We start from the raw sequence: 57,074 nt of genomic DNA, 5'->3' as shown, positions 1-57,074 counted from the left end.
ACAACTTCAGCTTCTGGATGACCACCATGGGCGCCGTGCTCGTGATGGCCTCGCTGTTCGTCGGCGAGTTCGCGCGTACCGGCTGGCTCGCGTATCCGCCGCTGTCGGGCATCATCGGCAGTCCGGACGTGGGGGTCGACTACTACATCTGGTCCCTGCAGATTGCCGGGGTCGGTACCTTGCTGTCCGGCGTCAACCTGATCGCCACCATCGTCAAGATGCGCGCGCCAGGCATGACCTGGATGCGCATGCCGATCTTCACCTGGACCTCGCTGTGCACCAACATCCTGATCGTTGCCGCTTTCCCGGTGCTGACGGCCGTGCTGGCCATGCTGGCCCTGGACCGTACCGCAGGCTTCAACTTCTTCACCACCGAACTGGGCGGCAACGCCATGATGTACGTCAACCTGATCTGGATCTGGGGCCACCCTGAGGTCTACATCCTGATCCTGCCGCTGTTCGGCGTGTTCTCGGAAGTGGTTGCCACGTTCTGCTCGAAGCGTTTGTTCGGCTACGCCTCGATGGTCTACGCCACCTGCGTCATCATGATCCTGTCCTACCTGGTATGGCTGCACCACTTCTTCACCATGGGTTCTGGCGCCAGCGTCAACTCGTTCTTCGGCATCACGACGATGATCATCTCGATCCCGACCGGCGCGAAGATCTTCAACTGGCTGTTTACCATGTACCGCGGCCGCATCCGTTTTGAACTGCCCATGCTGTGGACGATCGGCTTCATGGTCACCTTCACCATCGGCGGCATGACCGGCGTGCTGCTGGCCGTACCACCGGCCGACTTCGTGCTGCACAACAGCCTGTTCCTGATTGCCCACTTCCATAACGTCATCATTGGCGGCGTGGTGTTCGGCGTGTTTGCCGCGATCAACTACTGGTTCCCGAAAGCCTTCGGCTACAAGCTCGACACCTTCTGGGGCAAATGCTCGTTCTGGTTCTGGTTCGTCGGCTTCTACCTGGCCTTCATGCCGCTGTACGTGCTGGGCCTGATGGGCGTGACGCGTCGCCTGAACCACTTTGAAGATCCATCGCTGCAAATCTGGACCATCATCGCCTGGTTTGGCGCCGTTTCGATCGCACTGGGCATCGGCTCGATGCTGATCCAGTTCTATGTCAGTTTCCGCAACCGTCACGCGCTGCGCGACGTCACCGGCGACCCATGGGGCGGCCGTACGCTGGAATGGTCGACCTCGTCGCCACCGCCAGACTACAACTTCGCGTTCACGCCGCAGGTGCATGAACTCGATGCCTGGACCGACATGAAAAAGCACAACTACGAGCGTCCGACATCGGGCTTCACGAAGATCCACATGCCGAAGAATACCTGGGCAGGTTTCGTGATCGCCGCCTTGAGCGCCGTGGTCGGCTTTGGCCTGATCTGGCAAATGTGGCTGGTGGCCGGTCTCGGCTTCCTGGTGATGCTGGTCACCATCATCGTCCACACCTTTAACTACAAGCGTGATTACTATATTCCGGCGGAAGAAGTTGTCCGTACCGAAAACGCCTACACTAAATTGCTGAGCAGCCATGTCTGAAACCATCGTCCATAACACCGGCGCCCCGGGCGCCGCGGAGCGCCGCAGCTACTTCGTGCGCGAGCACCATCCGGAAAACGGCAGCATGCTCGGTTTCTGGCTCTACCTGATGAGCGATTGCCTGATCTTCGCCTGTCTGTTCGCCACCTACGCCGTGCTGGGCCGCAGCTACGCGGACGGCCCGACCGGCGCCGCGCTGTTCGACCTGCCGCTGGTCGCGCTGAACACGGCCATGCTGCTGCTGTCGTCGATCACGTATGGCTTCGCCATGCTGGCGATGCAGCGCAAGCAATTGGGTAGCACCTTGCTTTGGTTGGGCATCACCGGCGTGTTCGGCGTGGCCTTCCTGTCGCTGGAAATGTACGAGTTCCTGCACCTGATCCATGAAGGCGCCGGCCCGCAGCGCAGTGCCTTCCTGAGCTCGTTCTTTGCGCTGGTCGGTACCCACGGCCTGCACGTGCTGTTCGGCGTGATCTGGCTGGTGACCTTGATGTTCCAGCTGAAAAAGCATGGCCTGACCCCGGAAAACGGCCGTCGCATGATGTGCCTGTCGCTGTTCTGGCACTTCCTGGACGTGATCTGGATCGGCGTCTTCACCTTTGTATACTTGATGGGAGTCCTGCCATGAGCGGTCACGACAATCACCACGGCCACGGCCATGACAGCCACTACCATGACCAGCATGACCATGGCAGCCTGAAAACCTACGCCATCGGCTTTATCCTGTCGGTGATCCTGACGGCCATCCCGTTCTGGCTGGTGATGAACAAAACCATCACCAACTCCGGCACCATGGGTCTGGTCCTGCTGGGCTTTGCGGCGGTGCAAGTGGTGGTGCACATGGTGTACTTCCTGCACATGAACACCAAGTCGGAAGGTGGCTGGAACATGATGGCCTTGATTTTCACTGTCATGATCGTCGTCATCGCGATGGCCGGTTCCTTGTGGGTCATGTACCACATGAACACCAACATGATGCCAAGCATGATGCCTGAAATGAACATGCAATCGGCTTCATGATGCATCAACCGCGCCCAGGCAACACCGGGCGCGCTCCTGGCGCGGCATCGCAAGATGCCGCGCCAGGCCCACGCGGCACGGCCATGCGCACCGCATTGGCCTTGCTTGCGGGGATCGTTTTTGCCGGATTCTGTGCCCTGGGCACCTGGCAAGTCGTGCGCCTGCAATGGAAGCTCGACCTGATCGAGCGCGTCGAACAACGCGTACATGCGCCGGCAACGGCCGCACCTGGACCCGAACGCTGGGCCAGCGTCACGCAGCAAACGGACGAGTACCGCCATGTGCGCCTCGCCGGTACCTATCTCCCCTTATTCAACACCCTGGTCCAGGCGACTACCGAACTTGGCGGCGGCTTCTGGCTGCTCACGCCCTTGCGCCTGGCCGACGGCAGCACCGTCATGATCAACCGCGGCTTCGTGAAAGACCGCAAGGGCATCGCCGCCAGCACGCCGCCGGGCGTGGTCAGCGTCGAAGGTTTGCTGCGCATCAGCGAACCCGCTGGCGGCTTCCTGCGTAAAAACGATGCCGCGAAGCAGCTCTGGTATTCGCGCGACGTGGCGGCCATTGCTCGGTCGCACATGCTGACCGATGTGGCGCCGTATTTTGTCGATGCGGCCAAGGCCCGGGAAAGCGCGCCGGACGCGCCGGTGGGCGGACTGACCGTGATTTCCTTCCACAACAGCCACCTGGTGTATGCCCTGACCTGGTACGCGCTGGCCCTGATGGTGGCCGGCATCAGCTGGTGGATCGTGCGCGAAGAGCGCCGCCGGCGCCGGCGCGCCGGCCATGCACCTGACGATCATGCCGGGCAAGATTGAAATAGTGCCCAACCGCGAAGTGCTCGAGCGCGGTGCGGTGGCGGCCGAGATGGAGCATCCGGCCGGCCACCAGAACATGAAGCTGCTGATCCAGCTGCGCTGGCTGGCCGTGATCGGCCAGATCAGCACCATCTTCGGCGTCGGCGTGGGGTTGGGCATTGCCTTGCCCGTGCCCTATATGCTCGAAGTGCTGTCCTGCCTGATCGCCTTCAACCTGGCCAGCCTGCTGCGCTGGCACGAGCGCCAGCCCGTGTCGAACACGGCGCTGTTCCTGGCCCTGCTGGTCGACGTCACCGTGCTCACGGCCCAGCTCTACCTGAGCGGCGGCATCAGCAATCCGTTTGCCTTCCTGTACCTGCTGCAAGTGATACTCAGCGCCGTGCTGCTGGAGGTGTGGTCGACCTGGATCATGGTGGCCATCACGGGACTGTGCCTGGCCGGCCTGGCCTTGCTGCCCGGCCCCTTGACTTTGCCGATCGACCCCGAGCGCGGTTTTGCCAGCCTGTATGTGCAGGGCCTGTTGATCTGCTTTATGCTCAACGCCGCCTTGCTGGTGTTGTTCATTACCCGCATCAACCGCAACCAGCGCGCCGGCGACGCCAAGGTGGCCGACCTGCGCCAGCGCGCGGCCGAAGAAGAGCACATCATTCGCATGGGGCTGCTGGCGTCGGGCGCCGCGCATGAACTGGGCACGCCGCTGGCCACCTTGTCGGTCATTCTGGGCGACTGGCGCCGCATGCCCGAACTGAGCAAGAACAGCGAGATGCTGGAAGAAATCACCGAAATGCAGGCCCAGTTGCAGCGCTGCAAGAGCATCGTCAGCGGCATTTTATTGTCGGCCGGCGAGGCGCGCGGGGAATCTTCCGTGAAAACCACGATCAATACCTTCCTGGACGACCTGGCGCAGGAATGGCGCAGCAGCCGGCCCATCCACCATTTCGAATACGACAATCGCATCGAGGATGACGTGCCGGTGGTGTTCGACTCGACCCTGAAACAGACTATCTGCAACGTGCTCGACAATGCACTGGAAGCGTCGCCCGACTGGCTGCGTTTCGAAGCCACGCGCGAAGCCGATGCGCTGCACCTGGTGGTGACGGACGCCGGCCCCGGCTTCGCGCCGGCCATGCTGAACCATATCGGCAAGCCTTACCAGTCGACCAAGGGCAAGCCGGGCAGCGGCCTGGGCCTGTTCCTGGTGGTCAACGTGGCGCGCACCCTGGGTGGCACCGTGACGGCGCGCAACCGGGTGCAGGGCGGGGCGGCCGTGCACCTGGCGCTGCCGCTGGCGGCGATCAAACTGGAAAGAGAAAGCGACCATCATGTCAACTGAACTGGCTGCCGACCGGCTGCTGCTGATCATCGAAGACGACGCCGCCTTTGCGCGCACCCTGGGCCGCTCGTTCGAACGGCGCGGCTACCAGGTGATCCTGGCCACCAATTTCGACGAGGCCAAAGCCCTGCTGGAACTGCATTGCCCCGACTACGCCGTGGTCGACCTGAAACTGAACGGCAACACCTCGGGCCTGGCCTGCGTGCAGATGCTGCACCAGCACGACCCGGAAATGCTGATCGTCGTGCTGACCGGCTACGCCAGCATCGGCACGGCCGTCGAAGCGATCAAGCTGGGCGCCTGCCAGTACCTGGCCAAGCCGTCCAACACCGACGATATCGAAGCGGCCTTCGGCCACGTGGCCGGTGCGGCCGAAATCGAACTGAGCAGCCGCGCCACCAATATCAAGACCCTGGAATGGGAACGCATCCATGAGATGCTGGCCGAGACCGATTTCAATATTTCGGAGACGGCGAGGCGGCTCGGCATGCACCGCAGGACGCTGGCGAGGAAGCTGGAGAAGCAGCGGGTGAAGTAGGGCACCGCTGCCTCAGGCGGCCAGCCACTCCATCTTCTGCACCTGGATATGCGGATGACTGTCCAGCGCCTCCCATTGCGGCAGGAACACAAATCCCTGCTTTTGGTAGAATGCCGCCGCCCGAAGATTATCCTGCGACACATCGAGCACGAGCCGGCCATGTCCGCCGGCCAGGCACAGCTGCTTGACCGCATCGACCAATCTTGCGGCAATGTCCGTGCCGCGATACTCTCGCTGGACCCACATCGCCTGCAGGCTGGATTCTCCCTTGGCATCAACCACCTGGGCAGCAAGGCCGGCCGGCTGGCCATCCACATAGGCCAGCAAGAAAGTGCGCTGCGGCGTGCTGGCCGCGCGGTGCTGCCAATCGGCGTCCGTGAACGCGGCCGCGCTGGCGTGGCTGGCGCCGAACGCGGTCGGCACATCGAGCAGGGCGGCCAGGCGCACCGCTTTCAGGTCGCGCCAGTCGGCCAGTGCGGCAGGGCGGATCACGATGCTCAATTGAACACGATCGCCGTCTTGTGCGCGATGCTGAGGCGGCATGCTTCATAGGCCGCCAGCCAGGCCGCCAGTTCGCGGTGCAGCCCGTCTTCCGCCTCGATGCGTGCATTGACGCGCTCGGCTTCATCGTCACCGAGCTCGTCGCCCAGCAAAAAGATGCCCAGCGCCGGCGCAACCGTCACCAGCTCTTCGCGCAGCTTGTACGATGAGCCCAGCATGCCACCGAGCAGCGGATGCTCGTCGTCGGCAAAGATCACCTCATCGAACACGATCGGAAAGTAGAACCCCTCGCAGTCCGAATGACAGATCAAATGGCTGTCGAACATGGTCATGGCGTCGTCGAGCACCGGGTCCTCGCCCGGCTCTTCGCCTTCAGGCAAGGGCGTCGCGCGCCACTGTCCGTCGAGCGCCGCATGCGCATAGGCGCGGCGCAGGTAATGCAGAAAGCTGTAGGGGAAGGAGTCCAGCATGGCCCGTGAATTGCGTTCCGGCAGCGCCGCCGGTTCCGTGTGCAGCGGCAGGCCCGCCTGTTGCAGCAACACATTCGCTTCGCCCATGGCGTCCTGCACCCACTGCGCGCCTTCCGGGTCTTCCTGCTGCAAGTCGGCCAGTGCGCCAACTGAAATTGCCAATCCCATGCTGTGTTTCCTTGTTTAGTCTGTGTAAATGGTGCCAGCGGCTGCTTGCATTGCCTGCACAATATTAGCATTTCCCAAAAGGACTTTTTGGAGAAAACCTCGCACTGTGTTGACCGTTTCGCTTACGACTGATCCCACACCTCAACGAGCAGCATCTGCTCGTGCGCGCAGGCGTCGATCCGGTCCTGGTGCACGGTCGCGCTGCCTTTCCAGGCCGATGGTTCGGGACCGTCGAAGTGACCGAGGTGTTCCCTGATGCCGCGCGCCAGGATCGGCAGGATCTCGCTGGCCGGCGCCGTAAAACGGTTCGGATAGCCATTGAAGCTGTGTTGCTCAGCCTTGCCTTGCTTGCACAACGCCACTATCCAGTCCATGCCGCCAAGGCCGGATTCCCAGGTCGCCAGGGTCGCTTCCTTGTTGCCGGCGCCGGGCAGGGCGCGCTGCGCCAGCGTTTCAGTTGTAATGACAGTCCACCATCCCAGCATAGGTTTGCTCCTTGTGTTCGTTTATCGGGTCATCGCGCGGCGCAGCACGTAGCTGAGGCCGTCGACGGCCGCCACCATCAGCAGCATGGCGATAATCACGGTGGCGGCCTGCTGCATCTGGAACAGCGACAAATGGTATTTCAGCATTTGCCCCAGGCCGCCGGCGCCGACCACGCCCAGGATGGCGGCGGCGCGGATATTGTTTTCCCAGCGGTACAGCGTGTAGGACATCATTTGCGGGCTGCACTGCGGCAAGGTCGCGTACAGGAAAGCGACGGCCGGGCGCACGCCGTTGATGCGCAAGGTGGCGGCCGGCAGCGGCGGGCAATTCTCGAAGGCATCGGCAAACAGCCGGCCCAGCACGCCCACCGTGTGCAGCGCCAGCGCCAGGGTGCCGGCGAACGGGCCCAGGCCGGCGGCGATCAGCAAAATGGACGCCCACACCAGTTCGGGGATGGAGCGCAAGACGTTCAAAAAGCCACGCGTGACATTGCGCGCCAGCACGCCGAAGCGGCCGCTGGCGGGCAGGGCCAGCAAAGCGCCCAGGATGGCGGCGATGACCGTGCCAATGGCCGACATGGCCAGGGTTTCAAAGGTGGCGATGCCGACTTTGGCGAGGAAGCCGGGGGCGAGCTCCGGCGGCGCGAAGCCGTGCAGGAAGTCCAGGGTGGTGCGGATCGCCTCGCTGCTGAAGAACTCGCCCCATTTCAGGGGCAGGCTGGCAAAGCTGGCGACGACCAATAGCACCAGGCCGGCCAGCAGGGTCCAGGTCGACCAGCGTACCGGTGCGGCAACCGGCAGCGGCGGCAAAGTAAAATCGTGCTTCATGCCAGCCTCCGGCGCAGCATGGCGGACACCGCATCGGCGCCGGCCACCAGCAGCACGAACACCATCAGCATGGTGGCCAGCTCGCTGCCGGCCATCATCTTCATCGATTCATCCATGCGCTGGCCCAGGCCGCCGGCGCCGACAAAACCCATGACGACCGAGCCACGGATCGCGCATTCCCAGCGGTAAATCGTGTACGACACCAGCTCGGCGGCCGACTCGGGCAGGGCGCCATACAGCAGCGCGGCCAGGCGCGGGCTGCCATTGTTCAGCAAGGCATTGCAGGCCGAGGCGTCCGACGATTCGAGGATTTCGGCGTAGACCTTGCCCAGCATGCCACAATAGGTCAGGGCAATCGCGATCACGCCCGCCGTGGGCCCGAGGCCGACAATGCGCACCAGCAGCAGCGCCCACACCAGTTCCGGCACGCTGCGCAGCAACACCAGCAGGGCGCGCACGCCATGGCGCAGCGTTGCGGCCAGTGGCGAGACCTTGCCCGTGCCGATGCGCGAGACCGACAGCTGTTCCGTCACCAGCAGGGTCAAGGGAATGGCGCCCAGCATGGCCAGCGCCATGCCGGCCGTCGCCATGGCGATGGTTTCCCAGCTCGACACCAGCACCAGCTGCAGAAATTCGGCCGAGTGGGCGGGCGGCACAAAGCTGGACAGAAAATTCCAGGTCGCTTCCAGGCTTTGCGCGTCCCATAAAATCCAGGGCTTGAATTCGGCCTGCACCAGCATCGGCCACAAGACGATGACCATGACGGCCGCGGTAATAAGCCGTCCGCGCCAGGCCGGGTCGCGCGGCATCAGGCTTTTTGATGCCGTCAGCAATGCGGCCTCGCCGGCTCGAGTTGTTCAGGTGCGGAATCGAAGCCGGGCGCCGGGTCCGCCTTGTTTTTATACAGCGCCGCAATCATCGCGTCGGTGACCTGCGTGGCGGGTGCATCGAACACCACCTGGCCGTCGCGCAGGCCGATCATGCGCGGGAAGCAGGCGCGCGCGATCTCGACCTGGTGCAGGCTGCAGATCAGCGTCGCCTTGCGCGCCGTGGCTTCTTCCTGCAACACGGCGATCGTCTGCACGGCCAGGGTCGGGTCGAGCGCGGACAAGGGTTCGTCAACCAGGAACACTTGCGCGTTCGACACCAGCGCGCGCGCCATGCCGCAGCGCTGGCGTTCGCCGCCGGACAGGCGGTCGACGCGTGCATACAATTTGTCTTGCAGATTGAACCGGCCCAGCGCTTCCCAGGCGGCGCGCGGGTGCGTCGGCGCCACCAGCGAACGGATCGCCGTCCACAGGGTCCATTGCGGCAGGCGGCCAGCCAGCACGGCGTTGACCACGCGCTGGCGCGGCGGCAGCGGCGGGGTTTGCGGCGCCAGGAACAAGCGCGCGCGCAGGGCGTGGCGCTCACGGCTGGCCAGTTGCCACGGCGACTTGCCCAGAATAGTCAGGCTGCCCGATGCGGGGCGCAAGGCGCAGGCCAGCGTATGCAGCAAGCTGGTCTTGCCGGCGCCCGACGGGCCGATCAGGGCGATCTGTTCACCTTGCGCCACGTCCAGGCTCAGTTCGTGCAGCGCCAGCGCATTGCCGGCGGCGCCCGCATGGTGGACGCTGACCTTGTGAAGTTGGAATGTCATGCGATGTATCGGTTTGGGGTGGGGTTTGTCGGATTACGCCCTTCGGGCTAATCCGACCTACGCGACGCTCAAGCATGCGTAGGTCGGATTAGCATAGCGTCATCCGACAAGATTCGACGGCGACGACGATTATTTCAACAACTTCGCATCACGCGCAGCCGCTTCGATATCCTTGTAGTTCTCGGCCTTGGTCGGAATAAACTTGGTGGCGCGCTGCAGTTCCAGGATTTCCTTGCCTTCAGGCGTGGACGGGTCCAGCGCCAGGAACGCGTCGGTCAGCTTCTGGCGCACGACCGGGTTCATGTCCGAGCGCACGCTCCAGTTGTAGTCGTAATAGCCTGGCGTGGTGTAGAACACGCGTACCTTGGCCGGGTCGACTTTTTTCGATTCGACCAGCTTTTCCCATACCGAGATATTCAAGGTGCCCGCGTCGACCTTGCCGCCGGCCACGGCCGCCACGGTGGCGTCATGCGCGCCCGAGAAAGCGATGCGCTTCATGTCGGTGTCAGGATTGATCTTGGCGGCCAGCAGGTAGTAGCGCGGCATCAGATGGCCCGAGGTCGACGACTCGGAACCGAAAGTGAAATTCTTGCCTTTCAGGTCGGCCAGGGTGTTGATGTCCTTGCTGGTGGTCACGAATACCGAGCGGAACTTGGTGTCTTCCTCGCGCTGCACCAGCGGCACGATCTTGCCGCCGCTGCGCACGTTGGCCTGCACGAAGGTAAAGCCGCCGAACCAGACCATGTCCAGCTTGTGGTTGATCAGACCTTCGACGGAGGCAGCGTAATCGGTAACCGGCGTAAATTCCACCTTCATGCCCAGCTTTTTCTCCAGGTAGCTGCCCAGCGGCTTGAACTTGCGCTGCAATTCGGTCGGCGCTTCGTCGGGAATGGCCGATACGCGCAACACTTGCTGCGCCTGCGCGATGCCGCTGTGAATCGCCAGGGTAGCGGCGACGGTGGCCAGGATGGCGGGGAATTTGGCGAATTTGGTCATGGTTTTACCTTGTTGATGAAAATTAAAATACGGAAACGCCGCTCGTGCCTGCCTGCATCTCGCCGATGACGGTGGCGTGCGCAAAACCTTCGGCGCGGAAAATCGCCAGCACCTGTTCGACCGCTTCCGGCGCGCACGACACCAGCAGCGGGCCGGCCGTCTGCGGGTCGGTCAGGATGGCCTGGTCGACGGCGTTCAGGGACGGGGCCAGTTGCACGTGCGCGCCATAGCCCTGCCAGTTGCGTGCGGAGGCGCCCGTGATATTGCCCCGGTCGGCCAGTTGCTGCACTTGCGGCAGCAGCGGCACGTCAGCGAGCGCAATGCGCGCCTGCAGCCCGGCGCCGCGCGCCAGCTCCAGCGTATGGCCCAGCAGGCCAAAGCCGGTGACGTCGGTCAGCGCATGCACGCCGTCGAGCAGGGCAAGTTTCTTGCCTGGGGTATTGAGTTTGGTGGTGTTTTCTATCATCGCCGCGTAGCCGTCGGCGTCCAGCGCATGCTTTTTCAGGGCCGCCGACAAGATGCCCACGCCGATCGGTTTGCCCAGCACCAGTTTGTCGCCGGCGCGCGCGCCCGCATTGCGCTTGACTTGCGACGGATGCACCAGGCCCAGCACGACCAGCCCATAGATCGGCTCGACCGAATCGATGGTATGGCCGCCGGCGATCGGAATGCCGGCCTGGGCGCAGACGGTTTCGCCGCCTTTCAAGATCAGGCCGATGGTTTCCACCGGCAGCTTGTTGATCGGCATGCCGACCAGGGCCAGCGCCATGATGGGCGTGCCGCCCATGGCGTAGACGTCGGAAATGGCGTTGGTGGCGGCGATGCGGCCAAAGTCGAACGGGTCGTCGACGATGGGCATGAAGAAATCGGTGGTGGCGATCAGCGCCTGCTCGTCGTTGAGCTGGTAGACGGCGGCGTCATCGGCCGTCTCGATGCCGACCAGCAGTTCCTTGGGTATCGGAAAACCGCCGCTGCCTTTCAGGATATCGGCCAGCACGCCGGGCGCGATCTTGCAGCCGCAGCCGCCGCCATGGGCAAATTCGGTCAATCGGATCGGTGCTGTAATGTTATCGGACATGGGAGTCAGTTCCTGCTGATGTTGGTGTTGTTGCTGACGATAGTACACAAGCTGAGAGCAGCTTGCTTAAAAGCAGCATCGGAGATATCGGCCAGCACCAGAGGCGCGGCCTGCTGGTAGCGCACGAAGTTGCGCCTGATCGACTGCAAATAGCCGGGGTCGTAGTGCTGCACCAGCAGTTCTTCGACCAGTTCGGTCATGCGCCCGGCCAGTGCCAGCTGCTGCCAGTGAGCGATTTTTTCGCGGCCGTGCAGCTGTGTGAGCAACGCCAGTTGCCCATTGAGTTTTTCAGGGTCGCCAACGAAGTGTTCATAGTCTTCCATCAGCAACTGCACGCGGTGGCTGGTCGACAGTTGCACCGCCGTGCAGTCGGCGGCGCGCATCTTGTCCATCAGCGCGTCGGGCACGCGCAGGCGTCCGACCTTCTTGCTTTCCGACTCGATAAACACGGGTTTGGCCGCGTCAAACTGACGCAGTTGCTGCCACAGGCCGCTTTCGAACGCCTTTTGCGAGGGTTGATCCGCCTCGGGCAAGCCGCCCAGCACCGAGCCGCGGTGGGCCGCCAATTGCTCCAGGTCGATCACCTGCGCGCCTTGCTTGTCGAGCACCTGCAGCAGCCGGCTCTTGCCGCTGCCGGTAGGGCCGCACAGCACATTGATGAAATCGAATGCCGCCGGCAGGGTCGCCAGCTCGGCATTCACATGGCGGCGGTATTCCTTGTAGCCGCCGTCGAGCTGGACCACCGGCCAGCCGATGCGCGCCAGGATATGCGCCATGGCGCCGCTGCGATTGCCGCCACGCCAGCAATACACGAGCGGCTTCCATGATTGCGGATGGCCAAGAAAATGGGTGTCGATATGCTGCGCGATATTTTTCGCGATCAGCGCCGCACCGACTTTCTTTGCTTCGAAGGCGCTGGTCTGCTTGTAGAGCGTACCGACCCTGATGCGCTCGTCGTCGTACAGCACCGGCAGGTTGATGGCGCCCGGCAAGTGATCCTCGGCAAATTCGGACGGGCTGCGCACGTCGATAATCGCATCGAACGCAGGCAGCTGCGGCAGGATCTCGGCAAAGGGCAAAACTGCGGGGTATTTCATCGTGGCGGCGCCGGGAGAGTGGTGGAGCCGTATTATCCCCGATAACCGCTGCCGGCGGGGGCTCAGCCCAGGAGATGTCCGATGACGGGCGCCAGCAGCACCGTGACCACGCCCGAGAAAATCATGGTCAGGCTGGCCACCGCGCCTTCTTCCGTGCCGGCGCTGCGCGCCACCGACAGGCCGAAGCCGTGCGCGGCCGCGCCGTACGGGGCGCCACGGGCGATGCGCATGCGCAGCGGCAGCAGTTTCAGCAGCGGTTTGCCCAGCATCAGGCCGAACAGGCCCGTCATCACCACGAAGATGCCGGTCAGCTGGGCCGAGCCACCCATCTGGCGCGACGCTTCCAGCGCAAACGGCGTGGACACGGAGCGCGCCAGCAGGCTGCGCGCCATGTCGCCATGCACGCCCAGCAGGCGGTCGAGCAGCAAGGTGGCGGCGATGGAGGCCGCGATGCCGGCGCAACTGCCCAGCGACAGGGCCAGCCAGTGCTTGCGGATCAGCTTGCGTTCCTGGAAGATCGGCAGCGCAAACGCCACAGTTGCCGGCCCCAGCAACCAGGGCAGCCAGCGCGTTTCGCCAAAATAGGTGTCGAACGGCGTGGCCGTGGCCTGCACGATGATGATCAGAATGGCCGAGGTGCAGATCGCCGGCGTCAGCAGCAAGTGCGGATGGCGGCGATGCAGCGCCTGGTTGGCGTAGAACAGCACCAGGGTCAGCAGCAAAAACAGCAAGGACAGCAGCACGGTGTTCATGCGGGCCTCCTGGCCGCACGCTGGCGCAGCAGCTTTTTCAGGCGCAACTGGCGTTCGTAACGGCAGACCCATTCCACGGTAAAGGCGGTTGCCAGCATCACGCAGGCAAAGCCGAGCCCGATATCGAACAGCAAGATCAATCCCTTGGCCCTGATCAGATCGGTAAATTGCACCACCGACACCACCAGCGGGATAAAAAACAGCAGCATATTGGCCAGCAGCCAGTTGGCGCCCAGCTCCACGGCAGCCGGCTTCACCACGCCGGTCGCCAGCAGCAGCACCAGCAGGAACAGGCCCACCACGCCGCCCGAGAACGGCAGGTGCAGGCTGGCCGCCGCCTGGTCGGCTGCCCACCAGGCGGCAATCACGATGGCCACCTGCCACAGCGTTCGTGCGGGCCGGCGCCAGGCGGGAGCGGCGGCCATCGGCAAGTCGGTTGTGGAACAAGTGGCGTGCATGGCGAACTTTCAAGATCTGAGGATTTTATTGTAGGCGCCCACGATTAAAAGATAAAATGACTTAAACTTATGAAGTTCATTCGATATTGGAATGCATGATGGATATCCGCTCCTTGCGCTACTTCGTGGAAGTGGTGGAACAAAACAGCTTTACGCGCGCCGCCAGCCGGCTGCACGTCACGCAGCCCACCGTCAGCAAGATGGTCGCCCAGCTGGAACAGTCGCTGGATTTGATGCTGCTTGACCGGGTAGGCAAGCGCTTTACGCTGACCGACGCCGGCAAGGTGGTGCTGTCGCGCGCGCATGAGCTGCTGGCCCTGCATGCGGAACTGAAGGTGGAACTGCGCGACCTGCAGCAATTGGAACGTGGCGAATTGCGCGTCGGCGTGTCGCCGCAAACGCATATGGCCATCGCGTCGTGGCTGGCCGAGTACCACCAGCGCTATCCGGGCATCGAACTGAAAATGGTCGAATGCGGCACGCAGGCCATCGAGCGCGATTTGCGCAAGGGCACGATCGAGCTCGGCACCATGCTCGACTACCCCGGCAATGCGGCGACCTGGCAGGACTTCGAGGCGCTGCCGCTGGTGCGCTCGCCGCTGTGCCTGCTCGCACCGCGCAATTCTCCCTGGCAGGGGCGGCAGACGGTGCTGCTGGCCGAACTGGCCGACAGCCCCTTCGTGTTCTATGGGGATGCGTTTGCGCTCAACGAAATCGTGCTGGATGCCTGCCAGCGCGCCGGTTTCGTGCCGCGCATTACCAGCCGCAGCGGCCAGTGGGACTTTATCGCCTCGCTGGTGCGCCTGGGCGTGGGCATCTGCCTGCTGCCGAAGATGTTTTGCGACACCCTGGACGCTGGCGACTTCACCATCGTGCCGCTGGCCGATCCGGCGCTGGAGTGGAATCTGATGCTGGCCTGGCGCCGCGCCGGGCGCTTGTCGTTTGCCGCGCGCGCCTGGCTGGACCTGGTGCGCTCGCATATGCTCAGTGAAGCCGCCCCAGTGCGATTACAATAGGCGACCGCAACTATTTTCCATGAATATGTACACCACCGTCACGGCCAAACTCAGGCGCACCTCCACATCCTTGCTGCTGGGCCTGGCATGCACGGTCGGGCTGATGGGCGAAATGGGTTATGCCCAGGCCGCCATTCCCGTCTACGGTTTTCTGGTCAAAAATACCTATCCGCACGACCCGCGCGCCTTCACCCAGGGTCTGCTGTTCAAGGACGGCCACCTGTATGAAAGCACGGGCCAGAACGGCCAGTCCTCCTTGCGCAAGGTTGAGCTGAAGACGGGCAGGGTGCTGCAGCGCGAGATGCTCGATCAAAGCGTGTTTGGCGAAGGCATTACGGACATCGGCGACGAGATCCTGGCGCTGACCTGGACTTCGCAGACCGGCTATGTGTTCGACCAGAAAACCTTCAAACTGAAGCGCAAGTTCGAGTACAAGGGCGAAGGCTGGGGCCTGGCCAGCGATGCAAAATATGTCTACATGAGCGATGGCAGCGCCGCCATCCGCGTGCTGAACCCGAAAACCCTGGCCGAAGTGCGCCGCTTCGACGTCAAGGCCGAAGGCAAGCCCATCGAGCGCCTGAACGAACTGGAAATCGTCGACGGCCAACTGTACGCCAACGTCTGGGGTGCCGACGTGATCGCCCGCATCGACCCGGCCAGCGGCAAGGTGGTGGGCTGGATCGACCTGACGGGCCTGCTGCCGCCCGAGCAGCGCGGCACCGCCAACCCCGACGCCGTGCTCAATGGCATCGCCTGGGACAAGCACGGCAAACGCCTGTTTGTGACCGGCAAGCTGTGGCCCAAGCTGTTCGAAATCGAGCTGATCGAAATCCAGCGGCACTGACGGCATGCCGTGTATTGCCTCGCTAGCAGGCCCTGCGCCGCGCGCCGCCGCACAGGCGCAAACATCACCTGCGGCGTGGTTTAAAACCTGAAAGCTACACGCAAAAAAGGCCGAACGCGTCGGCCTTTTGCATGCAGGTGAACAAGAGCCAGCGCAAGTATCAGCGGTAGAACGCTTCGACCTTGCCTTTCAGTTTGATCTGCAGCGGACGGCCGCGGCGGTCCAGCGACTTGGTCGAGGCAACCTTGATCCAGCGTTCGCTGATGCAATATTCTTCGACGTCGAGGCGTTCCTTGTCGTTGAACTTGATGCCCACGTCGTTTTCAAACACGGCGGCGACGTGATAAGGGCTGCTGGGATCGATCGACAGGCGATCGGGCAATGGGGGTAAGGTAGTGGTATCGTTCATGGCCGTAATTATCGCCCAGAATGCCTTGCACGACAACCGGCTCGCTAGTGCGTGCTGCCGGCCGGGTCCTGCAACTGTATCACTTTGCCATGCTGCCAGGCATCGGCGCCCGCGTCGATGGCCGGCGCGGCAATATCCTGGCGCTGGCGGCGCTTGTCGGCCGACTGCACCTTGAAACGCGCATCGCGCGCCGCCACCATGGCCGCGTCGGCCTGGCCATCCTGCGTAAAACCCATCATCAGCTGCGGCACGCCCAGCGGCAGTTGCTGACGCCGATCCGTATGCCAGGTATGCCAGGTCTTGCCATACGTGCCCACCAGTTTTTGCATCAGCGCCTTTTCGGCCGCCTCTGGAATGCCGGGCGCGATCAGCTGGCCCGATTTGACTTCATGCACATGGCTGTGCCACAGCGTTTTTTCGGCTGGCGGCAGGCCCTGGAACAGCTTGCCGCTGACGATGTATTCCACTCCCATCAGTTTCGCATCCCGGACATTGCCATCATAGATCACGCACTGGATCACGTCGTCATTGACGATGGCGCAATAGTGATGGGCTTCCATCTGGCTTTTCATATTGCCACTGTAAAAATGAAAGCCGTCGAGGTAGGCGTTCAGCGCGTCGATTGGCGGCTTGTCCTGCAGCACCGCTGCGCCCGCGTCGAGGCTGCGCGTGGCGACGCTGGCGGCATTGCCTGGGGCGTTGACGGGCGACTGCGGGGCCTGGTCGCCGCAGGCGGCAAGCAGCGCGCACAGGGAAAAAATACGGGCAAGCTGCACGGCGTGGCCTCTTCATCATTGAGCGACAAACCATTGTCGGCCTGGTCTGCAGCGCTGGAAATAGGCCGGCTCCTGTTTTGATGTAGGAATCTGCGTGCGCCGGAACTGCGGGGAATTATCGGCCGCGATGGGGATAAGGATGTGTGGAGGGTTTCACAAGACGTCCTCGCCATGCGCGCTACAAGGCTTGCACGGCCTCGACCAGCGCGCGCGGCGTAAACGGATCGTCGGGCAGCACGATATCGGTCTCCAGCAACGCTGGATGGGTGATGCCGGACGGACGCTGGAAGATCAGGCGCGGTACGCCCGGCGCCAGCTTGCTATGCTGCGCAGTGGCGGTGCCAGACGGCAAAACCAGTGCTGCAAACACCGAGGGCCCGGCGCCACCGCATGCGGCAAGGCCAGGCCCCCGGGGGTAGGGCGCGAAAGATTACTTCTCGGCGAACGCGCGCTCGACCACAAAGTCGCCCGGCGTGGAGGTATTGCCTTCCTTGAAACCGCGCTCTTCCAGCATGTCCTTCAGGTCGCGCAGCATGTCGGAGCTGCCGCAGATCATCACGCGGTCGACGGCCGGGTCCAGCGCAGGCACGCCCAGGTCTTCGAACAGCTTGCCGCTTTCGATCAGGGACGTGATGCGGCCCATGTTGCGGTAGTCTTCGCGGGTCACGGTCGGGTAGTAGCGCAGCTTGTCGGTCACCATTTCGCCCAGGAACTCATCCTTCGGCAGGTGCTCTACCAGCAGGTCGTGGTAGGCCAGCTCATCGACGTGACGTACGCCATGGACCAGGATCAGCTGGTCGAAGCGCTCGTAGATGTCCGGATCGCGCACGATGGACAGGAACGGCGCCAGGCCGGTGCCGGTCGACAGCATGTACAGGCGCTTGCCTGGCAGCAGGTAGTCGGAGACCAGGGTACCGGTCGGCTTGCGGCCGACGATCACGGTATCGCCCACTTCCAGGTGCTGCAGGCGCGAGGTCAGCGGGCCGCCCGGTACCTTGATGCTGAAAAACTCCAGGTGCTCTTCGTAGTTGGCGCTGGCGATGCTGTAGGCGCGCAGCAGCGGCTTGCCGTCCACGCGCAGGCCGATCATCGTGAAATGGCCATTCGAGAAACGCAACGAAGGATCGCGCGTGGTCGTAAAGGAGAACAGGGTATCCGTCCAGTGGTGCACGCTTAAGACGCGCTCTTCATTCATCGAACTCATAGTATTTGTTTGCTGGTCAAAAAATGGTTAGGTGCTGGCAACTGCTGGCAAAAAGTGGTACCCCATGGTGGTCCAGCCGCTATTGTACTGGCCCCGACATGAAATTGTTACCGTCTATCGCCACCAATGTCGCCGCTCGCGGTGCCGACATTATAGTGCCGATGGCAAGATCCGGCTGCAAAAGCACGAAAACACGGGGATAAACGGGGCGAAAATCTTGATCTGAGGCAGTTTTGGCGCTTCCAGCCGCCGCCGTGGTCCGGTGACCTGCGGCTTACCTTGAAAGACTGCTGTCCATCACGATCTCCCGGATTTTGATTTCGAAGTGGTAATGCAGCGCGCTGTCTTCGCTGGACTGGTTTTCCAGCACGATCAGATCGACATCTTTCCCGGGAAAGTAGACCTTGATGGACGCGAAACCCAGCCCCTTGCCCGAGTGGCCGATATAGCTGGCCGGGATGTTGTCGTTCACATACACGCCGTAGCCATAACCGATTTTTTCGTCGCCAAACGCCACGTGCTGGCTGGCGATGTTGTAACTGGTCATCAGCTTGTAGGCGGACGGCGTCAGGATTTGGCCATGATGTAGCTTTTGGTCCCAGAGATTCAAGTCGCTTGCATTCGATACCATGCCGCCAGCGGGGATGAAAGCCAGCCAGGCTGCGCCCTGGACCGGGTGCTGTTTCAATGTGAAAGTATTGTTTGAATTGACGTAGCCCTTGATGACGTCATTGTTTTTATCCTCCTCGTAGCAAAAACTGCTGTTCATGCCCAATTCCCGGAACAGCCCGTTTGCCGCCTGGATGTATTTCTGCCCGCTGGCCTTTTCAATAATGGCGCCCAGCATGCTGTACGCTGTCACGCCATATAAAAAATCCGTGCCCGGCGGGAAGCTCAAAGGCTGGTCCATCTCGGTGATGCCTGCTGAAAAATTAAGCAATTGATGCACCGTCACCGTGTCTGCCCAAGCCTGCGGCAGGTCCGGCAGGTATTTTCTGACAGGGCTATGCAGGTCTATCGTGCCTTTCTCAACCTCTCGCAGTATCAGTACCGCCGTGATCTGTTTGCTGTTCGACATGATCCTGAAATTGTCGTTGGGCTTCAATGCTATTTTTTTCTCCCTGTCAGCGTAACCCACGGCTCGTGAATATTTTGTTTTGCCGTGTTGCGTGATCAGAATGACGCCATTGAAACTGCGGGGGCTCTTTTCAAGGATCAGCCGGTCGATCCTGGCCGTATAGTCATCCGTCTGCGCCTGTGCTGCCGGGAACAGGCAAAGGACCAATAAACTCGTGACTGCTTTCAGCAATAAGGTCATTTTCGTGGCTTCCAGGCAGGTACACGAGCAACGGGTCTGCAATGGGTAAAAAGTGGTAGCGCTTATCCTTGGTCGCGGTGTTCGGCGGCATGCAAGGCCAGGTAGCCTTTCAGGCCATCGTCGGCAATGCCCAGCGCCGCCAGCACCGCGGCCGTGAAGGTCACCGGCGCGGTGCCGGGCGCCGTGATCACGCGCTGGTCCGCCACCGCATGCGGCACGTCCTGGTACAGCGCCGCGCCGGCATAGGTGCCGATGGACGCCAGATTGTCGGCCGAATTCGAGGTATGGCGTACACGGTCGAGCAGGCCCGCCTGCGCCAGCACGCGGGTGCCGTCGCAGATGCCGGCCAGCACCACCTGGCGCCGTTGCGCGTCGAGCAGCAGCGCCTTGATATCGGGCGCGCCGGCGTTTTGCCAGCCCGGGCCGCCGCACAGCAGCAGTACGTCAAGGCCATCGAGCCCGATGTCCTCGATCGCCAGCTGTGGCGTGACCAGCATGCCGCCCGACGACGTCACGGGTTTGCCCTGCGGCGTGGCAAAGCGCGTATCGAAGCCGTAATACAGGCGGGCGGTAGCGTTGAACAGGCCGGTTTCCCAGTCGGCAAAGCCTTCGGTCAGTATGGTGATGGCGCTTGGCATGTGTTGCGTCTCCTGTTGATTATCGATGGTGTTCGCGCGTGCCATGGGACAGTTTCCACGCCGCCAGCAGTACACCGCCGGCCAGCAGGCTCAGGGCGACTGGCTTGCCGCGCGTCGTCAGGTAAGTATATGCCGAATGCTCGTGGACCTTGCTGCTGCGGCCGCCCTCGCGCTGGCGCAAGCCTTGCTTGCCTGGCTTATACAGTGCGTCGCCGCGCTGCGGCGCCGACAATTGCGCTTTTTGCTGCTGGCGGAACATGAACAGATTCATGAATTTGTCGAGCAGGCGCGGCATGATCATGCCTTCGAGCGAAATCAGCCGCGAGGCGCCACCCACGAAGATATCGCGCCGCGGATGTTCGGCCGCGTACAGGATGGCGTCGGCAACCAGTTCGGGCGCATACAGCGGCGCCGGCAGTTCGGGTTCGTTCTTCATGTAGTTGCGCGCGTGGCTGGTGAACTGGGTGTCGATGCCGGCCGGCTTGATCAGGGTGACCGACACCGGCTTGCCATCGTTCTCGATTTCCATGCGCAAGGCATCGGTAAAACCCTTGACCGCATGCTTCGATGCGCTGTACATGCCTTGCAGCGGTACGGCCCGGTCCGACACTTCGCTGCCGAGATTGATAATGGCGCCGCCGTCTTTCATTTGTTCCAGCGCCACCAGCGAGCCATGCACGATACCCCAGAAGTTGGTCTGGAACAGCCGTTCCTGGTCGGCCAGCGGCACCTCCTGCAGGCGGCCATAGATGGAAATACCGGCATTGTTGACCCAGGTATCGATGCGGCCATGGCGTTCCATGGCGGCGCGGGCCAATGCCTCGACCTGCTCGCGCACGCCGACATCGACGGGAACGGCCAGCGCCTCGGCACCATCGGCGCGCAATTGTGTGACGAGCTGGTCCAACGCGTCGCTGTCGCGCGCCGCCAGCACCAGGCGCGCGCCTTTGCGGGCCGCCGCCCGCGCGGTGGTCAAGCCGATGCCGCTGGTGGCGCCGGTGATGACCATGACCTGGGATTTGACCGGTTTTAACTGGATAGCCATAGATCACTCCATGAAAAATCGCAGCAGGGCAGGCAGTGAGCGCAGCCGTCTGCTGCCCGCACGGGGGCGCCCCAGGCCAACTTAAGGGGCGATCAGCGGGTCCACCGTGCGTGACCCCACTTAGGCGCCGGATTGCCCGGCGCACCTTGATACTGATCAAGACCGGGGCCGCGGCAGGGCGCGATCCCGGCCAACTGCCAGTCTTAGCTGTGGAAGTCTTCGACGGCCTTGCGCTTGCCCAGCATAAAGGCGTCGGCCACATGGCGCAGCGGCGACAGGTCGACGTCCGATTTGCCGTTTTGTACCAGAGCGGCGAAATGGCGATACAGCGAAGGGTACTCGCCTTCATCGCCCAGTTCTTGCGCCACATCGTCCAGCCACAGTTTGGCACCGCCATCGGCCATGCGCAGCACACCGGCTTCGGTGGTGATGATAATGTCCCAGCTTTGCTTGCCGGTCTGGCGCCAGTCGAATTCGGCGTGCACGTCCAGGCCGTTGGCGTCGGTAAAGCGCAGGTCGGCGGCGATCGGCGCGTCGCGGTTGGCCGGGAACTCCAGCACGCCCGATTTCAGGAACATGGCGGTCGGCAAAATTTCCGTGACGATCGACAGGGCGTTGATGCCCGGATCGAACACGCCCAGGCCACCGGCTTCCCAGATCCATTCCTGGCCCGGATGCCAGTGGCGCACGTCTTCCTTCCAGATCACATGCACCTGGCGCGGCGCATGCTTGGCCAGGAAGGCCTTGATGACCTGCACCGCCGGCGCATGGCGCGAGTGCCAGCTGGCGAACAGCGTCACGCCCCTGGACTGGGCCAGCTGGTCCAGGTCTTCCACTTCCGACAGGGTGGCGCCGGGTGGCTTTTCCATGAACACATGCTTGCCGGCCAACAGCGCGGCGCGCGCCGCCTGGTAGCGGTGCTGGGGCGGCATGCACAGGGCAACGGCTTCGATGTCCGGCTGCTGCGCCAGCATCTCGTCGATGGACGTGAAGCCCGGCAGGCCTGGAACGGTGGCGTTGCGGCTGGCCGAGGCCAGCAGTTGAAAGTCGCCGTTGGCGGCGATGGCGGGCAAATGCTGGTCGGTGGCAATCTTGCCGACGCCGACAATACCCAGTTTGATAGCTGACATCGATTCTCTTTCTTCTAAGTCACACAGGAGCCGCAATCTTACCAGCGCTGATGCACAAATGGGGCGATGCGATGCTGGTAAATGGCGCGCAAGGCGTCCATGGTGTCCGCGCTCAGGGCGGCCAGGTTGCTGGCGGCGCTGTTCGCTGCCGCCTGCTGTGCATTGCGCGCGCCCGGGATCACGGTACTGACGCTGTCTTCCATCAGGATCCAGCGCAGGGCGAACTGCGCCATCGTGGCATTGCCCGGCACCAGGCGGCGGATTTCCTCTACCACCTCCAGCGCCACCTCATACGGCACGCCGGAGAAGGTTTCCCCCTTGTCGAACGCTTCGCCATTGCGGTTGAAGGCGCGGTGGTCGTCGGCCGCAAACGCCGTGTTGGCGTGCATCTTGCCCGTCAGCACGCCCGAGGCCAGCGGCACGCGCACGATCACGCCGATATCGCGCTTTTTCGCCTCCGCGAAAAACAGCTGGTTCGGGCGCTGGCGAAAAATATTGTAGATGATCTGGATCGAGGCCACGTTCGGGTATTCGATCGCCTTCAAGGCTTCCTCGACCTTTTCCACCGACACGCCATAGTGGCGGATCTTGCCGGCGGTGACCATGCGGTCCATCGCATCGAACACTTCCGGGCGGTAATAGACGTCCGGTGGCGGGCAGTGCAGCTGCACCAGGTCCAGGCAGTCGGTATCGAGGTTGACCAGCGAGCGCTCGACAAAGGCCACCAGGTTTTCTTCGTTGTAGCCGTCGGCCACGTGCGGCGACAAGCGGCGCCCGGCCTTGCTCGCCACATACGGTTTTGCGCCGCCGCGCTCCTTGAGCACTTCGGCAATAAAGCGCTCGGAGCGGCCGTCGCCATAGACGTCGGCCGTGTCGATAAAGTTGGTGCCGGCGTCGAGCGCCGCATGCAGGGCCGCCTTGGCGTCCTCGCTGCTGACGTCGCCCCAGGCGCCGCCGATGGCCCAGGCGCCAAAGCCAATTTCGGAAATGCTGTGGCCGGTACGGCCGAATACGCGTTGTTTCATTTTCTATCCTTCTGTTATGGCATGAGTTGGCCGCCGTTGACTTCAATAATCTGTCCCGTGATATAGCCGGACAGCGCTTCCGAGGCCAGGAACAAAAAGGCGCCCACGCATTCCTGCGGCAGGCCGGCGCGGCCCATGGGAATGGCGGCGCTTTGCGCCGCCATCATGTGCTCGGGCGTATCGCGCTCGTGGAACGGCGTCAGTATCAGGCCGGGCGCCACCGCGTTGACGCGAATCTTGTCGGCCACGAATTCCTTGGCCTGGCCGCGCGTCAGGTTGCTGACAAAGCTCTTGGCCGCCGCATACAGCACCGCGCCGCCACCGCCGCCATTCCTGGCCGCGATCGAGGTGGTATTGATGATAAAGCCGCCGCCGGCCGCTTTCAGGTGCGGGTGGGCGGCGATGCTGGCCTGCCAGACCGACCTGGCGTTCAGGTTCAGCACGTCGTCGAAGTGGGCATCGGTCGCCTGCGTGGTGGGTATGCGGCCCAGCATGCTGCCGGCATTGTTGATGAGCCCGTCCAGGCCGCCGAGCAGGCGCGCCGCCTCGTCGACCACGCGCGCCACCGCACCCGGCTCGGCCAGGTCGCCCTGCAGCAGGGTAATGTTTTCGGGATACTGAGCACGCAGTGCCTCGGCGGGCTCGAAGCTGGCGTTGTAGTGCAGCACCAGGCGCACCCCTTGCGCCGCAAAGCCCAGCGCCACGGCAGCGCCGATGCCGGTCGAGCCACCGGTGATCAGGATGCGCTTGCCGGCCAGGTCGCCCAGGCTCATGTTTGCTGATGGATTCATTGCCGCTCCGGTGTCGATATGATGGTGGCCACCATCGTACTGTGGATGAGGGCGGCCATGATAAGATTTGAAGTGAATCTGATTCATTGAAATGCTTACGAATTTTCATCTCTACTTTTTTATCCATGTCCGTCTTTGACCGTATCGAACTGGCCGACCTGCGGGTTTTTTTGACCATTATGCGCACGCGCAGCTTCAAGGCGGCCGCCATCCAGCTGGGCCTGACGCCGTCGGCGGCCAGCCACGCCATGCGCCGCCTGGAAGAGCGGCTGGGTGCAAAGCTGCTGAACCGCTCCAGCCGCGCCGTGGCGCCGACCGATACGGGCCTGGCCCTGTCGGCGCGGCTGGAAGAGGGTTTCGACACCATCGGCCATGCGCTGGCCGAAATCGACGCGCCCGGCGCCGGCCGCTTCGGCGAATTGCGCATCAATGTCTTTGCCGACGCGGCCCACCTGATGATCGCACCGGCGCTGCCCGAATTTGCCCGCCTGTGTCCGCACGTGAAACTGACGGTGGTGGTGGAAGACCGGCCCATCGATATCGTTGCCGGCGGCTACGACGCCGGCATCCGCTATGGCGACTACGTGCCGGAAGACATGATCGCCGTGCCGCTGTCCGGTCCGCAGCGCTGGGTGGTGGCCGGTTCGCCCGCCTACCTGGCGCGCCATGGCGTGCCGCAACAGCTGGACGACCTGGCGCAGCACAGCTGCTTGCAATTGCTGCTGGGCGACAATTCCAGCTATCGCTGGGAACTGAGCAGCGGCGTTGGCGGACAAAAGCCGGCCAAGCGCGGCATCCGCGTGCCGGGCCTGATCACCATCAACGACACGGCCACCACCATCACCGCCGCCAAGGCCGGCGTGGGCCTGGGCTATCTGCTGGAAAGCCGTATTGCGCTTGAGCTGGCCGAGGGCAGCCTGCGGGTGGTGCTGGACCAGCACGCGGCGCGCGGCGAACCGTTTCATATGTATTACAGCAGCCGGCGCCACAATCACCCGGCCTTGAGGACGCTGGTGGACATTATCCGGCGCCAGCAGTCACTGGGCGAATTGCGCTAAGATCCCACATTGAACGCCATCAGCGGAGCGCCATGAAAAACCTCAGCCCAGTCCAGCCATTTCAAGCAAGCATGACCGCCACCAGCCATGGCACGCTGACCACCCTGACTGTCGATACCTCGCTGTCGGCCAAGGACAGCATCGCCTCGGGCGAAACAAGCCTGCTGACCAACTATGTGTACCGCGAAGACGGCAGCTACCAGCTGGTCTATACGGTGGTGAGCAGGGATGGCCAGGCCGACCATTTCGCCGAGGACGACGGCATCCTGCCGGCCCTGTTTCTCAGCCCGCGGCGGCAGGCCTGGGTTTCCATCGTGCCTTATCACCCCGACAAGGAACTGGAAATCAGCCTTCCCGTGTTCCAGCGCGAGCAGGTCGATCTGCCGAAAGGCACCAGGCCGTTTGTCGGCGACTTTATTGGCAGCACGGAAACGGCATCGATTTTTCACGCTGCCGACTGGTCCGATACCAAGCCCGATAAATTGCTGGTGATGCATTTCGAAGACGACTTGCTGCAGAAGAAAAGCAATCTCAAGCTGTCACTGCCGGGCAATAACAAGGTGGCGATTACCGGCTCGACCATACAGCTACTGGCGCATGTGGACGATGATAGGCTGCATCGTGAAATCGATGCGCAGGGCAATGAACTGCGGCGCAGGAGCATCGCGGCCAACGGTATTTATGGCTTGCAGATACTGACACTGTCGTTTGATGGCGATTCCTGCTTGCTGGCCCAGCATGCGGGCCAACTCGTGATCGTCAAGATCGATATGGCAGGCAACAGCGAGATCATCAACCTGATCGCCTTCGAAGATGAGTTCTTCAATACCTGGCGGCCCGAGCCCATCGGCGGCGACACCTTGGTAACGCGCTTTAATTGCGAGTTCGGCAACGGCTGGCTGACCACCAGGAAAAACCAACTGATCGAGCTGTACTACAGCAAGGATGCGGGCGGCTATCGTAATCTCCTGAACGGCGAGGTGCTGGAACTGCCGCATGACAAGCTGGTCATTTCCAGTCTCAATCGCACGGCGCCAGGCGCTTATGCGGTGGTGCTGTATCCGATGGCAGGCGACGATGACGATGTCAGGCAGCTGTTGATACTGAACCGCACGGCGCCAGTGACGATTTGACTCGACAGCCCAGGCCCCGCACGGCATAATGAGAATCTTTCCTATTTACAATTGCACCTACAGATCAGCCGCCGCCATATCTGCACGGTTCATCTTTCACGGCTGTGCCAGACCTGTGCTTGAGCATTATTACCGAGAGCTGCTGAATTTTTGCGCGCGCATGGTGCGCGACCGCGATGTGGCGGCCGACGTGGTGCAGGAAAGCTATGCACGCGTGCTGGCGGTGCGCAATGCCGGCCAGGACATCCCCGAGCCGCGCGCCTTGCTGCACCAGACGGCGCGGCGCCTGATCATCGACCGCCACCGGCGCGCGTCGGTACGCCAGCATGACGATTTCGACAGCCTGCCGGAATCGGAGCAGCCGGCAGCGCCCGCGCACCTGGAACCGGAGTCCGTGTATGCCCACGAACAGCAGGCGCTGGCCTTTGCCGCCGTGATCGAGGCGCTGCCGCCGCGTTGCCGGGAAGCCTTTGTGCTGAACCGTTTCGACGGCCTGTCGCACCAAGAGGTGGCCGAGCACATGGGCATTTCAAAGAATATGGTGGCGCAGCACATTATCCGCGCGGTACTGGCCTGCAAGGCGTGCGAGGACCGGCTGGGCCTGCCTGACAGCTGGCCGCATTCGGCAAAGCGGGGGCCTTTGGCATGACTCGGACCATCGATCTTGACCTGGCGGCGGCCAGTTGGCAGGTACGCCGCCAGGATGGCCTCAGCGCCAGCGAAGAAGCGCAGTTCCAGGCCTGGCTGGACGCCGATACGGCACACAGCCAAGCGTATGCGCGCATGCAGCACGTCTGGAGCGGCCTGGGCGAACTGCATCCCACGGCCGTTGCGCAACTGGCCAAGGCGATGCCGGCCCGCAAAAAACCTGCCTTTGCCTGGCAGGGCTTGGCGAGCGCGGCGCTGGCCATCTGCGTCATGGGCGCCGGCTGGCTTGGCTGGGACCATGTCCAGCAGCAGCCCGTCTTCCATCAAAGCTTTGCCAGCGCGCGCGGCGAACTGCTCGATGTGCACTTGCCCGACGGCAGCGTGTTGAAACTCGATACGGCCACGCGGGTGGAAGTGACCTTGTACCGCCAGCGGCGCGAGGTGCGCCTGCCTGAAGGCCAGGCCAATTTCTATGTGCGCGCCGACAAGGAACGGCCCTTTGACGTGCTGACCGACAGCCTGCGCGTGACCGTGGTCGGCACGCGCTTTGCCGTGCGCAATACCCATGCCGGGCTGGGCCTGGCCGGGGAAACCGTGACGGTGGAGGACGGCCGGGTAAGGGTGGCGCCCCTGCATGCGACGGGCGGCGCCGGCGCGATGGAACTGACGGCCGGCGAATCGGTGCAGGCCAACCGCACTGGCGCGCTCGGCACGGTCGATACGCGGCTGGCCCACGGCGCTCTGCTGTGGCGCGAAGGCCGCATCAATTTTGACAACACGCCATTGGCGCAGGCGGTGGCCGAATTCGAGCGCTATGGCGATACCAGTCTGCTCATCAAGGATGCCGAGGTAGCCGCCATGCGCGTCAACGGCAGTTTCGATACGCGCCTGGCGGCCGATTTCGGCAGCGCCTTGCCGCAGGTCTTGCCGGTACAGCTGCGCAAGCACGGCAACGTGACGGAAATCATCGCGCAACGCCGGGCAGCAAAATAAATGCAAAAAACTTGAAAGTGCACCTCAAGTTGCGGCCAGCTCGCGCGTCTGCATTGGTAGTGATTCTTGTTTACCGTGTTGACCCTGGAGACCATCCGCATGCCGCAGCCCCGTTTTTATTGTGTTCCCCTGACCATCGTCGTCGCCATCGTCGTCGCCATCGCCGCCACCCTGGCCAGCACGCCTGTGCTGGCGCAGAACGCCGCCAGCTTTGCCATCGCCTTGCCGGCCCAGCCGCTGGGTTCGGCCTTGAACGAGCTGGCGCGCCAAGCCAGTTTCCAGTTGATCGTGCACCCGGACCTGGTGGCCGGCAAGCATGCGCCGGCCGTATCAGGTGCCCTGAGCGCACCGCAGGCGCTTGAACGCCTGCTGGCCGGCAGCGGTTTGCAGGCGGCCCAGGAAGGCAGGGTGGTGGTGGTCAAGCCCGTCCCCAAGGCTGAAACCGTGACCTTGGCCGGTATCAGCGTCACGGCCAGCGCCGAGCGCGAAACGCCGATCGGCCCGGTAGTCGGCTATGTCGCGAAACGCTCGGCCGCCGGCAGCAAGACCGATACGGCGATTATCGACACCCCGCAGTCGATCTCGGTCGTCACCAACGACGAATTGCGCAACCGCCAGGCCGAAACCCTGTCGCAGGCGCTCAATTACACGCCGGGCTTTACCAGCCAGCCCACCAGCTTCAATCGCACGGCCGACCGCTTCCGCATCCGTGGCATGGATGTGGAATCCGCCACCAGCGGCTCGATGCGCGACGGCATGCGGCTGCAAAACAATTCCTATGACGGCACCCAGGAGCCGTTCGGCCTGGAGCGGGTGGAAGTGCTGCGCGGCGCAGCGTCGGTGCTGTACGGCCAGCTGTCGCCGGGCGGCGTGATCAATGCCGTCAGCAAGCGCCCGGGCAGCGCGCCGGTGCGCGAAGTCCAGCTGCAGACGGGCAGCCACGGCCGCAAGCAGGTCGCCGTCGATGTCGGTGGCAAGGTCCCGGGCAGCGACACGCTCGATTATCGCCTGACCATGCTGGACCGCAAAAGCAATACGTCCCAGGATTACCTGAACGACGACAAGCTGTATCTCGCGCCCGCGCTGACCTGGCGCCCGAATGCGGATACGTCGCTGACCATCCTGTCGTTCTATCAAAAAACGACGACGCGCTTTTCCGCGCCGCTGCCGTACCAGCTGGTCGAAGGCGTCGGCACCGGCGCCGTGCGCATAAGGCGCGGGGCGTTTATCGGCGAGCCCGCTTACGACAAGATGAACGGCGACATGCATGCGATCGGCTATGAGTTCGAGCACCGTTTCAGCGACAAGGTCAAAGTGAGCCACAAGCTGCGCTATTTCGAGGCGAACGTGGCCTGGAACTACCTGCAGGTGCAGACCACGGCGGCGGCGCTGCGCAACGCCAGCGAGCGCGGTTTGCTGGCGCGCCAGTACAGCGACCGGCGCGAACAGGTGCGCGGCATCGTCAGCGACACCAATGCCACCAGCAACTGGCAGCTTTGGGGCATGGAGCATGCTGTGCTCGCTGGCGTGGACGCCTACCAGACCACGTATGATTCACGCAATTTTCGCGGCAACGCGCCCACCTTGAACCTGCTGGCCTATAACTATGGCCAGCAGGTGACGGTGAACCGCGCGCGCAGCGTCGACCGTGGTTCCCGCATAGCGATCTTGCAAAAAGGCATCTACCTGCAGGACCAGGTCAGCCTGGGCGAGACCTGGACCATGCTGCTGGGCGCGCGCCACGACTGGGCCAGCCAGGAGCAGACCCTGCGCCGCAACGGTAGCAGGCTCGACAAGGACGACTCGGCCACCACCTGGCGCGCCGGCCTGGTCTACAAGACGGCCAGCGGCTTCGCGCCCTATGTCAGCTACAGCGAATCGTTCTTCCCGGTGGCGGTGGCCGCCGCCAACGGCCAGTCCTTCAAGCCCACCGGCGGCAAGCAATATGAAGCCGGCGTGCGCTACCAGCCGCCGGACAGCAATATGCTGCTGAGCGCGGCCGTGTATGAACTGACGCAAACCGATGTGCTCAAATACGACGCCGGCAACGATGTGTATCGCCAGGCCGGTCAGGTGCGCTCGAAAGGGCTGGAGCTGGAAGCGAAGGCCGAGCTGAGCCGTGGCGCCAGCCTGATCGCGTCCTACGCCTATACCGATGCGCGCACCACGCGCAGCACGATCGCCAGCGAAATCGGCCAACGCAGCGAAGACACGCCATTCCACCAGGCGGCGCTGTGGCTGGACTACAGCTTCGCCCGCCTGGGCCTGCCGCAACTGACCACCGGCGCCGGCGTGCGCTACAAGGGGTCGACGCAGCCGTCGGGCATGAGCCGTTCCATGCCGGCCTATACCGTGATCGACGCCATGCTCAGCTACCGCCTCAGCCGCAACTGGCAATTGACGGCCAATGTCAGCAACCTGGGCAACAAGCAATATACCTATTGCGAATTTGCCATCTGCACCTATGGCGATCAGCGCCATGCCACCGCCACCTTGTCCTACCAGTGGTAAGGGGCGCCATGCGCGCCGTGATGCTGCTGGTGCACCGCTACGTGGGCCTGCTGCTGGCCCTGTTCCTGGTGCTTGCCGGCATTACCGGCAGCTTGCTGTCCTGGAACGAGGAACTGGAAGCGGCCATCAGCCCGCAACTGTTCCGCGTGACGGCGCCGGCGGCTGCCGCCAGGCTGGAGCCGGTGCTGCTGCACGCGCAGGTGGCGGCGCGCTATCCGGACGCGCTGGTGGCGCGGCTGCCGCTGGAATTTACCGATGGCCACTCGGTGCTGTTTGCCTTGCGGCCACTGGCCAAGGGCCAGAAGCTGGCGAACGACCAGGTATTTGTCGATCCTTACACCGGCCAAACGCTGGGCCAGCGGCGCTGGGGCGATATTGCCCAGGGTGTGAAAAACCTGATGCCGTTTATCTACCGCCTGCATTACTCGCTGGCCTTGGACGGTATCGGCACCTTGTTGTTCGGCATCATCTCCTTGCTGTGGACGCTGGACTGCTTTGCCGGCGCCTGGCTGACCTTGCCGAACAGCCGCACAAGCGGGGAGCCGGCCCGGCGATGGCCGGCGCGCTGGTGGCAGGCCTGGAAGTTTCGCCGCGGCAGCGCCTATAAAATCAGCTTCAATCTGCACCGCGCAGGCGGCCTGTGGACCTGGGCCATGCTGTTCGTGCTGGCCTGGAGCAGCGTGGCCTTCAATTTGCCGCAAGTCTATGAGCCGGTGATGAGAGCCGCATTCGCCCATCAGCGCGGCCTGGAATCGATACCGAAGCTGGCCAGGCCGCAGTTGAAACCGGGGCTGTCCTGGGAGCAGGCCTTGCCCGCCGCACGCCGGCTGATGGCGCAGCAGGCGCAAGTCGGCGGCTTTGCCGTGCTGGCGGAAAAAGCGCTGCTGTACGATCCGCAGCGCGCCATCTATCGCTATGACGTGCGCAGCAGCCACGATATCCGCCACCAGGGCGGCCATACCCGGCTGGTCATGCATGCCGATACGGGCGCGTTGCTTGGACTGTGGCTGCCGACCGGCGCGGCGGCCGGCGATACGCTGTCGACCTGGTTCGCCACCTTGCATATGGCGGCCATGTGGGGCTGGCCGCTGCAGCTGCTGGTGTGCCTGATGGGGCTGCTTGTAACTGTGCTCAGCGTGACCGGCGTGCACGTATGGCTAAGGAAAAGGCGGGCAGGGCGGCTGGCCACTGGCTGAAAAGCATATTTGCTCGTTATAATACCGGCATGTACAGACCGATGAAACGACAAACGCTGCAAATCTGGCTGGCCATCCTGGCCGTGCTGTTTGCCGCCGTTGCGCCATCGATTTCGCATGCGCTGGCTGCGCCATCTGTCGCCATCCCGTCCTCCCTGCTGATGCAAATCTGTACCGTTGATGGCACGGTCGAGGTGGGAGCGGATGTGGATGTGAAAAAAAACGGCATGGACCCGGTCGTCCATGCTTTCGAGCATTGCCCGTATTGCAGCACCCATGCCGGCTCGTTCGCCTTGCTGCCCGGCCTGTCGCTGAGTTTTGCCGTCAGCGGCGGCCACGACATTTACCCTCCCTTGTACTACCGCGCGCCGGCGCCACTGTTCCTGTGGTCCAGCGGCAATCCCCGCGCACCACCCGTCCTGTCCTGATCTCACCGCGCAGGCGGCCTTGCGGTCGTCCTGATCATCAGTTCTTTCAGACGGGTTTTTTATGTTATCCAAGCATTTCCATGTTCCTGCCGGAGCAGGCGGCGCCGCGCCGCTGCGCCTGTTTTCCGCCTTGCTGTGCTGCGCACCGGCGTTCGCGCAAGCCTTGCCAGAGCCAAATACCGACATTGACGCAACGCCGGCCTTGCAGATCGGCAGCGTCGAAGTGTCCGCCCGGCGCAGCGGTCCGCTGTCCGCGCGCGACATGCTCACCTCGGTCGATATTGTCGCCCCAGAGCAGATTCAGCAGCAGCAAGTGAGCCATGCCTGGCAGCTGTTTGCCCGCGCACCCGGCGTGATGCTCACGCAATTTCGGCAAGGTAATGAGTCGGGCAAGCTGTCGTTTCGCGGCTTTAACGGCGAAGGCGAAGTCAATGCCGTGAAACTGCTGATCGACGGCATGCCCGCCAACGACAATGCGGGCGGCATGCCGTTTCTCGACATGTTGTTTCCATTGGAGATCAGCAATATCGAAGTCGTGCGCGGCACCAACGATCCGCGCTACGGCCTGCACAATATCGCCGGCAACGCCACGGTCCATACGCGCACCGGCGGCAACTACGATGAAGCCAGGCTCGGCTACGGCAGCTTCGACACGCGCCAGATCCAGCTGGTCAAGGGCATGGAAGCGGGCAACTGGACGCAGAATTACTCGGCCGGCTATCTGCGCTCGGCCGGCTACCGCCAGAATGCGGGTTTCCGGAAAGTCTCGGTGGCCGGCAAATGGGGTTACACCACTGACGACGGCGGCACGCGCATCGTGGCCAGCGCGCGCCATACGCAAAGCGATGGCGACGAGGCCGGCTACCTGGAAGAGGCCGATGCCCGCCGCGCGCCAGGCTCGTCGTATGCCTATGCGCGCAGCACCGGCGGCCAGCGCGAAATGAGTCAGCTGGGCCTGGCACTCGATACCACCTTGTCGCCCGAGCTGTCCTTGTCCGCCAAGGTCTATGCCAACGCCGTGCGCGACCAGCGCTGGCTGCGCTATTCGCTGCGCACCAGCCAGCAGGAACGCATCATCGACGAAAACCACGTTGGCGTGCTGGCCAGCCTCAGCTATCGGCCGCAATGGCTGCGCACCGCGTCGCTGGAAGCCGGTGTCAACGCCGAGCACCAGCACAACCGCAGCCCGCGCTACAGCACGGTCGACAAGGTACGCACGGCCACCATGCGCGACCAGCGTTTCGATTTCGATACCTGGGGCGGCTATCTGCAGGCGGTGCTCACGCCCGTCGACGGGCTGAAACTGATGCCCGGCTACCGGATCGACAAGGTGCTGGGCCATTTTTCCGACCCGTCGAAAAACGCGCATTTTCCAATCCAGGACTATGGCGTGATCCATCAGCCCAAGTTCAGCGCCGCCTACAGCCCATGGCGCGCGGCCACCGTCTACGCCAACTGGGGCCGCACCTTCCAGGTCGGCGCGGGTGCGGCGGCCTACCGCGGCAATGTGAACCAGTTGCGGCCATCGATCAATGACGGCTGGGAAAGCGGCGTGAAATGGACGCCGCTGCCGTGGCTGGACGGCCGCCTGGCCGCCTGGCGCCAGGACGCCAGCGGAGAGGTCAAGCGCAAGCTCAACGACCCGGCCGGCGACTCGGAAAACGTCGGCAAGACGCGCCGTGTAGGCATCGACCTGCAGTTCAATGCCCACGCCGGCAGCCATGCGGGCTGGCTGGCGTATGCGCGCCAGCGCTCGCGCATCGTCGAACCCGACCCGGCCGCACCGGCCACCCTGGGCAAGCAGATCGACCATGTGCCGAACCATGTGTTTTCCGCCGGCTACGACTGGAGCATGACCCCGGCCGTGAAACTGTCGGCCTGGGCCAATGGCCAGGGCAGCTATTTTCTGACCAGCGCCAATACCGGCCGCAAATACGGCGCGTACGTCTTGCTGAACCTGGGCGCCAGCTACCGCATGTCGCCGTCGCTGTCGTTCGACCTGCAGCTGAACAATGTGGCCGACCGCTATGTCGACTACGTGTGGATCAACGACGTGACGCGCCATGCGCCGGGCGATGGCCGCGCGCTGACCGCCACGGCCAGCCTGCGCTTCTGATGATGGGTGAGAAAATAATGGTCACTAATCACTATGCGATGGCTGGCTTTGCCTTGCCCCCGCTCTTCAAAACGTCCACCGGCGCCGGCGTGGAAGCGACCGTGCATTACCGCTACTGATGATGTCGACGCTCAAACGCCTGCTGTATCAGCTGCACCGCTGGACCGGCGTGGCTGCCTGCGTGCTGATGCTGCTGTGGTTTATCAGCGGCATGGTGATGCTGTTTGTCGGTTATCCGAAGCTGACGCCGTGGGAGCGCCTGGCGGCGCTGCCGCCGCTGCCGCTGGCCGGCTGCTGCCAGCCGCTGGCCCAGGTGGCTATGCCGGTCGATGCGCGCGAGATCGTGCTGACCACGGTGGCAGGCAGGCCCGGCTGGAAGGTACGCGACGGCGGCGCTCGCTGGCGGCTAGTCGATGCGGTCACCGGCAAACTGTTGCAACCGGCCAGCCGCGACACCGCGCTGGCCTCGGCGCGCGCCTTTGTGCCGGGCGCCGGCGCGCACTACCTGGGCTTGCTGCAGGAAGACCGCTGGACCCACTCGCGCTCGCTGGACGCGCACCGGCCCTTGCACCAGGTGCAGCTGATGGATGCGGCGCAGACCATGTTGTACCTGTCGTCGGCCACCGGCGAAGTGGTGCTCGACGCGCCACGCGACCAGCGGCTGTGGAACTTTGTCGGCGCCTGGCTGCACTGGGTCTATCCCTTGCGCAATCACTCCACCGATCCCGTATGGAACTGGATCATTATCATCTCTTCGGCGGTGGCGACCTTGACGGCCCTGACGGGCACGGTGGCCGGCATCTGGCGCTGGCGTTTTGCCGGCCGCTACAAGTCGGGCGCGCGCACGCCTTACCGGGAATCGTGGATGCGCTGGCACCATGTGACGGGGCTGCTGTTCGCCGGCTTTGTGTTCGCCTGGATTTTCAGCGGCCTGATCTCGATGAATCCGTTTCATATCTTCGATCCGCAGGGCCGGCGGCCCGATCTTGCCGCCTGGCAGGGTGGTACACCGGCGGCGCGCCAGCTGGACCTGGCGCCGCAGCTAGCGTTGAGCTTGCTGGCGGCGCAGGGTTTTCGTGCGGTGGAACTGGAATGGCGGGTGCTGAACAAACAGCCTTACCTGCTGGCGCGCGACGGCGCCGCCCGTACCCGGCTGATCATGCGGCAAGACGGCCAGCTGGTGGTGCGCGAGCAGTGGACACAGGCGCAACTCTTGCATGCAGCCAGCAAACTGCTGCCGGGCATCAAGGCAAGCAGCGCGTGGCTGGGCAGCTACGACAGCTATTATTATGGCCGCGAACCGGAAGCGATGATGGGCGCCGTCGAGCGGCGTTTGCCGGTATTGCAGCTGCGCTTCGACGATCCCCAGGCGAACTGGGTGTATCTGGACCCGTACACGGGCACGGTGGCGCTGGGCGTGGACCGGCGCCAGCGCGTGAGCCGCTGGCTGTTCAGCTTTTTGCACAGCTGGGACCTGCCGCCGCTGCTGCGCAGCGGGCCGTGGCGCGAAAGCGTGCTGATACTGCTCAGCCTGGGTGGCCTGGCGCTGAGCGCCACCGGCATGGTGATCGGCTGGCGGCGCCTGCGCGGCAAATGGCGGGCCGTTACATCGGGCGTAAGCCGGTATAATTGATCACCATTAATATGCTGTCTTTCCATGCCGGGATTCCATGACCACCGCTTCACTTGCTACCACTTCGACATTTTTGCAAGGCGCGGGCACGGTCGGCGACATTATCCTGGCAAAGGACTGGACCAGCTCCACGGTGGGGCCGATTGCCGGCTGGACACAGACCATGCGCAACCTGGTGGCCATGATCGTGCGCTCGCCGATTCCCATGGTCACCATGTGGGGCCGGCACGGCACCCTGATCTATAACGAAGCGTACGCCACCTTTGCCGGCTCGCGCCACCCCGAAATCATGGGCATGACGGCCACCGAGGCCTTTCCCGACCTGGCCGACTTCAACCGTGGCGTCATCCCGCAGGTGCTCGCTGGCGCACCGCTGAGTTTTCGCGACCAGGAACTGACGTGGATGCGCGACGGCAAGTTTCAGCGTTTCTGGCTGAACCTCGATTATTCGCCCATCTTCGACGACCACGACCAGGCCGTCGGCATTATCTGCGTGGTGGTCGATACCACCGACAAGGTCAATGCCGAACGCAAGCTGAAGGGCGAGCACGCGCGCCTGGCGCAGATGTTCGAGCAGGCGCCCGGTTTCATGGTCCTGCTGCAAGGGCCGCAGCACACGATCACCCAGGCCAACCGCGCCTATGCGGCGCTGGTGGGCCACCGCGAACTGATCGGTTTGACGATCGCCGAAGCCCTGCCGGAAGCGGCCGAACAGGGTTTTGTCGGCCTGCTCGACGCGCTGTACGCCAGCGGCGAGCCGTATACCGGGCTGGCGATGCCGTTCAGCGTGGCCGCCACCGACAGCACGGCCGCCCACGAGACCTATCTCGATTTTGTCTACCAGCCAGTGACGGACGAGGACGGCGCGATCTCCGGCATCTTTGTGCAGGGTTCGGACGTGACCCAGCGCGTGCTGGCCGAAAAAGCCTGGCGCGAGGGCGAATCGCGCTTTCGCGTGTGGGCGCAGGCCATGCCCAACCAGGTCTGGTCGGCCGACGCCGCCGGCAACCTGGACTGGTTCAGCGACCAGATCTACACCTATAGCGGCGCCGGCCGTGGTGAATTGAACGCCGACAACTGGCCCAGCCTGGTGCATGCGGACGATATCGTTGGCGCCGTCACCCGCTGGCGCGCCTCGGTCGACACGGGCCGCACCTTTGAAACCGAGTACCGCGTGCGCCGCCACGATGGCCAGTTTCGCTGGCATTTGATACGCGCGCTGCCGATCCGCGACGAGGATGGCAGCGTCATCAGCTGGATCGGCACCAATACCGATATCGAGGATCAAAAACTCAATTCCCTCAAGCTCGAACACCTGAACGCCACCCTGGCCGAACAGGTCAGCATGCGCACGGCCGAGCGCGACCGCATGTGGCGGTTGTCGAATGAAATCATGCTGGTGAGCGACTTCAACACCACCCTGGTGTCGCTCAACCCGGCGTTCGTGGCGGTGCTGGGCTGGGCCAAGGCCGAGGTGCTGGGCACCAGTTTCATGGAACTCGTGCATCCCGACGACCGCGCCAGCACCCTGGAGCAGGTGAGCCTGCTGGCGAGCGGCGCGCGTACCATCCAGTTTGAAAACCGCTACCGGCGCAAGGATGGCGGCTACAGCATCCTGTCCTGGAGCGCGGTGCCCGACGCGCAGTATATCCACGCCGTGGCGCGCGACGTCACGGCCGAGCATGCCGCCGCGCTGGCCATGAAGCAGACCGAAAAAGCGTTGGAACAGTCGCAGAAGATGGACGCCATCGGCAAGCTGACGGGCGGCGTGGCGCACGACTTCAACAACCTGCTGCAAGTCATTTCCGGCAATCTGCAGATGCTGGCCACGGTGCCGTTCGCCCATCCGCGCGCCGGCCAGTGGGTGGAAAACGCCATCGGCGGCGTCAACCGGGGCGCCAAGCTGGCCAGTTCTTTGCTCGCTTTTGGCCGGCGCCAGGCCCTGGAGCCGCGCGTGCTGAAGATCGGCAAGCTGATCACCGGCATGGAAGACATGCTGCGCCATGCGCTGGGCGAACCGATCGATATCGAAACCATCGTTTCGGGCGGCCTGTGGAATACCCTGGTCGATCCGACGCAAGTGGAAACGGCCTTGCTGAACCTGGCCATCAATGCGCGCGACGCCATGGACGGCCCGGGCCGGCTGACCATCGAGGTGGGCAATGCCTATCTGGACGAGCCGTATTGCCGCACCCACGCCGATGTGTCGCCGGGCCAGTATGTGACCCTGTCGGTCACCGACACCGGTTGCGGCATGACGGCCGAGGTGCTGGCACACGCCTTCGACCCCTTCTTTTCAACCAAGCCGGAAGGCAAGGGCACCGGCCTGGGCCTGTCGATGGTGTACGGCTTCGTCAAGCAGTCGGGCGGCCATATCAAGATCTACAGCGAACTGGGGCAGGGCACCACCGTCAAGGTCTACCTGCCGCGCTCGATGGATGAAGAAGCGCGCCAGGAAACCGTGGTCATGGACGAGGCGGCCGGCGGCGAGGAAACCATCCTGGTGGCCGAGGATGACGAGGAAGTGCGCGCCATCGTGGTCGAAATGCTGGGCGGCCTCGGCTACCGCGTGCTGAAAGCCAACGATGCGGCCGCCGCGCTGTCGATCCTGGAAAGCGGCATCGCGGTCGACCTGCTGTTTACCGACGTGGTGATGCCGGGCCCGCTGCGCAGCGCCGAGCTGGCGCGCAAGGCGGTGGAACTGCTGCCCAACCTGGCCGTCCTGTTTACCTCGGGCTACACGGAAAACTCGATTGTCCATGGCGGGCGCCTCGATCCTGGCGTGGAATTGCTGGGCAAACCCTATTCGCGCGACAGCCTGGCGCGCAAGCTCCGCCAGGTGCTGGGCAACCGCAAAACATCCGGCGTGGCGGCCACCGCCCAGGCTGTTACCCTGGCGCGGCAGGATCCGGCCCTGGCGGTGCGCAAGATACTGCTGGTCGAGGACGAGGACGCCGTACGCAATATCACGCTCGACATGCTGCAGCTGCTGGGCCACGAGGTCGAATCGGCCACCGATGGCTTTGCCGCCCTGAAAGCGCTGGAAGCGGCCAGCTACGATATCCTGATCACCGACCTGGGCCTGCCCGGCATGTCCGGCGCCTCGGTGGCCGAAGCGGCGCGCCGTCTGCAGCCCGCCATCCATATCGTGATTGCCAGCGGACAGGCGAAAGTCGATGGCACGCAGGCCAATGCCATGCTGGTCAAACCGTATGATTTTGCGGCCTTGCAGGCGGTGCTGGCATAGACGGCAAGCCGATGCGCGAGTGGGCATGAATCTTGTTGTGCCTGTACCATGGTCTTTTTTCAGGCACCAAGGAACACCGTCATGCATCTGCGCCACCTGGCTCCCGCCGCAATCACCGTGATGGCCCTGGCCATCTCCACCGCCGTCCAGGCCGTCTCTTTGCCGGCCGTGGAGGCAAAGAACGGCATGGTGGTCTCGTCGCAGCACCTGGCCAGCCAGGTCGGCGTCGATATTTTAAAGCGCGGCGGCAATGCCATCGACGCGGCGGTGGCGGTCGGCTATGCGCAGGCGGTGGTCAATGCCTGCTGCGGCAATATCGGCGGCGGCGGCTTCATGACCATCCACCTGGCCGATGGCAGGGATACCTTTATCAACTTCCGCGAAAAGGCGCCGGCCGCGGCCAGCGCCACCATGTACCAGGATGCGGACGGCAGGCTCAAGCCGGGCGCCAGCCTGCATGGCTACCTGGCCGTCGGCGTGCCGGGCACGGTGGCCGGTTTTGATTATGCGCAGCGTAAATACGGCAAGCTGACGCGCGCGCAGGTACTGGCCCCGGCCATCAGGCTGGCGCGCGAAGGCTATATATTGAACCGTGGCGACACCGACATCCTCGACACCACCGTGGCCTACTTCAAGAAGGACCCGGAAGCGGCGCGCATCTTCCTGCGCCAGGACGGCACGCCGCTGCAGCCCGGCGACCGGCTGGTGCAGAAAGACCTGGCCAACACGCTCGAAGCGATCGCCAGGAAGGGGCCCGACGCGTTCTACAAGGGCGCAATTCCGGCCGCCGTGGAAAAAGCGGCAAAGCTGGGCGGCGGCGTGATCACGGCGGCCGACTTCGCCGCCTACACCACCACCGAAATGGCGCCGCTCGAATGCAGCTATCGCGGCTACCAGTTCGTCTCGGCGCCGCCACCGAGCTCGGGCGGCGTGACCCTGTGCCAGATATTGACCATCCTCGAAGGCTACGACATGAAAAAGCTGGGCTACAACTCGGCCGCCTCGGTGCACTATATGACCGAAGCCATGCGCCACGCCTACAAGGACCGCAATACCTACCTGGGTGATCCCGATTTCGTCGACAACCCGGTCGAGCATCTGCTGAGCAAGTCGTATGCGGCGCGGATCCGCAGCCAGATCCTGCCCGACAAGGCCACGCCGTCGGCCCAGGTGCAGCCTAACGCCCAGGGTGAAAAGCCCGAAACCACGCATTACTCGGTGGTCGACAAGCAAGGCAATGCCGTCTCGACCACCTATACCGTGAACGGCCGCTTCGGCGCGGTGGTGATCGCACCCGGCACCGGCTTTTTCCTCAATGACGAGATGGACGACTTCACGACAAAAATCGGCGCCAAGAATATGTACGGCCTGGTGCAGGGCGAGAGCAATGCGATTGCGCCGGGCAAGCGGCCGCTGTCGTCGATGGCGCCGACCCTGGTGACGAAAAACGGCAAGGTGTTCCTGGTCACCGGCTCGCCCGGCGGCTCGCGCATCATCACCATTACCCTGCAGTCGGCCTTGAACATTATCGACTACGGCATGGAGCCGCAGGAAGCGGTCGACGCGCCGCGCATCCACCACCAGTGGCTGCCCGACCAGGTGTATTACGAGCGGCGCGGCCTGTCGGTCGATACGCTCAATATCCTGGCCGGCATGGGCTACAAGATGACGGAGCAATCGACCTGGGGTGCGACCGAGCTGATCATGATGGGCTTGCCGAACGCGGCCGGCGTGGGGGCGGCCAGCGCCGGCAATGACTCGGGCGTGTCGGGCAAAGTGCTGCCCGGTTATATCTACGGCGCCAATGATGGCCGCCGTCCGGCGGGTTCGGCCGTGGGATATTGATGGCGCGAGTTTGAACACCGGTGAAATTTGTGTGAGGCAATCACTCGGTAGTGGCTTATCATGGCGCAACTTCACTTATCAATAAGCCATTCCCATGCACCAACTCACACTGCAACAAAAGGTGTTCCTGCTCCTGCTCGCCATAGTCACCATCGCCTTCGGCTGGATCTTGCTGCCGTATGCGGGGGCGATTTTCTGGGGCGTGATCCTGGCCATCGTGTTCGCCCCCGTGTATCGCTGGGTGCTGCTGAAAACCAGGGGCAGGGCGACCTTGTCGGCCATGCTGGTGTTGCTGCTGATCCTGGTGATCGTGATCCTGCCGCTGTCGCTGATCTCGGGCGCCCTGGTCAACCAGGTGGCGTCGGTGGTCGACATGGTGCGCGGCGGCGATATTACCGTGGCCGGCTTCTTTGGCAAGGTGATGGACGTGCTGCCGGCCTGGGCCATCAACCTGCTCGACCGCTTCAATCTGGCCAACCTGGCCAGCCTGCAAGACAAACTGACGGCCGGCGCGTCGCAGGTGAGCCAGGCGGTGGCTGTCAAGGCCATCAATATTGGCCTCTACACGTTTGACTTCCTGACCAGCCTGGGCATTTTGATGTATTTGCTGTTCTTCCTGCTGCGCGACGGCGCCGCGCTGACGGCGCGCATCCGCGCCGCCATTCCGCTGAGCCGCAAATACAAACAGCGCCTGTTCAACAATTTCACCACCGTGATCCGCGCCACCGTCAAGGGCAATATCCTGATCGCCATCGCGCAAGGCGTCCTGGGCGGCCTGATTTTCTGGTTCCTCGACGTGCGCGCCGCCTTGCTGTGGGGCGTGCTGATGGCCTTTTTGTCGCTGCTGCCGGCCATCGGCGCGGCGCTGGTGTGGGCGCCGGTCGCCATCTATTTCCTGGCCACCGGTTCCATCTGGCAGGGCGTGACCCTGATCGCTTTCGGCATCCTGGTGATCGGCCTGGTCGACAACCTGCTGCGCCCGGTGCTGGTCGGCAAGGACACCAAGATGCCCGACTATGTGGTGTTGTTGTCCACCGTCGGCGGCATGGCCCTGTTCGGCCTGCACGGCTTTGTCATCGGCCCCATCGTGGCGGCCATGTTTATCGCCGCCTGGGATCTGTTCGCCACGGCCAGCGAGTTTCATACGGAGTAAGCCGGCATGGACAGCACGACCATCGCGCTGGTAGCGGCGCACCCCGATGACGCGGAGCAACTGGTGGCCCTGCGCATCGCCGCCATGCGCGACAGCTTGACGCGCATTGGCCGCTTCGACCCGCAGCGCGCGCGCGAGCGCTTCCTGTCCGGCTACTCGCCGGCGCACACGCGCCATATCGAGGCGGGCGGCCAGCGCGTCGGTTTTGTGGTCGTCAGGCCCCAGCCGAACGCCTTGCTGCTCGACCATCTGTATATCCACCCCAACAGCCAGGGCCAGGGCCTGGGCGCCAGCGTGCTGGCGCGCATCATCGACGAGGCCAGGGCGCAAGCCTTGCCTTTGCGGGTGGGCGCGCTGCGCGACAGCGACTCGAACCGTTTCTATCTGCGCCACGGCTTCAAGCTGGTCGGGCAGGAGGAATTCGACAATTACTATCTGTTGACGATGCAATGAGCAACAATGACATGACCTTGCGCCTGGTCCTGGGTGACCAGCTCAATGCGCGGCACCGCTGGTTCACCGAGGTCGACGACAGCATCGTCTATGTGCTGATGGAAGTGCGCCAGGAAACCGATTACGTGCTGCACCATGCGCAAAAGATCCTCGCCATCTTTGCCGCCATGCGCGATTTTGCGCGCCAGTTGCGCGCGGCCGGCCACCGTGTTCACTATATCGGCATCGACCAGCCGCCCAGCGCGCGGGCGATCACGGCCAATCTCGACGCGCTGGCGGCCGAATACGGCGCTACCTCGGTGCAATACCAGGCGCCCGACGAATGGCGGCTGGACCAACAGCTCTACCTGCACGGCCGCGCCTCGAAGGTGCCGTGGCGGATGGACGACACCGATCATTTTTATACCAGCCGCCATGAAGCGGCAGATATCTTCAAAGGCCGCAAGCAGTGGCTGATGGAGTTTTTCTACCGCCAGCTGAGGGTCAAGCACGGCGTGCTGATGGAAGACGCCAAGCAGCCGGCCGGCGGGCAGTGGAATTTCGACCACGATAACCGCAAGCCATGGCGCGGCGTGCCGGCCGAACCGCCGGACGCGCGCACGCCGCACGACCATCGCCCGCTGTGGCAGTCCATCGTCGACGCCGGCGTGAACAGCTTCGGCGATCCGCAGGCGGACCGGCTGCCATGGCCATTGAACCGCGCCGAAGCACTACGGCAACTCGACGCCTTTGTCGAACGCGGCCTGCCGCATTTCGGCGACTTCCAGGACGCCATGAGCAGCAAGGCCTGGCGGCTGTTCCATTCGCTGCTGTCGTTTGCGCTGAACGTCAAAATGCTGCAGCCGCGCGAGGTGGTCGAGCGCGCGCAAGCCGCTTGCGAGGCCGGCGCCGCGCCGCTGGCGGCCGTCGAAGGCTTTATCCGCCAGATCCTCGGCTGGCGCGAATATGTGCGCGGCGTGTACTGGACGCAGATGCCCGACTATGTGGAAAAGAACTTTTTCGGCCACCAGCGGCCCTTGCCGCGCTGGTTTTGGGATGGCAAGACCAAGATGAACTGCGTTGCGCATGCGATCACGCAATCGCTGGAAGAGGCGCACGCCCATCATATCCAGCGCCTGATGGTGATCGGCAACTTCGCGCTGCTGGCCGGCCTGCACCCCACCGAGGTGCACCGCTGGTACCTGGGCATCTATATCGACGCCTTCGAATGGGTCGAATTGCCCAATACAGTGGGCATGAGCCAGTTCGCCGATGGCGGCTTCCTGGCCACCAAGCCCTATGTGTCGAGCGCCGCGTATATCGACCGCATGGGCGATTATTGCAAGGGCTGCCACTACGACAAAAAAGCGCGCCTGGGCGAGACCGCCTGTCCGTTCAACGCGCTGTACTGGGATTTTTTCCGGCGCAACAGGGCCAGCCTGGAACGCAATCCGCGCATCGGCATGGTCTATCGCCAGCTGGAAAAAATGGACCATGCCGCCATTGCCGGTTTTACGGAGCAGGCGCGCGTGATGCTGGCGAAGCTCGACGCACTTTGAACAGCGACAGCTTCAGGCTGACGCCCAGGCTGCCCAGCACGATCAGTCCCACACCCGCCAGTTGCACCGGGGCCAGCCGCTGGCCATACACCAGGAAATCAAGCAGCAAAGCCAGCAAGGGATAGCCAAACGACAGCACGGCGATCGTCGCCACCGCCAGATGGCGGTAGGCGCTATAGCTGAGCACATAAGCCAGGCCGCTGTGGATGATGCCCAGGCCCACCAGCCAGTACCAGTGGTTGCCGGCTTGCAGCACCGTGGTGCTGGAAAACCCGGCCAGCATGGCGGCGCCCACGCAGCATTGCAGAAAAACCACGGCGATGGCCCTCTGCCTGGCCACCTGGCGCGACAGCAGCAGCGACGAGCCGCACAGTACGCCTGCCAGCAGGGCCAGCGCAATACCCGTCTGGTAATTGCTGCCCATGCTGGCGAGCAAGCGCTGCGGATGGGCCGAACACACCAGTCCCAGGAATGCCAGCAGGGTCCAGCCCCAGTCCGCAGGGCGCGTGCGTTCGCCCAGCAGCAGCGCCGCCAGCACCATCATCACGAAGGGGTAGCAGTAGAACATCATGGTCGACACGCTGATCGACGAGCGCGCCATGCCGGCAAACAGGCTGACCCAGCTCAGCACCAGCAGCACGCCCGAGGCGGCCGCGCCCAGCACCAGCCTGCGCTCTTGCAGGATGCCGCGCAGATGGCCGCCCACCACGCCCCAGGCGCCGAGGAAGAGGGCGCCGAACAGGCAGCGGTAAAACACGGTGGTGACGGGATCCTGGCCGCCTTCGCGGACAAAGATGCCGATCGATGCGATCAGGAATTGCGCGGCAAGCAGTTGCCACAGGGCGGTGGTGCGGGAAGACGGGGGAGCGGACATGAGGGGACGGAGCCTTGATGGTGAAAACAGGCAGTATGGTTTTTTTCTGCAAACCAAGACAGCAGCAGGTATGATGAAAACAGACAAATACAGGAAGCTATCCATGCTTTACAAAAACCTGGCCCGGTTGTTGCGCCTGCAGATACAGCAGGGCGGCCTGGGGCCTGGCGAGCGGCTGCCGTCGATACGCCAGCTGGCCGCCAGCCATCAGGTCAGCGCGGCGACGGCCGTGCAAGCGTGCTTGCAGCTCGAGCGCGAAGGGCTGGCCGAGGCGCGCCCGCGCATCGGCTATTTCGTGCGCGTCGCCGGCCAGGGTTTGATCTCGACCGTACCGCCGCCGCGCGCGCCGGCCCTGATCAGCAACCCGGCCTTGCTCGATCTGCTGCTGGTTGACGATAACGCCACGATATTGCCGCTGCATGCGGCGCGGCCGGCGCCGTCGTTGTTGCCTGACGCCACCATCGCCGCCGCGCTGTCGCGCAGCTTGCGCCGCCATCGCGAGCAGTCGCTCGGCTATGCGCCGCCGCAAGGCTACGCGCCGCTGCGCCGCCAGATCGCCCAGCGCTACGCCAGCATGGGCGTGACGGTGGACGCCGATGAAATCATTGTCACGGCCGGCGCCATGGAAGCGATCACCATGGCCCTGCGCGTGCTGACGCGCCCCGGCGACATCGTGCTGGTCGAAACGCCGACCTACCAGGGCATCTTGCAAACGGTGGCGACACTGGGGCTGCAAGTGCTGGAGTTGCCGCGCTTGCGCGATGGCGGGCTGGACCTGGTTTTGCTGGAGAGCCTGCTGGCTAAGCAAGCGGTGCGCGCAGCGGTGATGGTGCCGAATTTTTCCAATCCGCTGGGCTTGAGCCTCGATGACGACACCAAGCAGGCGCTGCTGGCTTGCTGCGCGCACCACGGCACGGTACTCGTCGAGGACGATATCTATGGCGACCTGGCCTGGGACGACAGCCGCCCGCCACCGTTGCGCCGCTGGAACGATGGCGGCGCCGTGATCACCTGCACCTCGTTTTCCAAGACCTTGTCGCCGGGCCTGCGCGTGGGCTGGATGCTGGGCGGCGCCTGGACCGGCGAGTTACTGCGCGCCAAGTATTTTTCCACGGTCGGCAATGCGGCCCTGCCGCAGCTGGCCATCAGCGACTACCTGGCGCGCCATGACCTCGAGCGCCATTTGCGCAAGCTGCGCCGCGCGCTGGCCGGCAACGCCAGCCACATGCGCGCCGCCATCGACCGGCACTGGCCGGCTGGCACCCGCATGGGCGAGCCGCGTGGCGGCTTGTCGCTATGGATACAGCTGCCGGCCGGCAGCGACGCGGCCGTGTTTTCGCGCGCAGCCCTGGCGCAAGGGGTGGGCGTCATGCCCGGCCATGTATTTTCAGGCAATGGCGACTACCGCGACCATGTGCGGCTCAGTTGCGGCTTGCCTTTTGACCAGTCGATCGACGCGGCCCTGCGCCGCCTCGGCGTGATCGCTGCAAGCCTATTTTGATTTGAGATAGGCGCGCAAACCGTGCGTGAGCACCAGCGGAAACACGCTGGCATGGTCTTCGTCGTCGAACACGCGCACCCGCGTGCTCAAGCCGGCGAACTTGTGCGAAGTCAGTTTCTGGTTGAACTCTTTCAGGTCGGCCACCATGTCGGCGTCTTCTTCGGAGCGTGAACGTTTCTTGCCTGCCGGCAGGCGCTCCAGGCCGCCGATGCCGAAAAACACGGAAGCGGGCAGGTCCTTGTGGCTGCTCGCATAAGCTTGCTCGCGGTCGAACATCACGCCGGCGTCGTACCACAGCGACGGGCTGCCGAGGATGTAATGCTCGAAGGTGCGCGGTTCGGTCAGCATGATCTGCAGGCCCAGCAGGCTGCCGTAGGAATGGCCGACGAAAATCTTGCGGCCCATGTTGGCGCGGTACTGGCTGGCGATCAGGGGAAACACCTCGCCGGAGATGAATTTGGCGTAGGCGGGCGCTTCGCCGAAGGCCGGCTGGCGGCCCGGCATGTCCGAGCGGTAGTCATGCTTGCGCGGCGTGGTCGGCGTATAGTCCCGCCGGCGGCTGTAGACGCCGCCATCGCCCTTGGCATACGACAAGCCCACCACGATGACTTCTTCCATGCCTGCATGCCTGGCCAGGCGCTGGGCAAGATTGCGCACCACGGCAAACGAATAATCGGCATCGACCACGAATACCACCGGATAGCGCCTGGCGCCCTCGCGGTAGGAGTCGGGCAGGGCGACAAACAATTGATAGTCGCGCTGCAAGGCTTGCGCGCGGATGTCGCGCACTTCGGTATCGGGCAGTGCATACGGGACAGGCGCGCTGGCGGCCTGGGCTTGATTGAACAGGCAGCACAGTGCCAGCAGCAGGGAGACAGGTTTCAAACGCATTCCTTCAGGCAGGTAGTGAGGGCGGCAGGGCGCCAGAATGGCCCAGCAGGGCGGCCTGGCGCGACGGCAGGTAAATGGTAAAACTGGTGCCCTGGTCCTTGCCGGCGCTGCTGACGGTAATGGCGCCGCCATGCAGCTCGACGATGCGCCGCGCAATATACAGCCCCAGGCCCAGGCCACTGGCATTGGCATGGCTTTGCAGGGTAAACGCGCCGAACACGTGTGGCAGGTCTTCGGGAGCGATGCCCTGGCCGCTGTCGTGCACGCGGATCTGCACGCCGTCAAAGTCGCTGGCGATGTTCAGCCCCACGCTGCCGCCCGGCGGCGTGAACTTGATGGCGTTCAGCATCAGGTTCCACAGCACCTGCTGCAGGCGGCGCGGATCGGCCTCGAGTTCGATATGGTCGCCATAATTGGCCGGCATGACGGAAAAGACGATGCGTTTTTCGTTGGCGTTGGTTTCGATGGTGGACACGGCGTCGCGCACGATGCGCCCCAGCGAGACGGGCACGCGCGCAATCGACATGGTGCCCGTCAGGGTACGCGCCGCGTCGATCAGGTCTTCCACCATGGCCGCTTCCTGGCGCACATGCACGCGCATGGCCAGCAGGGACGCCTGCAGCGCCGGCGGCATGTCCTGCAAGGTGTGCAGCAGCAGGTCGACCCGCATCGACAGGGCCGACAAGGGGGTGCGCATTTCGTGCGAGACGGTGGCCAGGAACACGTCGCGGGTGCGGCTGACACGGTTCAGCTCGTCAATGGTGTCGCGCTGGCGGTCCAGCGAGCTGGCCAGGGTGCGCAGCAATTCGCGGTAAGTGGCCAGGCGCGCGTCCGTCAGCGGCGACTCGAGCCGCACTTCGTTCCACAGCGCGTGGCCCGGCACGTCGATCAGCGCCGCCAGCTGCTCGCAGGCCATCGGCGAACTGAAGTCGCGCATGCACCAGCCAAACAACAGCGCGCCATAGCGCACGCCGGCGCGCGTCAGGGGCAGCGAGCAGATGCGCATACCGTGGAACAGCTCATCGGCCTCGTCCTGGCCGGCCGCCATCGCCGCCACGATATGGCGCTCGATGGCGGCGCCGGGACCATCGTCGCGCCACAGGCTCGACGTGCCAAGAAAGCGCGCCGTGCGCGTCGACAGCAGCGGGCCGATCTGGCGCGCGCCGGCAATGTCATAGGCCGACACCACCAGGCCGCTGGCAAGGCTGAACTGCAGCAGCGGCGTGCGCCACTCGTTCCAGTCGACCTGGTTGAAATCGGTTTCGGCGATGCGGATCACGAAGTCTCTTGTTGCGGCAGCACCACCGAGTCGGGCAGGTCCTCGCCATTGACGACGGCCGATTCGATGGCCGGACTCTGGCGCGTGGGCGAGCGTGACAGCAGGCTCGAATACGCCGAGAACGGCAGTTGCGGCACGGCGTTGGCGCGCGCCAGTTCGGTGCAGTCTTCGTCGAGCAGGGCCAGGCCGCCAGCGGCGATCACGTATTCGCGCGTGACCTGCAGGTTGCGGCTGCCGCGCACTTTGGGTATCGCAATGGCGCGGCGCAGCACGGTCGAGATCTCGACATAGTTGAGCAGGATGATATTGTCGACCAGGTGCGAGCCCTTGAGTTCTTCGCTGATCTGCGACAGCCCCAGCAGTTCCGGGCTTTCATAGTTGAAGAACACCGTTGCCAGCCGGTTCTTGAAGTGCGTCGCCAGTGCATACAGGTAATCGGCCACCTCCGTGCGGCTGGCCATCTCGTAGACGGCGATCGAATCGAAGACGATGCAGTCGATGCCTTCGTGCTCGACCAGCTTGATCACGCGGTCGAAGTGCACGTCCAGCTCCAGCTCCAGCGGCGACTCGTACAGCAGGAACAATTCGCCGCGTTCCTGCATGCCGCCGAGGTCAAAACCCAGCGAGGCGGCGTTGCGGGCCAGCTGGCGCGGGTGTTCGTCCAGCGTGACCAGCAAGGTCTTGTGGCCGGCCTTGACGGCGGCCGTCAGGAATTGCACCGACAGCACCGTCTTGCCGGTGCCGGAAATGCCGCTGACCATGGTCACCGAGCCTTCGTACAGGCCGCCGTCCATCAGCACGTCGATGGCCGGGGCGCCGACAGAGATGCGCTTGTCCGAGGTCGGCTGGTCGTTCAGCAGCACCGGACGCGACTGCGCGCGGCGGTACACATGGATGCCCTGGTGCGCTTCGATGCGCATGGTATGGCTGCCGGCGATAAAATCCTGGCCGCGCGACTTGGCCACCGTCAGGCGGCGCTCGACACGGCGGCGCTGCTCGGCGCGCGACAACTCGATGATCGTGTCGAACACGAAGCGCTCGTGCGCCGGCGCGGCGATCGATTCATCGCGCTCGGCGGTCACCATGGTGGTCACGCCCAGGCGGTTCAGGCCCTCGATCAGCACATGCACGTCTTCGCGAAACGCCAGGTCGTGCGCCTCGGCGTACAGCCGCATCGGCGTGAGGCCATCGATCAGGAGGCGTTTGGCGCCCATGGTGCGCAGGGCGGTGGAAAAAGCGCCATCGGTATTGCGGAACTCGGACAGCAGCACGGCCGGGCTGGTCTGCACGATCTTGATCAGGCCGCGGTCGATCTGCTCCTGCAGGTTCCAGCCAAAGCCGGCCGCGTCGCGCAGCAGCTTGGTTTCGTCCAGTTCGAACGAGACGATCACGCCAGGCTCGTTGAATTGCGCCGCGCCCGCATGGATAAAGCCCAGGCCCAGGGTCGTCTTGCCGGCCCCTGGCGCGCCTTCGACGATGATGTTGTTATGGCGCGGAATGCCGCCGAAAAGGATTTCATCGAGCCCGGCAATCCCGGTCCTGACCAGCGGTTCCACGTTATTCATGTGCGAGTGAGAGTAGAAAGATCATAGTTACCCGTAGTGTAGCAGTTTGGCCACGGAAATGAGAGCCCGCCCTCAGGCTGGCGTCCTGTGCATGCCGGTAACTGTGGTAGCGAGGCTGAATATTTTGAAACGGCCCTTTCGGCTGATGATAAGTATCCGTTACGATAAGTTTCCCAATGTTAACGTCGATGATCAAGGGAACACATCAGTTTCGCTGTTTGCCTTGCATATATCGGACAACGACATGGTCGGGATGGCGGGCCGCAGAGGCGGCCGGGACGTAACGACACACAATGACAGGATAGATAGCCATGTTTTCATCGATCAGAACGCGCATTTTATTTTTCAGTATTTCGCTGCTACTGCTGAGCCTTGGCCTGGTGGGCGCGGTCTCGTATGTTATCGTCACGGCCTCGAACGACCGCGCCATCGACCAGAATTCCCGCTCCATCGCCGACGGCTACGCCTCCGCCATCAATGAATGGGTGGCCGCGCGCGCCAGCATGACGGCCGCCGCGGCCGAAGGCGTGCTGCAGGCCGACCCGCTGTTCGTCATCAAGCAGCTGCAAAAAAGCGGCGGCTTTTATGTGACCACCTTCGGCAAGCAGGACAAGACCGCGTTTACCTCCAACCCGGAAGGACTGCCGCCCGGCTACGATCCGACCGGCCGCTCGTGGTACCAGCAATCGGTCAAGGCCGGCGCACCCGTGCTCACCAAGCCCTACACCGACGTGCTGACCAAGAAGCCGATGGTGTCGTTCACGGCCCAGGTCAAGCAGGACGGCGCCTTGCAGGGCGTGGTGGCGGCGGCCATGTTCCTCGACGGCGTGAGCAGCGTGGTCAAGGCCGTGCGTCCGACGCCGGCCAGCTTCGCCTTCCTGGTCGACCGCGACGGCATGATGCTGGCCCACCCCGACGCGCAATGGATCAACAAGCCGGCCAAGGAATGGAATGCCGAACTGACGCCAGAGCGCCTGCTTGCCCTGGGTGGCAGCGACGCCAAGACCGAACTGCAGCTGAACGGCGCGGCCAAGCTGGTGCAGGGCGTGCCGATCAAGGGCACGGAATGGACCCTGATGCTGGCGATGGACAAGGCCGATGTCAACGCCGGCATGCGCCGCGCCACGCAATCGGCGCTGGTCGCCATCGTGCTGGTGGCCGCGCTGGCCGCGCTGATCCTCGGCATGGTCACCGCCGCCGCCTTCCGCCGCCTGTCGCAGGTGCGCAACGCCATGGACAGCATCGGTTCGGGCAACGGCGACCTGACCATGCGCCTGCCTGAAGACGGCCAGGACGAAGTGAGCCAGATCGCGCGCTCGTTCAATGTGTTCGTGCACAAGATCACGGCTATTTTGCTGGAAATTCGCCGCACCAGCGAGGCCGTCAAAGTCTCGTCGTCCGAAATCGCCAGCGGCAACCTCGACCTGTCCGGCCGCACCGAACAGCAGGCCGGCGCGCTGGAAGAAACCGCCTCTGCCATGGAACAGCTCACCGCCACCGTGAAGCAGAACGCCGACAACGCGCGCAAGGCCAACCGCCTGGCGCTCGACGCGTCGAGCGTCGCGGAGCAGGGCGGTGCCGTGGTCGGCAACGTGGTCAGCACCATGGAAGCGATCAACCAGTCCTCGCGCCAGATCGTCGACATTATCGGCGTGATCGACGGGATTGCGTTCCAGACCAATATCCTGGCCCTGAATGCGGCCGTGGAAGCGGCGCGTGCGGGCGAGCAGGGCCGTGGTTTCGCGGTGGTCGCTTCCGAAGTGCGCAGCCTGGCGCAACGCAGCGCCCAGGCGGCGAAAGAGATCAAGGTGCTGATCGACTCGTCGGTATCGAAAATCACGGACGGCGGCGTACTGGTCGAAAAAGCCGGCCAGACCATGCTGGAAATCGTCGGCAGCGTCAAGAACGTCAGCACCATCGTCAGCGAAATCGCCGGCGCCAGCGCCGAGCAGAACACCGGCATCGAAGAAATCAACCGCGCCATCACGCATATGGACCAGGCCACCCAGCAAAACGCGGCCCTGGTGGAAGAAGCCGCCGCCGCCGCGCAATCGCTGCAGGACCAGGCGACCAATCTGGCGGTGATCGTGGGCGGGTTCAAGATGGAGGCTTGATTTGGCCACGCCGGGAAAGGGCGCGCGCGGCGATACGGATTATCGGGGGCTGGCGCAAGCAGCGCGAGCTGAAACGGTGGATAATGCGGCCAGTCGCGCCAGGGTTGGCGCTTTCCCCTGCGAAAGGCTGCCATGTCCTACGGATTTCTCGATATCGCCATCACCCCGAGCGTGCGCGCCGCGCAAGCGGCCATGGGCGCCGACCACGCCTGGCGGGACTTCAAGGGCCACCGCGAGTTCGACCGCTTTACCGGCAACGAAGCGGCTTTCATTGCCGGGCGTGACAGCTTCTATATGGCAACGGTGTCCGAAACAGGCTGGCCCTACCTCCAGCACCGTGGCGGCCCGCCCGGTTTTCTGAAACTGATCGACGATCAGACCCTGGCCTTTGCCGATTACCGTGGCAACCGCCAGTACATCAGCACCGGCAACCTGGCCGCCAACGACCGCGCCTGCCTGTTCCTGATGGACTACACCCGCCGCGCACGCCTGAAAATCTACCTGCACGTCGAGATACTGGCGCCAGGCGCCGACCCGGCATTGACGGTGCAGGTGACCGATCCGGCCTACGGTGCAAAGATAGAGCGCGTCTACCGGCTGCGGCTGCAGGCGTTCGACTGGAACTGTCCGCAGCACATCACGCCGCGCCATACCGAGCAGGAAGTGAGCACGGCGGTGGCGCCGCTGCGGGCGCGGCTGGCGGAGCTGGAGCAGGAAATGGTCGATCTGAGGGTGCGGCTGGCGGTGGCGGAAGAGGGCGGCGCTTAGCCCCGGCATGGCGAGATGACGCGCAGCCATCGCCGGTTCGAGCGGCGGCAGTTAATGCTGTTTAGCAACACTCAAGCGGCCAAACTATGACATCATGCAGCCCCTGCCATGAAAGACCTGCGCCATGCCCAATGCCACTTCCCAATTAGCCTTGCACCGGTACCAGGAACTGTTTGAGCAGGCCCCGGTCAGCATCCAGATCCTGGCGCCGGACGGGCGCACGATACGGGTGAACAAGGCTTGGCATGAGCTTTGGCAAATTTACGAAGGGACGGCGCTGAACGACCTGGTTTTCAGCGCCGGCTACAACGTGCTGACCGATCCGCAACTGGTGCAGAGCGGTATCGCGGTATTGCTGCAGCGGGCATTTGCCGGTGAATCGGTCGAAATCCCTTCCGCCCGCTATGACGTCGCCGCTTTGGGGGGCGACGGACCGGCACGCTGGGTGACGGCGCGCGCGCATCCGATCAAGGATGGCGAGGGCAAGGTGCTCGAGGTGATGCTGATGCATGAAGATATCACCGAGCGGGTGGAAAACGAAAGCGCGCTGCGCTTGCGCGAAGAACGTTTTCGCTCGCTCGTGATGGCAACGTCCCAGATCGTGTGGACCAACACGCCGGACGGCCGGGTTCTCGAGGATTCGCCTTCCTGGCGCGCCTTCACCGGACAGACCTATGATCAATGGAAGGAGCTCGGCTGGCTCGACGCCTTGCATCCGGACGACCGTGCGCCGACCGGGGCGCTGTGGCAAGCTTGCGTCGCGGCGCGTTCCGTGTTCGAGACCAATTACCGGATACGCTGTCCGGACGGTCGCTACCGCTGGACCGCCGTCAAGGGCGTTCCCATCCTGGCAACCGACGGGTCGGTACGTGAATGGATAGGCGCCAATACCGATATCCACGACATGGTCATGGCTGAACAGGCGCTGGCGCAGAGACTCGATCACGAGCAGCGTACAAGCTTGATGCTTGGCAAAGTTGCGCACGCAGCGCGCACCTTGCACAAGGTGCTCTCGTTTGAAGACATTTCCAGGACGCTGGTGGCCGAAGTGCGCGACATCCTGCAGGTTCACCAGGCGGCCGTCTCGCTGGCAGAGGCGGGCACCGGCGCGATGGTGAAGACCGCGATGTCGGCTTCGGAAAAATACGCCGAAAAACCGCCACAGCCAGGCCGGCTGTCTGTCGCACTGATCGACCGCGCCGGCAAGCAAATCGGCTTGATCGAAGCAGAGGGCAAGATTGAAGGCGATTTTACGGTCGAGGACGAAGCCATCCTGCTGCAACTGGCCTCGATCGCCTGCACCGGGTTCGAAAATGCCAAGCTGTATTGTTCATTGCAGGAGCAGGACCGGCGCAAGGACGAATTCCTGGCCATGCTGGCGCACGAACTGCGCAATCCACTGGCGCCCATCACGTCCGCCGCCTACCTGCTGGAGCTGAAAGCGCACGATGAACAACTGGTGCGCAGGTCGGCCCAGGTAATCGGCCGCCAGGTGCGGCACCTGACGTCGCTGGTGAACAGTTTGCTGGACGTCTCGCGCGTCACCCATGGCCTGATCCAGCTCGACACGGCGGTAATCGATCCGATGGCGATCATCGCTGACGCGGTGGAACAATCGCAGCCCCTCATTGCGGCCCATCACCACGCATTTACGATGCAAGGCACTGCCGGCGGCGCCTTGATCGTCGGTGACGCGGTCCGCCTGACGCAAGTGCTCGTCAATTTATTGAACAACGCGGCAAAATATACGCCACATGGCGGCCGTATCGAGCTGTTGATCGCGCGCCGCGGTGCGGTCGTCTCAATCGAGGTACGCGACAATGGCATCGGCATCGATGCGCGCCTGTTGCCCCATGTCTTCGACCTGTTCGTCCAGGCTGAACGCTCGATGGACCGGGCCCAGGGAGGGCTGGGCATCGGCCTGGCGCTGGTAAGGGAAATCGTCGCCCTGCACGGTGGCCAGGTCGTGGCACACAGTGCAGGAGCAGGGCTCGGCAGCGCCTTCTCGCTGACCTTGAACGCAACCGATGGCAAAGAGCGATCTTGAGCGCTTTTTGTCGTGACGTGGACGGTCTTTCCATCCTGCATTGAATGGAGGGGCCGCTGGAGTACGCCGACATAAATGAGGGGTTCCTCTCGCATCCATCGTTCTCTCTAATGTGTTCAAATTCGCACCGTGTTAATGTCGTTCAACTGCGACATGATTTTGCGCCTTTTCGGTTTGGCGACATCAATATGAAACTTCACGGGAAGGCAGGCAAAAATACTGCAGCCTTACCCTTGCAATAACACTATCGTTGCCTATGATTAGGCATAGTCTGCGCGTCGACCCATGCCGCGCCAGCTCATTATGGCAAGGTTATGGCGACGACATCTAGGAACGCACGCGGCCCACGGCTCGGTACGCAATTTCGAGGCAAACTTGCTGCAGCCTATGGACAGCGCGGCGTCGGTCCCAACAGTCTATGGTACGTCTACAGCCCACGCGGCCAAAGTGACTGGGTGCTTCGAAGTGATCTCGAATGGGACCACTTCGTACTGACTGAGTCGGACCCTACCATAATGTCCTGCAGCTATGAGCCCGCCAAGCAGAGCCTCTCTTTAAACGGGCAAATGCTGGAGATACCTGTGGACGCGATCATTACTTACAGTGATGGCAGCGTGGAATGGCGGCAGGTACGCTTCGCAGGCGGCGAACGCGATGAGCAATCCCCGGCAACACGCCAGTTGAACGAACGCATCGCCGCAGCGAGGTATGCGGGCGTAGCGTATAAATTGTGGACGGAGGAATCCATTCGCCGCAATGCCATCCGGCTCGCCAACTGGCGCAGAGCAATTGCCTGGATGGCCGCCGCTAGGGACCGTTCTCTGGCGGCATACCAGGACGAACTTCGACATGCTCTACGATCCAAAAGTTCGCTGACGCTGGGTCAAATCGAGTCCATGTTCGGTGAGGCTTCGTTCGGGTTGTACGCCGCTGCAGCATTTGGAGAGCTCCAGCGCGGTATCTACGTCTCGAACCTCGACGAAATGCCGCTGTCGCTGCATACCGTCATCCAGTTGAGATGAGGCATCTATGAACAGGGAATGGACAGCGAAAACGCTGCCGCCAGAGCTGGCTGACACCTCGCAATGGCGTGTAGTCGATGATGAGGCGCTTGGTGATACTGACAGGATGCGCTTCCTGAAGTACCGGTCTGCCATTGAGGCTTACATTCGGACCGGAAAACTTACGGCCGTTTCTGAGGAGCTTGGCCTACCAAGGAACTGCATCATTCGACAACTGAACCGCTGCGTCACCTTGGCCAGTGATGGCAAACCCTATGGCTGGACAGCGTTGATAACTGGTCAAAGAATAGGCAGTTACGAGCGCAAGGCGGACTTGCCGGTTGGGCCTCATGAAGCTGGTGGCGCGCGGGCAGGTGCGTTCCTAGCGTTCATGCTTGCTAACCCGGCGATCAAGCAGAAAATTGATGCTCTCATTTTTAAACGAACGGCAAGCGGGGTAGTGCATGAGGCTCGCATCTCGTTGAAAAACATTCACTGGGTATTTCGGTCCATCGTGCCCACTGATTCCGGTCCATCGTGCCCAGCGATTCCGGTCCATCGCGCCCACCCATTCCGGTCCATCGTGCCCAGTTTGATGGGGTGACCGGAATCACTGGTCACGATACCGGAATCAGTGGGCACGATACCGGAATGGCCGGTCACGATACCGGAACGGTGTCGTAGCACGCCGAGATGATGTTACGCATATAGCAACCGAGAGGGTACGCTTCCAGCTTTTTTCTGGAGATAGCGTGCCCGCACCGAGGATCAATATGCGTAAGATAAAAGATGTCCTGCGTCTGAAGCTCGACGCCCAGTTGTCTCACCGGCAGATCGCCGCTGCACTGGGCATGTCGAAGGCTGCCGTGACCAAGTACCTTGGCCTGGCCGCAGCGGCGGGCCTGGATTGGGCGACGGTCCAGGGGATTGATGAGGCGGCGCTGGAGAGGCGCCTGCTCGTTGCGCCGGAACGCCCGCGAGAGCACGTGCAGCCCGACTACGGCTACCTGCACCAGGAACTGCGCCGCAAGGGCATGACGTTGATGCTGCTGTGGGAGGAGCACCGCGCCGACTATGCCGATCGCCAGACCTACGGCTACACGCAGTTCTGCGAAAACTACCGCCGCTTCGCCAGGCAGCTCAAGCGCTCGATGC

At 63.4% G+C, this 57,074-nt stretch carries 54 protein-coding genes (1 of these 54 running past the window's edge); 29 read left to right on the top strand and 25 right to left on the bottom strand.

Annotated elements, in window-relative coordinates:
• The 6 genes in view from cyoB to ASR47_RS14290 are tightly spaced (at most 1 nt apart) and all read left to right on the top strand, a layout consistent with a single transcriptional unit that may run on beyond the window.
• Positions 1-1,550, top strand: partial view of a cytochrome o ubiquinol oxidase subunit I gene (cyoB, locus tag ASR47_RS14315; RefSeq protein WP_065308462.1) — the 3' portion only. 454 nt of this gene lie to the left of the window's left edge; the window shows 1,550 of its 2,004 coding nt (coding positions 455-2,004); its start codon lies off the left edge, out of view; it ends in the stop codon at positions 1,548-1,550.
• On the top strand, positions 1,543-2,178 hold the full coding sequence (gene cyoC / locus ASR47_RS14310) for a cytochrome o ubiquinol oxidase subunit III (RefSeq protein ID WP_065308461.1): 636 nt from the start codon (positions 1,543-1,545) through the stop codon (positions 2,176-2,178). Before cyoB ends, cyoC begins: the two co-directional genes overlap by 8 nt.
• Positions 2,175-2,570 carry a cytochrome o ubiquinol oxidase subunit IV gene (cyoD, locus tag ASR47_RS14305; protein WP_065308460.1) on the top strand — a complete coding sequence of 132 codons (396 nt, stop codon included), beginning with the start codon at positions 2,175-2,177 and terminating at the stop codon, positions 2,568-2,570. Before cyoC ends, cyoD begins: the two co-directional genes overlap by 4 nt.
• Positions 2,567-3,388, top strand: coding sequence for an SURF1 family protein (locus ASR47_RS14300; protein ID WP_065308459.1), 822 nt, complete (start codon positions 2,567-2,569; stop codon positions 3,386-3,388). Before cyoD ends, ASR47_RS14300 begins: the two co-directional genes overlap by 4 nt.
• Positions 3,372-4,721, top strand: a complete 1,350-nt coding sequence (locus ASR47_RS14295) for an ATP-binding protein (RefSeq protein WP_065308458.1) — start codon at positions 3,372-3,374, stop codon at positions 4,719-4,721. The genes ASR47_RS14300 and ASR47_RS14295 overlap by 17 nt, the downstream gene beginning before the upstream one ends.
• 1 nt (position 4,722) lies before the next feature.
• A complete protein-coding gene (locus tag ASR47_RS14290) occupies positions 4,723-5,259 on the top strand; it encodes a response regulator transcription factor (RefSeq protein WP_065308648.1) in 537 nt (178 codons plus the stop codon).
• Between the two features lie 12 nt (positions 5,260-5,271).
• Here the strand turns inward: ASR47_RS14290 and ASR47_RS14285 are convergent, their stop codons facing one another.
• The 11 genes from ASR47_RS14285 to ASR47_RS14235 all read right to left on the bottom strand — a co-directional run bounded on the left by ASR47_RS14285 (position 5,272) and on the right by ASR47_RS14235 (position 13,731).
• Positions 5,272-5,751: a GNAT family N-acetyltransferase gene (locus ASR47_RS14285; protein ID WP_245714362.1), complete on the bottom strand. Its 480-nt coding sequence runs from the start codon at positions 5,749-5,751 to the stop codon at positions 5,272-5,274.
• Positions 5,752-5,756: 5 nt separating this feature from the next.
• On the bottom strand, positions 5,757-6,398 hold the full coding sequence (locus ASR47_RS14280) for a hypothetical protein (RefSeq protein ID WP_065308457.1): 642 nt from the start codon (positions 6,396-6,398) through the stop codon (positions 5,757-5,759).
• 122 nt (positions 6,399-6,520) lie between these two features.
• The gene (locus ASR47_RS14275; protein WP_065308456.1) at positions 6,521-6,883 is read right to left on the bottom strand and encodes a hypothetical protein; all 363 of its coding nucleotides are present in this window, start codon (positions 6,881-6,883) and stop codon (positions 6,521-6,523) included.
• Positions 6,884-6,904: 21 nt separating this feature from the next.
• Positions 6,905-7,711, bottom strand: coding sequence for a phosphonate ABC transporter, permease protein PhnE (gene phnE, locus ASR47_RS14270; protein WP_065308455.1), 807 nt, complete (start codon positions 7,709-7,711; stop codon positions 6,905-6,907).
• Positions 7,708-8,520, bottom strand: a complete 813-nt coding sequence (locus ASR47_RS14265) for a PhnE/PtxC family ABC transporter permease (protein ID WP_065308646.1) — start codon at positions 8,518-8,520, stop codon at positions 7,708-7,710. Before ASR47_RS14265 ends, phnE begins: the two co-directional genes overlap by 4 nt.
• Before the next feature lie 17 nt (positions 8,521-8,537).
• Positions 8,538-9,350 (bottom strand): phosphonate ABC transporter ATP-binding protein, encoded by an 813-nt coding sequence (locus ASR47_RS14260; RefSeq protein ID WP_065308454.1) that lies wholly within the window; start codon positions 9,348-9,350, stop codon positions 8,538-8,540.
• A gap of 129 nt (positions 9,351-9,479) precedes the next feature.
• Positions 9,480-10,346 (bottom strand): putative selenate ABC transporter substrate-binding protein, encoded by an 867-nt coding sequence (locus ASR47_RS14255; protein ID WP_065308453.1) that lies wholly within the window; start codon positions 10,344-10,346, stop codon positions 9,480-9,482.
• Between the two features lie 22 nt (positions 10,347-10,368).
• On the bottom strand, positions 10,369-11,424 hold the full coding sequence (gene selD / locus ASR47_RS14250) for a selenide, water dikinase SelD (protein ID WP_065308452.1): 1,056 nt from the start codon (positions 11,422-11,424) through the stop codon (positions 10,369-10,371).
• Positions 11,425-11,429: 5 nt separating this feature from the next.
• The gene (mnmH, locus tag ASR47_RS14245) at positions 11,430-12,521 is read right to left on the bottom strand and encodes a tRNA 2-selenouridine(34) synthase MnmH (RefSeq protein WP_065308451.1); all 1,092 of its coding nucleotides are present in this window, start codon (positions 12,519-12,521) and stop codon (positions 11,430-11,432) included.
• Positions 12,522-12,583: 62 nt separating this feature from the next.
• Positions 12,584-13,273 (bottom strand): LrgB family protein, encoded by a 690-nt coding sequence (locus ASR47_RS14240; RefSeq protein ID WP_065308450.1) that lies wholly within the window; start codon positions 13,271-13,273, stop codon positions 12,584-12,586.
• The gene (locus ASR47_RS14235) at positions 13,270-13,731 is read right to left on the bottom strand and encodes a CidA/LrgA family protein (RefSeq protein WP_245714350.1); all 462 of its coding nucleotides are present in this window, start codon (positions 13,729-13,731) and stop codon (positions 13,270-13,272) included. The genes ASR47_RS14240 and ASR47_RS14235 overlap by 4 nt, the downstream gene beginning before the upstream one ends.
• Before the next feature lie 98 nt (positions 13,732-13,829).
• On the opposite strand from ASR47_RS14235, the gene ASR47_RS14230 reads away from it, so the two are divergent.
• Together ASR47_RS14230 and ASR47_RS14225 are read left to right on the top strand one after the other, a co-directional pair.
• Positions 13,830-14,747, top strand: a complete 918-nt coding sequence (locus tag ASR47_RS14230; protein WP_065308448.1) for a LysR family transcriptional regulator — start codon at positions 13,830-13,832, stop codon at positions 14,745-14,747.
• Positions 14,748-14,766: 19 nt separating this feature from the next.
• Complete coding sequence (locus tag ASR47_RS14225) at positions 14,767-15,591, top strand: glutaminyl-peptide cyclotransferase (RefSeq protein WP_171898945.1); 825 nt, start codon at positions 14,767-14,769, stop codon at positions 15,589-15,591.
• Between the two features lie 160 nt (positions 15,592-15,751).
• Here ASR47_RS14225 and ASR47_RS14220 read toward each other — a convergent pair whose 3' ends face one another.
• From ASR47_RS14220 to ASR47_RS14180, 10 genes are all read right to left on the bottom strand, one after another.
• Positions 15,752-16,000, bottom strand: coding sequence for a DUF3297 family protein (locus tag ASR47_RS14220; protein WP_065308447.1), 249 nt, complete (start codon positions 15,998-16,000; stop codon positions 15,752-15,754).
• Positions 16,001-16,044: 44 nt separating this feature from the next.
• Positions 16,045-16,776, bottom strand: coding sequence for an OBAP family protein (locus ASR47_RS14215; protein ID WP_082988925.1), 732 nt, complete (start codon positions 16,774-16,776; stop codon positions 16,045-16,047).
• 178 nt (positions 16,777-16,954) lie between these two features.
• Positions 16,955-17,128, bottom strand: coding sequence for a hypothetical protein (locus ASR47_RS27425; protein WP_171898944.1), 174 nt, complete (start codon positions 17,126-17,128; stop codon positions 16,955-16,957).
• Between the two features lie 78 nt (positions 17,129-17,206).
• Positions 17,207-17,980, bottom strand: coding sequence for a ferredoxin--NADP reductase (locus ASR47_RS14210; protein ID WP_065308446.1), 774 nt, complete (start codon positions 17,978-17,980; stop codon positions 17,207-17,209).
• 274 nt (positions 17,981-18,254) lie between these two features.
• On the bottom strand, positions 18,255-19,298 hold the full coding sequence (locus ASR47_RS14205; protein WP_065308445.1) for a serine hydrolase domain-containing protein: 1,044 nt from the start codon (positions 19,296-19,298) through the stop codon (positions 18,255-18,257).
• A gap of 62 nt (positions 19,299-19,360) precedes the next feature.
• The gene (locus tag ASR47_RS14200; RefSeq protein ID WP_065308444.1) at positions 19,361-19,936 is read right to left on the bottom strand and encodes a DJ-1/PfpI family protein; all 576 of its coding nucleotides are present in this window, start codon (positions 19,934-19,936) and stop codon (positions 19,361-19,363) included.
• A gap of 19 nt (positions 19,937-19,955) precedes the next feature.
• The gene (locus ASR47_RS14195; RefSeq protein WP_065308443.1) at positions 19,956-20,981 is read right to left on the bottom strand and encodes an SDR family oxidoreductase; all 1,026 of its coding nucleotides are present in this window, start codon (positions 20,979-20,981) and stop codon (positions 19,956-19,958) included.
• Between the two features lie 203 nt (positions 20,982-21,184).
• Positions 21,185-22,111: a Gfo/Idh/MocA family protein gene (locus tag ASR47_RS14190; RefSeq protein ID WP_065308442.1), complete on the bottom strand. Its 927-nt coding sequence runs from the start codon at positions 22,109-22,111 to the stop codon at positions 21,185-21,187.
• A 38-nt stretch (positions 22,112-22,149) separates the two neighbouring features.
• Positions 22,150-23,136, bottom strand: coding sequence for an aldo/keto reductase (locus ASR47_RS14185; RefSeq protein WP_065308441.1), 987 nt, complete (start codon positions 23,134-23,136; stop codon positions 22,150-22,152).
• A gap of 14 nt (positions 23,137-23,150) precedes the next feature.
• Entirely contained in the window at positions 23,151-23,927 is a 777-nt protein-coding gene (locus ASR47_RS14180) for an SDR family NAD(P)-dependent oxidoreductase (RefSeq protein ID WP_065308440.1), read from the bottom strand.
• A 125-nt stretch (positions 23,928-24,052) separates the two neighbouring features.
• On the opposite strand from ASR47_RS14180, the gene ASR47_RS14175 reads away from it, so the two are divergent.
• From ASR47_RS14175 to ASR47_RS14110, 14 genes are all read left to right on the top strand, one after another.
• Positions 24,053-24,985, top strand: coding sequence for a LysR family transcriptional regulator (locus ASR47_RS14175; RefSeq protein WP_065308439.1), 933 nt, complete (start codon positions 24,053-24,055; stop codon positions 24,983-24,985).
• 71 nt (positions 24,986-25,056) lie between these two features.
• Positions 25,057-26,118 carry a hypothetical protein gene (locus ASR47_RS14170; RefSeq protein ID WP_174551163.1) on the top strand — a complete coding sequence of 354 codons (1,062 nt, stop codon included), beginning with the start codon at positions 25,057-25,059 and terminating at the stop codon, positions 26,116-26,118.
• 115 nt (positions 26,119-26,233) lie between these two features.
• Complete coding sequence (locus ASR47_RS14165; protein WP_065308437.1) at positions 26,234-26,767, top strand: sigma-70 family RNA polymerase sigma factor; 534 nt, start codon at positions 26,234-26,236, stop codon at positions 26,765-26,767.
• Positions 26,764-27,759 carry a FecR family protein gene (locus tag ASR47_RS14160; RefSeq protein ID WP_065308436.1) on the top strand — a complete coding sequence of 332 codons (996 nt, stop codon included), beginning with the start codon at positions 26,764-26,766 and terminating at the stop codon, positions 27,757-27,759. Before ASR47_RS14165 ends, ASR47_RS14160 begins: the two co-directional genes overlap by 4 nt.
• Positions 27,760-27,834: 75 nt before the next feature.
• On the top strand, positions 27,835-30,270 hold the full coding sequence (locus ASR47_RS14155) for a TonB-dependent siderophore receptor (RefSeq protein WP_245714361.1): 2,436 nt from the start codon (positions 27,835-27,837) through the stop codon (positions 30,268-30,270).
• Positions 30,271-30,278: 8 nt separating this feature from the next.
• Positions 30,279-31,466: a PepSY-associated TM helix domain-containing protein gene (locus tag ASR47_RS14150; RefSeq protein WP_065308435.1), complete on the top strand. Its 1,188-nt coding sequence runs from the start codon at positions 30,279-30,281 to the stop codon at positions 31,464-31,466.
• Between the two features lie 41 nt (positions 31,467-31,507).
• Complete coding sequence (locus ASR47_RS14145; RefSeq protein ID WP_245714349.1) at positions 31,508-31,894, top strand: DUF2946 domain-containing protein; 387 nt, start codon at positions 31,508-31,510, stop codon at positions 31,892-31,894.
• A 61-nt stretch (positions 31,895-31,955) separates the two neighbouring features.
• A complete protein-coding gene (locus tag ASR47_RS14140) occupies positions 31,956-34,010 on the top strand; it encodes a TonB-dependent receptor (RefSeq protein WP_065308433.1) in 2,055 nt (684 codons plus the stop codon).
• Between the two features lie 118 nt (positions 34,011-34,128).
• Positions 34,129-35,643, top strand: coding sequence for a PepSY-associated TM helix domain-containing protein (locus ASR47_RS14135; RefSeq protein WP_065308432.1), 1,515 nt, complete (start codon positions 34,129-34,131; stop codon positions 35,641-35,643).
• Between the two features lie 37 nt (positions 35,644-35,680).
• On the top strand, positions 35,681-38,890 hold the full coding sequence (locus ASR47_RS14130; RefSeq protein WP_065308431.1) for a hybrid sensor histidine kinase/response regulator: 3,210 nt from the start codon (positions 35,681-35,683) through the stop codon (positions 38,888-38,890).
• Positions 38,891-39,010: 120 nt separating this feature from the next.
• Positions 39,011-40,735, top strand: coding sequence for a gamma-glutamyltransferase (gene ggt, locus ASR47_RS14125; RefSeq protein WP_245714360.1), 1,725 nt, complete (start codon positions 39,011-39,013; stop codon positions 40,733-40,735).
• A 94-nt stretch (positions 40,736-40,829) separates the two neighbouring features.
• Positions 40,830-41,888, top strand: a complete 1,059-nt coding sequence (locus tag ASR47_RS14120; RefSeq protein WP_065308429.1) for an AI-2E family transporter — start codon at positions 40,830-40,832, stop codon at positions 41,886-41,888.
• A gap of 6 nt (positions 41,889-41,894) precedes the next feature.
• Complete coding sequence (locus ASR47_RS14115; RefSeq protein ID WP_065308428.1) at positions 41,895-42,341, top strand: GNAT family N-acetyltransferase; 447 nt, start codon at positions 41,895-41,897, stop codon at positions 42,339-42,341.
• Positions 42,338-43,879, top strand: coding sequence for a cryptochrome/photolyase family protein (locus ASR47_RS14110; protein ID WP_065308427.1), 1,542 nt, complete (start codon positions 42,338-42,340; stop codon positions 43,877-43,879). Before ASR47_RS14115 ends, ASR47_RS14110 begins: the two co-directional genes overlap by 4 nt.
• Here ASR47_RS14110 and ASR47_RS14105 read toward each other — a convergent pair.
• A complete protein-coding gene (locus tag ASR47_RS14105; protein WP_065308426.1) occupies positions 43,833-44,753 on the bottom strand; it encodes a DMT family transporter in 921 nt (306 codons plus the stop codon). The genes ASR47_RS14110 and ASR47_RS14105 overlap by 47 nt on opposite strands.
• A gap of 103 nt (positions 44,754-44,856) precedes the next feature.
• Here ASR47_RS14105 and ASR47_RS14100 point away from each other — a divergent pair, with 103 nt between their 5' ends.
• On the top strand, positions 44,857-46,254 hold the full coding sequence (locus ASR47_RS14100) for an aminotransferase-like domain-containing protein (protein ID WP_065308425.1): 1,398 nt from the start codon (positions 44,857-44,859) through the stop codon (positions 46,252-46,254).
• On the opposite strand, the gene ASR47_RS14095 is transcribed toward ASR47_RS14100, so the two are convergent.
• The 3 genes from ASR47_RS14095 to ASR47_RS14085 are packed head-to-tail and all read right to left on the bottom strand — an operon-like array spanning position 46,246 to position 49,989.
• On the bottom strand, positions 46,246-47,139 hold the full coding sequence (locus ASR47_RS14095) for an alpha/beta hydrolase (RefSeq protein ID WP_425402735.1): 894 nt from the start codon (positions 47,137-47,139) through the stop codon (positions 46,246-46,248). The genes ASR47_RS14100 and ASR47_RS14095 overlap by 9 nt on opposite strands.
• Before the next feature lie 10 nt (positions 47,140-47,149).
• The gene (locus tag ASR47_RS14090) at positions 47,150-48,424 is read right to left on the bottom strand and encodes a sensor histidine kinase (protein WP_065308423.1); all 1,275 of its coding nucleotides are present in this window, start codon (positions 48,422-48,424) and stop codon (positions 47,150-47,152) included.
• Complete coding sequence (locus tag ASR47_RS14085) at positions 48,421-49,989, bottom strand: ATPase domain-containing protein (RefSeq protein ID WP_082988924.1); 1,569 nt, start codon at positions 49,987-49,989, stop codon at positions 48,421-48,423. Before ASR47_RS14085 ends, ASR47_RS14090 begins: the two co-directional genes overlap by 4 nt.
• Before the next feature lie 311 nt (positions 49,990-50,300).
• On the opposite strand from ASR47_RS14085, the gene ASR47_RS14080 reads away from it, so the two are divergent.
• The 6 genes from ASR47_RS14080 to ASR47_RS14055 form a co-directional block, all read left to right on the top strand.
• Positions 50,301-52,103, top strand: coding sequence for a methyl-accepting chemotaxis protein (locus ASR47_RS14080; protein WP_065308421.1), 1,803 nt, complete (start codon positions 50,301-50,303; stop codon positions 52,101-52,103).
• Positions 52,104-52,235: 132 nt separating this feature from the next.
• On the top strand, positions 52,236-52,871 hold the full coding sequence (locus ASR47_RS14075) for a pyridoxamine 5'-phosphate oxidase family protein (protein WP_065308420.1): 636 nt from the start codon (positions 52,236-52,238) through the stop codon (positions 52,869-52,871).
• 124 nt (positions 52,872-52,995) lie between these two features.
• A complete protein-coding gene (locus tag ASR47_RS14070; protein ID WP_065308419.1) occupies positions 52,996-54,918 on the top strand; it encodes a PAS domain-containing sensor histidine kinase in 1,923 nt (640 codons plus the stop codon).
• A 581-nt stretch (positions 54,919-55,499) separates the two neighbouring features.
• Positions 55,500-55,940, top strand: coding sequence for a PDDEXK family nuclease (locus ASR47_RS14065; RefSeq protein ID WP_150127807.1), 441 nt, complete (start codon positions 55,500-55,502; stop codon positions 55,938-55,940).
• A gap of 7 nt (positions 55,941-55,947) precedes the next feature.
• Positions 55,948-56,523: a hypothetical protein gene (locus tag ASR47_RS27055; protein WP_065308417.1), complete on the top strand. Its 576-nt coding sequence runs from the start codon at positions 55,948-55,950 to the stop codon at positions 56,521-56,523.
• Positions 56,524-56,671: 148 nt separating this feature from the next.
• Positions 56,672-57,074 (top strand): transposase (locus ASR47_RS14055; protein ID WP_150127632.1); only part of this gene is annotated, 403 nt, incomplete at its 3' end.

The organism is Janthinobacterium psychrotolerans, from assembly GCF_001677885.1.
GTDB lineage: Bacteria > Pseudomonadota > Gammaproteobacteria > Burkholderiales > Burkholderiaceae_D > Janthinobacterium > Janthinobacterium psychrotolerans.
Note: the sequence above shows the minus strand (reverse complement) of the source record. Positions and strands in the feature narration are given on the sequence as shown.

Excerpts from the sequence above, each read along its gene's own strand:
- ASR47_RS14135 (WP_065308432.1), top strand. The coding sequence starts at position 34,129 with ATGATGTCGACGCTCAAACGCCTGCTGTATCAGCTGCACCGCTGGACC.
- ASR47_RS14130 (WP_065308431.1), top strand. The coding sequence starts at position 35,681 with ATGACCACCGCTTCACTTGCTACCACTTCGACATTTTTGCAAGGCGCG.
- ASR47_RS14175 (WP_065308439.1), top strand. The coding sequence starts at position 24,053 with ATGTCCGTCTTTGACCGTATCGAACTGGCCGACCTGCGGGTTTTTTTG.
- ASR47_RS14180 (WP_065308440.1), bottom strand. The coding sequence starts at position 23,927 with ATGAATCCATCAGCAAACATGAGCCTGGGCGACCTGGCCGGCAAGCGC.
- ASR47_RS14210 (WP_065308446.1), bottom strand. The coding sequence starts at position 17,980 with ATGAGTTCGATGAATGAAGAGCGCGTCTTAAGCGTGCACCACTGGACG.
- ASR47_RS14100 (WP_065308425.1), top strand. The coding sequence starts at position 44,857 with ATGCTTTACAAAAACCTGGCCCGGTTGTTGCGCCTGCAGATACAGCAG.
- cyoD (WP_065308460.1), top strand. The coding sequence starts at position 2,175 with ATGAGCGGTCACGACAATCACCACGGCCACGGCCATGACAGCCACTAC.
- ASR47_RS14220 (WP_065308447.1), bottom strand. The coding sequence starts at position 16,000 with ATGAACGATACCACTACCTTACCCCCATTGCCCGATCGCCTGTCGATC.
- cyoC (WP_065308461.1), top strand. The coding sequence starts at position 1,543 with ATGTCTGAAACCATCGTCCATAACACCGGCGCCCCGGGCGCCGCGGAG.
- ASR47_RS14275 (WP_065308456.1), bottom strand. The coding sequence starts at position 6,883 with ATGCTGGGATGGTGGACTGTCATTACAACTGAAACGCTGGCGCAGCGC.
- phnE (WP_065308455.1), bottom strand. The coding sequence starts at position 7,711 with ATGAAGCACGATTTTACTTTGCCGCCGCTGCCGGTTGCCGCACCGGTA.
- ASR47_RS14115 (WP_065308428.1), top strand. The coding sequence starts at position 41,895 with ATGGACAGCACGACCATCGCGCTGGTAGCGGCGCACCCCGATGACGCG.
- ASR47_RS14205 (WP_065308445.1), bottom strand. The coding sequence starts at position 19,298 with ATGACCTTATTGCTGAAAGCAGTCACGAGTTTATTGGTCCTTTGCCTG.
- ggt (WP_245714360.1), top strand. The coding sequence starts at position 39,011 with ATGGCCCTGGCCATCTCCACCGCCGTCCAGGCCGTCTCTTTGCCGGCC.
- ASR47_RS14075 (WP_065308420.1), top strand. The coding sequence starts at position 52,236 with ATGTCCTACGGATTTCTCGATATCGCCATCACCCCGAGCGTGCGCGCC.
- ASR47_RS14240 (WP_065308450.1), bottom strand. The coding sequence starts at position 13,273 with ATGAACACCGTGCTGCTGTCCTTGCTGTTTTTGCTGCTGACCCTGGTG.
- ASR47_RS14185 (WP_065308441.1), bottom strand. The coding sequence starts at position 23,136 with ATGAAACAACGCGTATTCGGCCGTACCGGCCACAGCATTTCCGAAATT.
- ASR47_RS14190 (WP_065308442.1), bottom strand. The coding sequence starts at position 22,111 with ATGTCAGCTATCAAACTGGGTATTGTCGGCGTCGGCAAGATTGCCACC.
- ASR47_RS14170 (WP_174551163.1), top strand. The coding sequence starts at position 25,057 with ATGACCGCCACCAGCCATGGCACGCTGACCACCCTGACTGTCGATACC.
- ASR47_RS14260 (WP_065308454.1), bottom strand. The coding sequence starts at position 9,350 with ATGACATTCCAACTTCACAAGGTCAGCGTCCACCATGCGGGCGCCGCC.
- ASR47_RS14230 (WP_065308448.1), top strand. The coding sequence starts at position 13,830 with ATGGATATCCGCTCCTTGCGCTACTTCGTGGAAGTGGTGGAACAAAAC.
- ASR47_RS14070 (WP_065308419.1), top strand. The coding sequence starts at position 52,996 with ATGCCCAATGCCACTTCCCAATTAGCCTTGCACCGGTACCAGGAACTG.
- ASR47_RS14300 (WP_065308459.1), top strand. The coding sequence starts at position 2,567 with ATGATGCATCAACCGCGCCCAGGCAACACCGGGCGCGCTCCTGGCGCG.
- ASR47_RS14150 (WP_065308435.1), top strand. The coding sequence starts at position 30,279 with ATGCGCGCCGTGATGCTGCTGGTGCACCGCTACGTGGGCCTGCTGCTG.
- mnmH (WP_065308451.1), bottom strand. The coding sequence starts at position 12,521 with ATGAAATACCCCGCAGTTTTGCCCTTTGCCGAGATCCTGCCGCAGCTG.
- ASR47_RS14195 (WP_065308443.1), bottom strand. The coding sequence starts at position 20,981 with ATGGCTATCCAGTTAAAACCGGTCAAATCCCAGGTCATGGTCATCACC.
- ASR47_RS14200 (WP_065308444.1), bottom strand. The coding sequence starts at position 19,936 with ATGCCAAGCGCCATCACCATACTGACCGAAGGCTTTGCCGACTGGGAA.
- ASR47_RS14225 (WP_171898945.1), top strand. The coding sequence starts at position 14,767 with ATGAATATGTACACCACCGTCACGGCCAAACTCAGGCGCACCTCCACA.
- ASR47_RS14085 (WP_082988924.1), bottom strand. The coding sequence starts at position 49,989 with ATGAATAACGTGGAACCGCTGGTCAGGACCGGGATTGCCGGGCTCGAT.
- ASR47_RS27055 (WP_065308417.1), top strand. The coding sequence starts at position 55,948 with ATGAACAGGGAATGGACAGCGAAAACGCTGCCGCCAGAGCTGGCTGAC.
- selD (WP_065308452.1), bottom strand. The coding sequence starts at position 11,424 with ATGTCCGATAACATTACAGCACCGATCCGATTGACCGAATTTGCCCAT.
- ASR47_RS14145 (WP_245714349.1), top strand. The coding sequence starts at position 31,508 with ATGAAACGACAAACGCTGCAAATCTGGCTGGCCATCCTGGCCGTGCTG.
- ASR47_RS14120 (WP_065308429.1), top strand. The coding sequence starts at position 40,830 with ATGCACCAACTCACACTGCAACAAAAGGTGTTCCTGCTCCTGCTCGCC.
- ASR47_RS14160 (WP_065308436.1), top strand. The coding sequence starts at position 26,764 with ATGACTCGGACCATCGATCTTGACCTGGCGGCGGCCAGTTGGCAGGTA.
- ASR47_RS14295 (WP_065308458.1), top strand. The coding sequence starts at position 3,372 with ATGCCGGGCAAGATTGAAATAGTGCCCAACCGCGAAGTGCTCGAGCGC.
- ASR47_RS14255 (WP_065308453.1), bottom strand. The coding sequence starts at position 10,346 with ATGACCAAATTCGCCAAATTCCCCGCCATCCTGGCCACCGTCGCCGCT.
- ASR47_RS14235 (WP_245714350.1), bottom strand. The coding sequence starts at position 13,731 with ATGCACGCCACTTGTTCCACAACCGACTTGCCGATGGCCGCCGCTCCC.
- ASR47_RS14280 (WP_065308457.1), bottom strand. The coding sequence starts at position 6,398 with ATGGGATTGGCAATTTCAGTTGGCGCACTGGCCGACTTGCAGCAGGAA.
- ASR47_RS14080 (WP_065308421.1), top strand. The coding sequence starts at position 50,301 with ATGTTTTCATCGATCAGAACGCGCATTTTATTTTTCAGTATTTCGCTG.
- ASR47_RS14265 (WP_065308646.1), bottom strand. The coding sequence starts at position 8,520 with ATGCCGCGCGACCCGGCCTGGCGCGGACGGCTTATTACCGCGGCCGTC.
- ASR47_RS14140 (WP_065308433.1), top strand. The coding sequence starts at position 31,956 with ATGTTATCCAAGCATTTCCATGTTCCTGCCGGAGCAGGCGGCGCCGCG.
- ASR47_RS14110 (WP_065308427.1), top strand. The coding sequence starts at position 42,338 with ATGAGCAACAATGACATGACCTTGCGCCTGGTCCTGGGTGACCAGCTC.
- ASR47_RS14105 (WP_065308426.1), bottom strand. The coding sequence starts at position 44,753 with ATGTCCGCTCCCCCGTCTTCCCGCACCACCGCCCTGTGGCAACTGCTT.